52 protein-coding genes, 1 tRNA gene and 2 pseudogenes (1 of these 55 only partly in view) are annotated in these 50,147 nt (G+C 37.9%); 49 read left to right on the top strand and 6 right to left on the bottom strand.

From position 1 onward, the window contains the following. Positions 1 to 512 precede the first annotated feature (512 nt). From LDX58_RS18890 to LDX58_RS26120, 4 genes are all read left to right on the top strand, one after another. Positions 513 to 728 (top strand): hypothetical protein, encoded by a 216-nt coding sequence (locus tag LDX58_RS18890; RefSeq protein WP_227938369.1) that lies wholly within the window; start codon positions 513 to 515, stop codon positions 726 to 728. A gap of 146 nt (positions 729 to 874) precedes the next feature. Then, complete coding sequence (locus tag LDX58_RS18885; protein WP_227938367.1) at positions 875 to 1,324, top strand: hypothetical protein; 450 nt, start codon at positions 875 to 877, stop codon at positions 1,322 to 1,324. Next, the gene (locus LDX58_RS26125) at positions 1,287 to 1,652 is read left to right on the top strand and encodes a TRAP transporter large permease subunit (protein ID WP_265416759.1); all 366 of its coding nucleotides are present in this window, start codon (positions 1,287 to 1,289) and stop codon (positions 1,650 to 1,652) included. The genes LDX58_RS18885 and LDX58_RS26125 overlap by 38 nt, the downstream gene beginning before the upstream one ends. 7 nt (positions 1,653 to 1,659) lie before the next feature. Next, positions 1,660 to 1,926 (top strand): TRAP transporter large permease subunit, encoded by a 267-nt coding sequence (locus LDX58_RS26120; RefSeq protein ID WP_308017575.1) that lies wholly within the window; start codon positions 1,660 to 1,662, stop codon positions 1,924 to 1,926. 430 nt (positions 1,927 to 2,356) lie between these two features. Here the strand turns inward: LDX58_RS26120 and LDX58_RS18875 are convergent, their stop codons facing one another. Next, positions 2,357 to 3,019, bottom strand: coding sequence for a LytTR family DNA-binding domain-containing protein (locus LDX58_RS18875; protein WP_227938365.1), 663 nt, complete (start codon positions 3,017 to 3,019; stop codon positions 2,357 to 2,359). A gap of 320 nt (positions 3,020 to 3,339) precedes the next feature. Between LDX58_RS18875 and acsA the strand changes: the two genes are divergently transcribed. The 5 genes from acsA to LDX58_RS18850 all read left to right on the top strand — a co-directional run bounded on the left by acsA (position 3,340) and on the right by LDX58_RS18850 (position 8,179). Continuing rightward, a complete protein-coding gene (acsA, locus tag LDX58_RS18870; protein WP_227938363.1) occupies positions 3,340 to 5,055 on the top strand; it encodes an acetate--CoA ligase in 1,716 nt (571 codons plus the stop codon). A gap of 170 nt (positions 5,056 to 5,225) precedes the next feature. Next, entirely contained in the window at positions 5,226 to 6,491 is a 1,266-nt protein-coding gene (locus tag LDX58_RS18865; RefSeq protein ID WP_227938361.1) for an L-lactate MFS transporter, read from the top strand. Between the two features lie 320 nt (positions 6,492 to 6,811). Then, the gene (locus LDX58_RS18860) at positions 6,812 to 7,324 is read left to right on the top strand and encodes a DUF421 domain-containing protein (protein WP_227938358.1); all 513 of its coding nucleotides are present in this window, start codon (positions 6,812 to 6,814) and stop codon (positions 7,322 to 7,324) included. Between the two features lie 151 nt (positions 7,325 to 7,475). Beyond that, the gene (locus tag LDX58_RS18855) at positions 7,476 to 7,763 is read left to right on the top strand and encodes a YrhK family protein (RefSeq protein ID WP_227938356.1); all 288 of its coding nucleotides are present in this window, start codon (positions 7,476 to 7,478) and stop codon (positions 7,761 to 7,763) included. Between the two features lie 143 nt (positions 7,764 to 7,906). Then, positions 7,907 to 8,179, top strand: coding sequence for an IS3 family transposase (locus LDX58_RS18850; protein ID WP_372459248.1), 273 nt, complete (start codon positions 7,907 to 7,909; stop codon positions 8,177 to 8,179). Positions 8,180 to 8,717: 538 nt separating this feature from the next. On the opposite strand, the gene LDX58_RS18845 is transcribed toward LDX58_RS18850, so the two are convergent. Next, complete coding sequence (locus LDX58_RS18845) at positions 8,718 to 9,779, bottom strand: helix-turn-helix transcriptional regulator (RefSeq protein ID WP_227938355.1); 1,062 nt, start codon at positions 9,777 to 9,779, stop codon at positions 8,718 to 8,720. Between the two features lie 151 nt (positions 9,780 to 9,930). Between LDX58_RS18845 and LDX58_RS18840 the strand changes: the two genes are divergently transcribed. The 11 genes and pseudogenes from LDX58_RS18840 to LDX58_RS18790 form a co-directional block, all read left to right on the top strand. After that, a complete protein-coding gene (locus LDX58_RS18840) occupies positions 9,931 to 11,352 on the top strand; it encodes an amidase family protein (RefSeq protein WP_227938354.1) in 1,422 nt (473 codons plus the stop codon). A 117-nt stretch (positions 11,353 to 11,469) separates the two neighbouring features. Next, positions 11,470 to 12,981, top strand: coding sequence for a sugar ABC transporter ATP-binding protein (locus LDX58_RS18835; protein ID WP_227938353.1), 1,512 nt, complete (start codon positions 11,470 to 11,472; stop codon positions 12,979 to 12,981). A gap of 20 nt (positions 12,982 to 13,001) precedes the next feature. Further along, a complete protein-coding gene (locus tag LDX58_RS18830) occupies positions 13,002 to 13,994 on the top strand; it encodes an ABC transporter permease (RefSeq protein WP_227938352.1) in 993 nt (330 codons plus the stop codon). Between the two features lie 53 nt (positions 13,995 to 14,047). Further along, complete coding sequence (locus tag LDX58_RS18825) at positions 14,048 to 15,217, top strand: sugar ABC transporter substrate-binding protein (protein WP_227938351.1); 1,170 nt, start codon at positions 14,048 to 14,050, stop codon at positions 15,215 to 15,217. 183 nt (positions 15,218 to 15,400) lie between these two features. Further along, positions 15,401 to 16,342, top strand: a complete 942-nt coding sequence (locus LDX58_RS18820; RefSeq protein WP_227938350.1) for an urea transporter — start codon at positions 15,401 to 15,403, stop codon at positions 16,340 to 16,342. A gap of 451 nt (positions 16,343 to 16,793) precedes the next feature. Next, positions 16,794 to 17,417 carry a DUF4145 domain-containing protein gene (locus tag LDX58_RS18815; RefSeq protein WP_227938349.1) on the top strand — a complete coding sequence of 208 codons (624 nt, stop codon included), beginning with the start codon at positions 16,794 to 16,796 and terminating at the stop codon, positions 17,415 to 17,417. Continuing rightward, the gene (locus LDX58_RS18810) at positions 17,410 to 17,790 is read left to right on the top strand and encodes a hypothetical protein (protein ID WP_227938348.1); all 381 of its coding nucleotides are present in this window, start codon (positions 17,410 to 17,412) and stop codon (positions 17,788 to 17,790) included. Before LDX58_RS18815 ends, LDX58_RS18810 begins: the two co-directional genes overlap by 8 nt. 363 nt (positions 17,791 to 18,153) lie before the next feature. Beyond that, positions 18,154 to 18,813, top strand: a complete 660-nt coding sequence (locus LDX58_RS18805; RefSeq protein WP_227938347.1) for a hypothetical protein — start codon at positions 18,154 to 18,156, stop codon at positions 18,811 to 18,813. After that, on the top strand, positions 18,789 to 19,160 hold the full coding sequence (locus LDX58_RS18800; protein ID WP_227938346.1) for an HNH endonuclease: 372 nt from the start codon (positions 18,789 to 18,791) through the stop codon (positions 19,158 to 19,160). Before LDX58_RS18805 ends, LDX58_RS18800 begins: the two co-directional genes overlap by 25 nt. Before the next feature lie 382 nt (positions 19,161 to 19,542). Further along, complete coding sequence (locus tag LDX58_RS18795) at positions 19,543 to 20,307, top strand: carbon-nitrogen hydrolase family protein (protein ID WP_227938345.1); 765 nt, start codon at positions 19,543 to 19,545, stop codon at positions 20,305 to 20,307. Positions 20,308 to 20,406: 99 nt separating this feature from the next. Continuing rightward, positions 20,407 to 20,520 (top strand): annotated as a pseudogene (locus tag LDX58_RS18790) (DUF6366 family protein); the annotation flags it as partial. Positions 20,521 to 20,829: 309 nt separating this feature from the next. On the opposite strand, the gene LDX58_RS18785 reads toward LDX58_RS18790, so the two are convergent. Then, positions 20,830 to 20,901: transfer RNA gene (locus LDX58_RS18785), tRNA-Gln, on the bottom strand. 1,010 nt (positions 20,902 to 21,911) lie between these two features. Between LDX58_RS18785 and fbp the strand changes: the two genes are divergently transcribed. The 4 genes and pseudogenes from fbp (at position 21,912) to LDX58_RS18770 (ending at position 26,612) form a co-directional block, all read left to right on the top strand. Continuing rightward, on the top strand, positions 21,912 to 23,843 hold the full coding sequence (gene fbp / locus LDX58_RS18780) for a fructose-1,6-bisphosphatase (RefSeq protein WP_227938344.1): 1,932 nt from the start codon (positions 21,912 to 21,914) through the stop codon (positions 23,841 to 23,843). A gap of 131 nt (positions 23,844 to 23,974) precedes the next feature. Further along, positions 23,975 to 25,394, top strand: a pseudogene (locus LDX58_RS18775) (MDR family MFS transporter). Between the two features lie 724 nt (positions 25,395 to 26,118). After that, on the top strand, positions 26,119 to 26,241 hold the full coding sequence (locus LDX58_RS26115; RefSeq protein ID WP_265416757.1) for a hypothetical protein: 123 nt from the start codon (positions 26,119 to 26,121) through the stop codon (positions 26,239 to 26,241). A gap of 143 nt (positions 26,242 to 26,384) precedes the next feature. After that, on the top strand, positions 26,385 to 26,612 hold the full coding sequence (locus LDX58_RS18770) for a hypothetical protein (protein WP_227938343.1): 228 nt from the start codon (positions 26,385 to 26,387) through the stop codon (positions 26,610 to 26,612). Positions 26,613 to 26,647: 35 nt separating this feature from the next. Here LDX58_RS18770 and LDX58_RS18765 read toward each other — a convergent pair whose 3' ends face one another. Next, on the bottom strand, positions 26,648 to 26,935 hold the full coding sequence (locus LDX58_RS18765) for a hypothetical protein (protein WP_227938342.1): 288 nt from the start codon (positions 26,933 to 26,935) through the stop codon (positions 26,648 to 26,650). A 671-nt stretch (positions 26,936 to 27,606) separates the two neighbouring features. Here LDX58_RS18765 and LDX58_RS18760 point away from each other — a divergent pair. The 14 genes from LDX58_RS18760 to LDX58_RS18690 all read left to right on the top strand — a co-directional run bounded on the left by LDX58_RS18760 (position 27,607) and on the right by LDX58_RS18690 (position 39,535). Further along, the gene (locus LDX58_RS18760; protein WP_227938341.1) at positions 27,607 to 29,172 is read left to right on the top strand and encodes a BCCT family transporter; all 1,566 of its coding nucleotides are present in this window, start codon (positions 27,607 to 27,609) and stop codon (positions 29,170 to 29,172) included. Positions 29,173 to 29,335: 163 nt separating this feature from the next. Continuing rightward, on the top strand, positions 29,336 to 30,313 hold the full coding sequence (locus tag LDX58_RS18755; protein WP_227938373.1) for a quinone oxidoreductase family protein: 978 nt from the start codon (positions 29,336 to 29,338) through the stop codon (positions 30,311 to 30,313). 65 nt (positions 30,314 to 30,378) lie between these two features. Further along, positions 30,379 to 31,047, top strand: a complete 669-nt coding sequence (locus LDX58_RS18750; protein WP_227938340.1) for a GntR family transcriptional regulator — start codon at positions 30,379 to 30,381, stop codon at positions 31,045 to 31,047. Between the two features lie 22 nt (positions 31,048 to 31,069). Then, positions 31,070 to 32,218 (top strand): LLM class flavin-dependent oxidoreductase, encoded by a 1,149-nt coding sequence (locus LDX58_RS18745; protein WP_227938339.1) that lies wholly within the window; start codon positions 31,070 to 31,072, stop codon positions 32,216 to 32,218. 1 nt (position 32,219) lies between these two features. Next, the gene (locus LDX58_RS18740) at positions 32,220 to 32,798 is read left to right on the top strand and encodes an amino acid synthesis family protein (protein ID WP_227938338.1); all 579 of its coding nucleotides are present in this window, start codon (positions 32,220 to 32,222) and stop codon (positions 32,796 to 32,798) included. 1 nt (position 32,799) lies between these two features. Beyond that, the gene (locus tag LDX58_RS18735; RefSeq protein ID WP_227938337.1) at positions 32,800 to 33,603 is read left to right on the top strand and encodes an alpha/beta fold hydrolase; all 804 of its coding nucleotides are present in this window, start codon (positions 32,800 to 32,802) and stop codon (positions 33,601 to 33,603) included. A 12-nt stretch (positions 33,604 to 33,615) separates the two neighbouring features. Further along, complete coding sequence (locus tag LDX58_RS18730) at positions 33,616 to 35,100, top strand: aldehyde dehydrogenase (protein WP_227938336.1); 1,485 nt, start codon at positions 33,616 to 33,618, stop codon at positions 35,098 to 35,100. A gap of 22 nt (positions 35,101 to 35,122) precedes the next feature. Further along, on the top strand, positions 35,123 to 35,680 hold the full coding sequence (locus LDX58_RS18725) for an NADPH-dependent FMN reductase (RefSeq protein ID WP_227938335.1): 558 nt from the start codon (positions 35,123 to 35,125) through the stop codon (positions 35,678 to 35,680). A gap of 31 nt (positions 35,681 to 35,711) precedes the next feature. Continuing rightward, the gene (locus LDX58_RS18720) at positions 35,712 to 36,710 is read left to right on the top strand and encodes a 3,4-dihydroxy-2-butanone-4-phosphate synthase (protein WP_227938334.1); all 999 of its coding nucleotides are present in this window, start codon (positions 35,712 to 35,714) and stop codon (positions 36,708 to 36,710) included. Continuing rightward, positions 36,707 to 37,015, top strand: coding sequence for a hypothetical protein (locus LDX58_RS18715; protein WP_227938333.1), 309 nt, complete (start codon positions 36,707 to 36,709; stop codon positions 37,013 to 37,015). Before LDX58_RS18720 ends, LDX58_RS18715 begins: the two co-directional genes overlap by 4 nt. Next, positions 36,993 to 38,420 (top strand): NAD-dependent succinate-semialdehyde dehydrogenase, encoded by a 1,428-nt coding sequence (locus tag LDX58_RS18710; protein ID WP_227938332.1) that lies wholly within the window; start codon positions 36,993 to 36,995, stop codon positions 38,418 to 38,420. Before LDX58_RS18715 ends, LDX58_RS18710 begins: the two co-directional genes overlap by 23 nt. A 205-nt stretch (positions 38,421 to 38,625) precedes the next feature. Next, positions 38,626 to 38,820, top strand: a complete 195-nt coding sequence (locus LDX58_RS18705; RefSeq protein ID WP_227938331.1) for a hypothetical protein — start codon at positions 38,626 to 38,628, stop codon at positions 38,818 to 38,820. Positions 38,821 to 38,855: 35 nt separating this feature from the next. Further along, positions 38,856 to 39,044 carry an aspartyl-phosphate phosphatase Spo0E family protein gene (locus LDX58_RS18700; protein WP_227938330.1) on the top strand — a complete coding sequence of 63 codons (189 nt, stop codon included), beginning with the start codon at positions 38,856 to 38,858 and terminating at the stop codon, positions 39,042 to 39,044. 227 nt (positions 39,045 to 39,271) lie between these two features. After that, the gene (locus tag LDX58_RS18690) at positions 39,272 to 39,535 is read left to right on the top strand and encodes a hypothetical protein (protein ID WP_227938329.1); all 264 of its coding nucleotides are present in this window, start codon (positions 39,272 to 39,274) and stop codon (positions 39,533 to 39,535) included. A 572-nt stretch (positions 39,536 to 40,107) separates the two neighbouring features. On the opposite strand, the gene madM is transcribed toward LDX58_RS18690, so the two are convergent. Further along, positions 40,108 to 40,872 (bottom strand): malonate transporter subunit MadM, encoded by a 765-nt coding sequence (madM, locus tag LDX58_RS18685; RefSeq protein ID WP_227938328.1) that lies wholly within the window; start codon positions 40,870 to 40,872, stop codon positions 40,108 to 40,110. A 13-nt stretch (positions 40,873 to 40,885) separates the two neighbouring features. Beyond that, positions 40,886 to 41,287 (bottom strand): malonate transporter subunit MadL, encoded by a 402-nt coding sequence (madL, locus tag LDX58_RS18680; protein WP_227938327.1) that lies wholly within the window; start codon positions 41,285 to 41,287, stop codon positions 40,886 to 40,888. Between the two features lie 336 nt (positions 41,288 to 41,623). Between madL and LDX58_RS18675 the strand changes: the two genes are divergently transcribed. The 11 genes from LDX58_RS18675 to rmuC form a co-directional block, all read left to right on the top strand. Next, entirely contained in the window at positions 41,624 to 42,295 is a 672-nt protein-coding gene (locus tag LDX58_RS18675; RefSeq protein ID WP_227938326.1) for a GntR family transcriptional regulator, read from the top strand. Between the two features lie 73 nt (positions 42,296 to 42,368). Then, a complete protein-coding gene (locus LDX58_RS18670) occupies positions 42,369 to 43,304 on the top strand; it encodes an ACP S-malonyltransferase (protein ID WP_227938325.1) in 936 nt (311 codons plus the stop codon). A gap of 45 nt (positions 43,305 to 43,349) precedes the next feature. Beyond that, positions 43,350 to 45,014 carry a malonate decarboxylase subunit alpha gene (gene mdcA, locus LDX58_RS18665; RefSeq protein ID WP_227938324.1) on the top strand — a complete coding sequence of 555 codons (1,665 nt, stop codon included), beginning with the start codon at positions 43,350 to 43,352 and terminating at the stop codon, positions 45,012 to 45,014. A 13-nt stretch (positions 45,015 to 45,027) separates the two neighbouring features. Further along, a complete protein-coding gene (locus LDX58_RS18660) occupies positions 45,028 to 45,900 on the top strand; it encodes a triphosphoribosyl-dephospho-CoA synthase (protein ID WP_227938323.1) in 873 nt (290 codons plus the stop codon). Between the two features lie 19 nt (positions 45,901 to 45,919). Continuing rightward, positions 45,920 to 46,225 carry a malonate decarboxylase subunit delta gene (locus tag LDX58_RS18655; RefSeq protein WP_227938322.1) on the top strand — a complete coding sequence of 102 codons (306 nt, stop codon included), beginning with the start codon at positions 45,920 to 45,922 and terminating at the stop codon, positions 46,223 to 46,225. After that, a complete protein-coding gene (gene mdcD / locus LDX58_RS18650) occupies positions 46,212 to 47,903 on the top strand; it encodes a biotin-independent malonate decarboxylase subunit beta (protein WP_227938321.1) in 1,692 nt (563 codons plus the stop codon). The genes LDX58_RS18655 and mdcD overlap by 14 nt, the downstream gene beginning before the upstream one ends. Then, positions 47,894 to 48,535: a malonate decarboxylase holo-ACP synthase gene (locus LDX58_RS18645; RefSeq protein ID WP_227938320.1), complete on the top strand. Its 642-nt coding sequence runs from the start codon at positions 47,894 to 47,896 to the stop codon at positions 48,533 to 48,535. Before mdcD ends, LDX58_RS18645 begins: the two co-directional genes overlap by 10 nt. Before the next feature lie 502 nt (positions 48,536 to 49,037). Beyond that, entirely contained in the window at positions 49,038 to 49,160 is a 123-nt protein-coding gene (locus tag LDX58_RS26110) for a hypothetical protein (RefSeq protein ID WP_265416756.1), read from the top strand. A 29-nt stretch (positions 49,161 to 49,189) separates the two neighbouring features. After that, the gene (locus tag LDX58_RS18640) at positions 49,190 to 49,387 is read left to right on the top strand and encodes a hypothetical protein (protein WP_227938319.1); all 198 of its coding nucleotides are present in this window, start codon (positions 49,190 to 49,192) and stop codon (positions 49,385 to 49,387) included. Positions 49,388 to 49,471: 84 nt separating this feature from the next. Further along, entirely contained in the window at positions 49,472 to 49,825 is a 354-nt protein-coding gene (locus tag LDX58_RS18635; protein WP_227938318.1) for a GAF domain-containing protein, read from the top strand. A 245-nt stretch (positions 49,826 to 50,070) separates the two neighbouring features. Then, positions 50,071 to 50,147: the start of a DNA recombination protein RmuC gene (rmuC, locus tag LDX58_RS18630; RefSeq protein WP_227938317.1), read on the top strand. It continues 160 nt past the right edge of the window; only the first 77 of its 237 coding nucleotides appear in the window; it begins with the start codon at positions 50,071 to 50,073; its stop codon lies off the right edge, out of view.

Raw genomic sequence — 50,147 nt, 5'->3', positions numbered from 1 at the left:
GAAGAAACAATAAGAAATTATATTGCGAACCAATTCAATGAAGAAAAGAACGACATATTCACGATTGAAGAGTGAGTTTAGTCAAAATTTAGTTTGCTTAAAGCATTTGGACTTGGAGAGGACTTCAGTCTTAAGAAACGACTTTAGTCGTAGACATTTTATGTCCAAATCCACCTGCTTTAGCAGGTGGTCGTTTAAGGTTTTATTTAACTCAAATGTGGCCCGTACATAAAAGAAGAGGAGCTCTTTGTGACACCGAAGCTCACGGAAAAGAAAGATGGAAGCTTGTTTTTTGAGGTTACATTGAACCATGACTGAGAATTTCTGCAATGGATCATGCAATAAGGAATGGATGCAGAGATCATTGAACCAATTGAATACCAAGAAAAAATGAAACAGATGCTCGCCACTGGTTAAAAATTTATCAATAAAACGTTTTTTCGCTTACAATAGGTTGTCATTTCACTTTGTTATCCTATGAATGTAAATCACATTCAATAGGGGGAAACGAAATGAAGAAAACAGGGAAATTATTCATGTCAGTTGTAGCAGCAGCTATGATTGCAACTGGTTGTGGCGAGGAAGCAACGATTGAGAAGGTTGATGGAGAAACGGAAGTAAGTGCAGAAGCAAAGAAAGAAGAGAATTGGTTAGAAGAAAAGAACAATCTAACAGAAGAAGAGCAGATGATTAAAAGCTTCGTACAACATTTCTTATACGACCGATGAGGAAGCACGTGAAAAAGCGATTGATGATTTCATTCACCCTGATGTTCAACCGTTGTTTCATCTGATGAACGGTTTTACTGAAGAATCTGAGTTCACAACGATTGACTTAAATCAGTTTGCAATTATTGAATCAATGGAGCATGAAGATGATGGAGAAACAGGAATTCTTTTGCCAGATTACAAGGTCAAGATGGAAGTTTGAAGAAATGTTGTTCTTTATTTACGAATACAAACTAGGCTGGATCTTTAGCCCTACTATTGAAGATGATGAGATGCGTGATACTTATTATGAGTTGCGGACACTTCTATCAGCAGATACACCACGAGAAGATCTGTTAGTCAAATATGAAGCGGAAGAAAGTCAAGAAGCTGAGGTCGATTCATCAGAAGGCAATGAAAATGAAGTTGGTACACGAAACAATCCGCTGACAATTGGAGAACGGGTAACTCTTTCATATAACGACCTTTTTCAAGGTGCTGTCAAATTAGAAATTGAAATGCTAGAACTCATTAGTGGCGATGAAGCTTGGGATATGGTCCGTAAAGGAAACCAATTCAATGAAGAAAAGAACGACATATTTACTAGCTGCTATTAACCTTTTGGTAGGGAAGATAAGAGGTGCAATAGGGGTGCTGGTTGTCCTAGCATGCGGGCTATTAGGCGCCATATTCGGCAGTGCTTTTACTGGTATTGCTGCAGTAGGGCCAATTATGACCCCGCAGATGATTGCGCAAGGATTCAGTAGGGGTTACGCAACTTCGTTAGTCAGTGTGTCTTCGATATTAGGCGTTCTCATACCGCCAATTGTTCCCTTAATTATTTATGGGTGGGTGACAGGTACTTCCGTGTTAGGTGCTTTTCTAGCAACAGTTGGACCTGCTGTTTTGCTAATCATCATCTTTTCAACGATCAATATCCTATAGCCGGAAGATGGTAAATCATGAACTGGCCAGCGCACTAAAAGAGAAAGTGGAATTAGATCCACAGAAGAAAAACAACAGCATAAAAATTATTATATCTGCTATTCCAGGAATCCTGATGCCAGTTATTATCCTAGGCGGAATCTATGGCGGAGTATTTACTCCTACAGAAGCTGGGACTGTGGCTGGAGTAGTCGCTATTTTTATAGGAATCGCCATCTATCGTGAATTAGGCCGTTTGCGGTCTACAGCAGGAAGCCTGTCATCAAGCCTATAGGGGTTATTTTTTTGCTTCAATGTTTAGAAAATATGAAATTCGTCCGGTAGTCTGAGACACTCGGTCAAGCTAAGAAAAGGTAAGGAACACAAACCTACTTGCCCCTAGTTCCTTTGGGTAAATTCAAATTTATAGTGTCTACTTTTGGGATCGCAACGCACAGGTATGGAATCTATTCTAAATAATTAGCATATGCAACTTCAGGTCAATTATTTTTATGGAACCGATCTCCCGCTACGTCGACCAAAAAGACGTCCTTTTCCTTTTCTAGAGTGTTGAGGGACATTATATCCATCAAGCTCAGGACAGGCAAGGACGTCAACAATGTGACATTATAATACAACAAAATTAACAACAACCAACTATCGTCAGTTGCACCTTTATCATATTCTCATACTCTATCATCGGGTGGTGACCAGGCACCTGAATATCAAAAACCCAAAACCTTCCTCACCCTCTGAACATACGTCTGGCTAATCAAAAGAGTTGCACCGTCTGGCCCTTTTAACGTAACCTCTAAATTTGATGACAGATCACGAGAGATGTGTTTAACAGAAGAAATATTCACGATATAGGAGCGATGAATCCGAATAAACGAGTCTGGTAATCGTTGTTCCAGTGTTTTAAGAGGGAATTTTGAAGTAAAGCAGCCATCCTCTGTATAAATAAGCGTTTTCTTTTGATGACTTTCAATATAAATCACCTGTTCAATAGAAATCGGAATCCAAACATCCGCCCTTCTACCAACAATAAAAGAAAGAGATGTGTTTTTTTTAAACGAATAGTCTGGTGGTAGAATGACGGTTAAAGCACCTCTGAAACCTGACTCTGCATCCTCAAGCGGGTAACCAACCCCATAATAAGGAGTACCAAACACTGATTTATCAACCAAAGATTCAACCCGACTCTTCTGCAAATACACACGCTCTGTAATACTCCCCGAAGGAATCGGTTGCCCTTGATTAATTCGAATGTCATGACTCCCAGGAATGTACGTGACATAATTATCTCCACCTGCAATTGCGATAGAAGCCTCTGCCGGAACCCAATCCTCAATGAATTTGGAAAATTGACGAATATCACCGTTTTTCAAAATTTCCCTCCTCCTTTTCGATTTAGTAATGTGAAATGATTGGTTAATACCATCTATTTGTATTCTATCTAGAAATATAACGATTTGTCACTTTTTTGACACAAAATCATTCTTCTCTTATACAATTAAAACAGATAAATTGTTATCGTTTGGATAGGAGTAATTGTATAAATATAGTATTTGCAGGATCCGAACCAATTTATTCTGCCATTAGTTAACTTTAGTATACAACATAATGAAAGCGCTTCAAAATAATGAAAGTCCTATTAACGACTAAAATCGTTTACTCATCGCAAATAACCAAAGGGGGATACTAGAAAATGATATCACAAACACTTTCTACAAAAAAGGGAAATCACAACTTGAAACATTACGATGACTTATACAATTCCTTTCAATGGTCACAAGTAGAACAAGATTTCACTTGGCATAAAACGGGTCTTGTTAACATGGGGCATGAAGCCATCGATCGTCATGCTGATTCAGAAAAAGGCGATAACGTTGCTCTCTATTATTCAGATCAAAACGGAAAAGAAGAATATACGTTTAAAGAAATGAGAGATTTCTCCAATAAAGCAGGAAATGTCTTAAAAAATATTGGCGTGACAAAAGGCGATCGGGTCTTCATTTTCATGCCTCGTTCTCCTGAACTGTATTTCGTCTTACTAGGGACGATTAAACTTGGTGCAATTGTTGGGCCATTATTTGAAGCGTTTATGGAAGGAGCAGTACGGGATCGTCTTGAAGACAGTGGCGCAAAAGTGCTTGTCACAACCCCTGAATTAGTTGGGCGTGTTCCCGTTGACGAACTACCTGATCTTGAGAAGATTGTGATTGTCGGAAACGATGTCAAAGAAGACGGGAAGTATATTGATTTTCATCCCCAGTTTGAACAAGCGAGCAACAAATTAGAGATTGAATGGGTCGATCGTGAAGACGGGATGATCCTCCATTACACGTCCGGTTCAACAGGAAAGCCCAAAGGCGTGTTACATGTACACAACGCGATGGTCCAACATTACCAAACCGCTAAATGGGTCCTCGATTTAAAAGAGGATGATGTTTACTGGTGTACCGCAGACCCAGGTTGGGTAACAGGAACATCGTATGGCATTTTTGCGCCATGGCTTGCCGGTGCCACAACCGTTGTCCGAGGAGGGCGATTTAGTACTGATGACTGGTATCAGACCCTCGAACAGTATAACGTTTCCGTCTGGTATAGTGCACCGACTGCTTTCCGGATGTTAATGGGCGCTGGCAATCAATTAATTGAAAAATACAATCTTTCCTCCTTACGACATGTATTAAGTGTAGGAGAGCCGCTAAACCCGGAAGTAATACGGTGGGGAATGCAGGTGATGAACTTAAGAATCCATGATACGTGGTGGATGACGGAAACGGGAGCTCAACTCATCTGTAACTATCCTTCAATGGAAATCAAACCGGGCTCAATGGGAAAACCGATACCTGGGGTGGAAGCGGCGATTGTCGATGACCATGGGAACGAGCTTCCTCCAAATCGAATGGGCAATCTCGCCATCAAAAAAGGCTGGCCCTCAATGATGAGAGCAATCTGGAATCGTTCAGAAAAATATGAATCTTATTTCCTTGCCGGTGATTGGTATGTTTCAGGAGACTCGGCTTACATGGACGAAGACGGCTATTTTTGGTTCCAAGGCCGGGTGGACGACGTTATTATGACAGCTGGTGAACGGGTCGGCCCTTTTGAGATAGAAAGCAAACTACTTGAACACCCCGCTGTTGCAGAGGCCGGAGTGATTGGTAAACCAGATCCGATTCGCGGAGAAATCATCAAAGCCTTTATTTCACTTCGAGACGGCTATGAACAAAGCGCAGAACTGCAAGAAGACATCCGTACCTTTGTCAAAAAGGGACTCGCTGCACATGCGGCACCAAGAGAAATTGAATTTAAAGATAAATTACCGAAAACAAGAAGCGGAAAGATTATGAGAAGAGTGTTAAAGGCATGGGAGCTTAACCTTCCAACAGGTGATTTATCGACCATGGAAGAATAAATAGCCAACAGTTCATTAATGTATGCCTTTTTACAAACCTCAGACCGCTCATTAAGAAGGTTCTTCCCTTCTATTAATAAGTAGTTAGTAGGGGCTCGCATAATACTTACACGACCTGTGCTTTGGATCCTTGATTTCAAAGCTATTAAATGAACGAGGGAGGAAATAAAATGAAAACAACGAAAAACAGGTGGTTCATCGCTTTATCTGCGATTGCCATCCACCTTTCCATTGGTGCCGCATACGCATATAGCGTCTATACGAACCCAATTCGTGATACGATGGGCTGGTCAACGACAGAAATTACGATAGCGTTTACGATTATGATGGCGCTTGCTGGGATCGCAGCTGCATTTTTTGGAACATTTGTTGAACGTAATGGCCCAAGGAAGTCAGCAATGCTCGCAGCCCTACTGTTTGGTTTAGGGCAAGCAGGTTCTGGAGTTGCGATTGCCATTGACTCTCAACTGTTATTTCTTCTTACTTACGGGGTTGCAAGTGGGCTTGGAATGGGAATTGGTTACATCTCACCCGTTTCAACTTTGGTGAAATGGTTCCCTGATCGTAGAGGGTTAGCTACAGGGATGGCGGTCATGGGATTTGGTGCAGGTGCTTTGATTACGGCTCCGATTGCAGCTAGCCTGATGGCATCGATTGGAATTACAACAACGTTCTATATTTTAGGTGGTAGTTATTTTGTCGTTATGATGTTGGGTGCTTCTTATATTGCCCCACCTCCTGATGGGTGGATGCCAAATGAGATGAAAAAGGACATCGCCTCTGGAAAAAAGGTAGTTAAGAAAGATTTGTCCCAATTAACCGCTAAAGAAGCTGTTCGTACAAGACGTTTTTGGATGTTATGGACGATGATGCTTATCAATACAACGGCAGGGATTATGATGATTTCTGTTGCGTCTCCGATGGCGCAAGAAGTCGTTGGTTTAACAGCCGTAGCCGCAGCAACCATGGTCGGAGTGATGGGAATTTTTAATGGCGGTGGTAGACTTGGTTGGGCTGCCCTTTCTGACTATATCGGTCGCCCTACTGTATTCTTACTATTCTTTGTTCTGCAAATCATCGCTTTCTTGTTACTTCCTGCGATAACGAATGTCTTGTTGTTTCAAGCACTAATTTTAGTTGTTGTTAGCTGTTACGGTGGCGGTTTCTCAAATCTACCCGCGTTTATTGGTGATTTATTTGGAACGAAACAACTTGGTGCCATTCATGGTCTTTTGTTAACGACTTGGTCATTAGGCGGGATTTTAGGTCCTCTCTTAGTATCACAAATTAGAGAACGAACGGAAAGTTACATTCCTGTGTTCTACGTTTTTACAGCATTAATTATGGTCGCGTTCTTTGTCTCTATCTTCCTTCGATTAGACATCCAAAAAAGCGAAAAAGAAAAACTTCGAAATCAAACAGAGGGAATCGCTTAAAGTATCTGTTCAAAAGGAGTGTTTTTGAGGCTACTTAAAAAGGAACGCTTATTGAAAATAATGAAGAATTTCATCGACATACAGAGAACAAAAGAAGCTAATCATCTACATATAGTAGATGGATAGCTTCTTTTTCTCTTTAAACAGACTTTTTCTAGCGGCCTCGTAACTACCCACTCTTTGGTCCGAGGACGGTGGTGACACTCACCATAAGGTCATTTTATGACCTTATGGGCAGCCCCTTTTTACGTTTTAACTCGTTTTGTAAAAATAGTAAGCGGGAATAAGGAAGTAAAAGGTCAAAAAGAATAGGGGGTACTATGTTTTTCAATGACTGGGAAACAATTAGCAGAACAATAATTGTAGGGGTTTTGGCCTACATAGGATTAATTTTAATTTTAAGAGTCTCAGGAAAACGTACGCTTTCAAAAATGAATGCGTTTGATTTAATTGTGACGGTAGCACTTGGTTCCACTCTAGCAACGATTCTATTAAACCAAAATATAGCGCTGGCAGAAGGATTAACTGCTTTTACAGTGTTAGTTGGCATGCAGTATATATTAGCTTGGCTGTCAGTCAGGTCAAGTAAGTTTAGTCAGATAATAAAGTCAAATCCCGAGCTTCTCTATTATAATGGACAATTTTTGAGCGCAGCTATGAAAGAAAAACGAGTTCTAGAAATTGAAATTCTCCAAGCGGCCCGATCGAATAATATCAGATCAATGGAAAATGTTGAAGCTGTTATTTTAGAGACAGATGGTAACATATCTGTAATTAAAAAGTCTAATACCGTTAATCAATCCACTTTGGTAAATGTGAGTAATACTGAATGAGGGAAATTAAATAGAGTACTGCGTATGGAAAATAAAGCAGATTCAAAAATAAGAAAATCTGTTATTTATGAGTTTAATTTCTCTATATGTGATAGTGGTAGTTCTATAAGGGGAAAAATCACTCAGACAATGAGGAAAAAGAGGAGGAGTTATGCCTGACATTTGGGATTCGAAAGATCAATTAGAGGTAAAAGTAGGACGGTTCCGATTATACTTCAAAAAAAGATATAAACTCATTACAACAGTAAATGATTTATTAATAGGTATGCTATTTGTAGCTGGAAGTTGTCTTAACTTCTATTCAGCGACAGAGACTTTTGGCAACGTGTTATACCTTTGCGGCAGTTTATTTCTAGTGGGTCGACCAGGTTTAAGGATTATGCACGATGCCTCGCTTCGTAAGGAGATGAAGGATTCCGATAACTATACTCCAAATTAAGCATAAAATAAGAACATGCGTCTATTTTGTTTCTACCTTCTATCTTACACATGTACCCTCTTTTGCAATTTTCCTAGATAGATTTTCGGTAGTGTCAATAAGTTTGTGTAAATCATTAAATAGGGTACTTCAGTGACCAAGGTATGCAGTACCGTTCCAATAGATACTATGAATTAATTAAGGAATATAATCTTACACCAAGTATGTCAAGAAAGGGTACATGCCTAGATAACGCATGTATAGAAGGTTTCTTTTCCCACTCCAAGGAAGAGGCTTTTCTCCTCTATCCTTGCGACTCAGTTAAGGGAGCTTATGAGTCTGTGTCTAAGTACATTAAGTATTTTAATACGCAAAGGTATCAAAAGAGATTTAATAATATGACTCCAGCTCAGTATTTTAATGTGATGTTAGCATAGATAAAGGCAAGACCAGGCACTGGTCCAAGAGCCTGGATCAAAGCATTAACACCGCTTTACATGGAGAGGCGGGCAGTGATAACCTGATTCGGTATGCCAATCTATTTTTACTAAAGTTGGGCCTTGGCAAGAAAATCATGCTCGCAGAGGCTCCTTGTCAAGCTCACGGATATGTGATCCACACAAAAAGTCAACTATCTTTTTAGGTGCCGTTAAAGGTGGATCTGTCGAAATTATAAGTGTCCAAATAATTGGGTATTGACCACAGGCACAGATTGCAATCAAGATTTCCATATGCAATTTTAGTAATGGTAAACGGGGATCAGGAAAGTCTACAATGCTTAACTTTGTTGAAGGTTATTTAGATAGAGATAAAATGTGAACTGATTCCTTTGTGTATGTTAGCGTTTGTTGTACATATAACTTTCCTTTTTCTAAATCAAATCAACCAGAAGCCTATGTCCCCCAATTTGTTTCTGTAAATAAATATCAAATAGACAAAAAAACGCCGGATAAATTTCCGGCGTTATATTAAATCCTACTCGGTTCCTTCATAAAGTAGCTTGGCTTGTAATGAAGATCGACTGTTGACCCCTAACTTTTTATAAATATTTTTAGCGTGCTTATTTACTGTGTGGACACTAATGAATAATGATTTTGAAATTTCCTTATAGGTGCAACCCTTTTTCAAATAAAAACAAACCTCTTTTTCTCGCATTGTCAATTCATTAAATAGATCATTTTCTTGTAAGGTTACTACTTTATCTCTTTCTATGATAATAGCATAACGGCTTTCCTTTGATAAAAATAGCTCTTGATGGCCTATGATTTTAATTTTATATCCTAGAAGCCTCAGCACGGGTGAACTCAAAAAATGATTTGAGAGGTTTGAAACTATTTTTTCCACAAAGTCCTCCATACTTTTATATACATTTGTTTCTCTATAAATATCCCATACAGCCTGGTTCATATAGTTAATCTCATAGTATTGGTCGAGCAATATTAAGCCCGTATCACTTTTAGAAGCAAATGACTCCAATAATTCTTTCTCTTGGCGCAGTTCTTCATATTCTCTTTCTAAGTATAATAAATTTGATACGATTGGGGACAGGGTCCGTGCCCTTTGAAAATCAACCTCAGTAAACCCTTTTTCCGATAGGGGTCTGCACATACCAAGAACACCGACAAACTTATTATGTGAATAAAATGTCATCGTCATTTTGTGATATTGGCCGTGTTTTTTCATAAATTCCCTGTAATAGTTTGAGGATTTGTATTCTTCCAAAGAAACTACATCTTCCATTCGTAAAGCTGTGTTCTCACGGTATAAATCTAAGTGTTTTTGGGGGTGCAAATAATCATGATCATGGAAATAATTAACATAATCTTCTACTAAATAATCACTAATTCTGTGGTTGATCGGATTGGATAAGTTGCCTTTTTGGTCAATTTTCCAAAAAATTGACGAATGATAACCGAAATATTGAGATAGCAAATGCTGGAGTTCATCTGTTCCTTTTTTAAAATTGACGGATAAAGCGGAAATTAGTTGCATCATGCGCTCACACTCTGATTTGGACAAGTTGATTTGAGAAAGCATACGACAGTCCCCCTTTCATCTAGATACTAATTTAAGTACCTTTTCTATCTATAAAGTATTTATTATAGCCATATTCGTAAGCGCTTTCTAGATTTATAATATCATTAAGTTTAAATATTATAAATAGTCAAATAATAGAGGGGGTTAAAAAATGATCAAAGATGAATTATGGCAATTGACTGCAACGGAATTGGCTTTTGGAATCCGAACCAAACAAATTTCATCGCGTGAGGCAGTTATCAGTTGCTTAAATCGCATTGAGGAAGTGAATCCCTTAGTTAATGCCCTTGTGGAGGTTTCCAGAGAAGAGGCGTTAGCTGCGGCTGATGCAGCCGACAAGGCTGTCTCAAATGGAGAACAATTAGGCCCAATCCATGGGGTGCCTGTTTCCATAAAGATAAACAGTGACCAGGCAAATCATACAACCACAAACGGTGTTGTTGCCTTTAAAGACAACATGGCTGTTACAGACAGTCCTCAAGTTGCCAATTTAAGAAAATCGGGAGCAGTTTTAGTAGGACGAAGCAATTCTCCAGCATTCAATTTTAGATGGTTTACAAATAATGATTTGCATGGACGAACGCTCAATCCATGGAATGTTTCACGAACCCCAGGTGGTTCAACTGGTGGTGGTGCTGCAGCTGTTGCGACAGGAATGGTACCGATTGCCCACGGTAATGACAGTGGTGGATCGATTAGATATCCTGCTTATGCATGTGGAATAACTGGATTACGCCCTACAGTTGGGAGAGTCCCTCAGTGGAGTGGGCCGGTGGATGTTGATCAAGTTTTATCAAATCAATCCATGTTAGTTCAGGGGCCTTTGGCACGTACGGTGGCTGACCTTCGATTGGCACTTTCAGGTATGTGTAACTTTGATCCACGTGACCCGTTGTATATGCCGGTTCCATTAGTTGGTGAGCCTCTCCAAAAGCCAATTCGTGTCGGATTATTGCGGGATGTTGGTGTAGCTAAACCTACCCCTGCGGTTAATCAGGCCTTAGATACAGCAGCAATGAATTTAAGGAATGCTGGTTATGTTGTAGAAGAGGTGGAGATACCATTATTCGCTGAAGCATACAGACTTTGGTTTTTACTATGTATGGAAGAGTTCCGTCAGATTATGCCTCTTGTTGAACAGGTTGGAGATGAAGGTATGAAACTGGCGGCCAAACACTACTATGCAGTTCAGCAGGATTGGTGGGGACCGAGTCCTAGTCTTAAAGATTATATGGACGGCTATGCACGTCGTGGTACTCTAATAGCAAATTTACAGCAGTTTTTACAGGATTATCCCATATTATTGCTACCGGTATCAGCTGAACAAGCGTTTGAGCAGGATGCCGATATAGTTAGCGAAGAGAGTATGCGTCGGATTACGGCAGCACAGTGGTCAATGGTGTCAATACCATTACTAGGATTTCCAGCTCTTGCTGTACCTACATCCATTGCAGAAGGGTTGCCCGTTGGAGTTCAGCTTCTAGGAAGAAGGTTTCGTGAGGATATTTTGCTTGAAGCCGCTGAGATTATTGAGGCTCATTCAGATGTTATTACTCCAATTGATCCTTGCTAAGAGTTAAGTAGAAGCAACACATATATTTTGTAGAGATAAGTATTGATCGATAAGTGGATATCCGTAGATTGGTAATAAGGAAAAGTATAACAAATTGAAAAAATGGGAGGGTGGATAGTGTCATCTAAACAAGATTATTTGTTTGAGGTAAGGTCAGTATCGAAAAGCTACGGTTCCAGCCAAGCTCTTTCAGATGTTACATTCACGTTAACGCCAGGAGAAACAGTTGCAGTAATTGGACAAAACGGGGCTGGTAAATCAACTTTCGCTAAGATTATAGCAGGTTCAATCCAACCTGATGAAGGTGAAATTTATGTAAAAAGCCGCAGAGTGACATTATTCCCTCCTAAGAATGCTTTAAGGAACGGTATTGCCTTTATTCCACAAGAACTCGCTTATGTACCGGAACTCACCGTTGCTGAAAATGTTATGCTAGGCCGGCTCCCGAATCGAAAAGGATTCATATCTTATAAAGAGATGGTAAAACGAACAAAACATGAGGCGGAACGTTTTGGATTAAATATTGATCCTTTGCGTAAGATGTCCTCATTGAAATTAGCAGACAAACAAATTGTAGAAATCCTTAAGGCTTTATCAAGAAGAGCGAGTGTAATTTTACTTGATGAGCCTACAGCTTCATTATCTGATAATGAGAGCAAAAAGTTGTTTAGTATTATCGGTAAGCTTGCGAAAGAAGAAAAGGTTGGAATCGTTTATATATCCCACCGAATGGATGAGGTATTTAATTTTAGTGATCGAATCGATGTCTTCAGAAATGGAAGACTTGTTGCTTCTGAACAGACAGCAGATAGTGATCATGAAAAATTAATTGCTCATATGCTTGGGAAAAAGAGAGAACAGATTACCCTCGAGAAGTTCGAGTATCCTAGTGCTAATCCAACTCTTTCAGTTCTAAATTGGTCTAGCCGAGGGCTACCAAGTTTATCAAATGTGACTTTTAATGTGAAAGAAAAAGAAGTAGTTAGTATCTTTGGGGTACGCGGATGTGGTGCGGAAATAGTAGCTGAAGGACTTGTTGGGCTCCAAAAAGGGATTGAAGGAGAGATAATATTAGAAGGTGAAAAGCACAGAATTTTTCGTAACCCTTTAGAGGCTAAAAAAGCCAATATTGCATATGTACCAGCTGACCGAAAGAAACAAGGATTGGTATTGAATTTGTCGATAGGAAAAAATGCAACGCTTCCAATCTTAAGATTATTATCAAACTTAGGATTAATGAACTCTTTGGAAGAGCGTAAAACTGCAGAAAAGTACACCTCACGTTTTAACACAAAATGTCAGAATATTGAACAAAAAGTATCAGAGTTGAGTGGGGGAAATCAACAGAAAATTCTTTTGGCCGGCAGGTTTGCGATGAACCCGAAAGTAATGGTTCTCCAAGAACCATCACGTGGTGTAGATATCGGGGCACGATTGGAAATTCATAAACAACTTAGGGAATTTGCTTCTGAAGGTACCGCAATTCTTGTTGTAACCTCTGATGTGGAAGAAGCAGTTAATATTAGTGATCGATTACTTGTTATGCGAGACGGTGCATTGGTTGGTGAATTAAAAGGAGAAAAAATCTCACAAGATGAAGTTCTTCGGTTAGCCTCAGGAACTTCTTAGATAAATGGAGGAGTACTTAAATGAAATTAAATGCTGATTCTGAATCTACTTTACCATCGGCACTTCCGATTAAAAGAAAAAGAAAGCAGTTAAACGATGTCGCATTGCTGTTTCTATTTTATGTGATGATTCTCATTTTCTTTACATCCTTTACTGATTCTTTTTTTAGTTTTTCCAATACATTAAATATTCTTGATAGTATAGCGGTGCTTGGAATAGTAGCCATTGGTCAAGCATTTACCATCATTTCAGGTGGATTCGATTTTTCAGTTGGTGGAGTAGTTCCTCTAGGAGCAGTCATTTATGTAACCATTATAAATGCAGGAGTTAACGTGCCCTTAGCGATAATAATCGTCCTCGCTATAGGGGCGATGGTAGGTTTGATTAATGGTTTTTTGATAGGTAAGTTGAGGATTACTCCATTAATTGCGACACTTGGTACTTTTTCGGTTACGGCCGGTCTGGCGAGCGTCATTACCGGTGGATTGACAACCGCCTTAGACAATCCTGATGCAGCTTTTCTTGCTGGCAGTTCAGTAGGTGGCATTTCTTATTATGTATGGTTGCTAATATTACTAAGTGTATTGGGATTTATTACACTGCATTATACTTTATTCGGCCGCACTCTTTATGCATTAGGAGGAAATAAAGAAGCTACCAGACTTGCCGGAATTTCAACGGATTTCATCACGTTTTTAGTTTACGTTATTAGTGGCATCTTGGCTGCGTTAGCAGGTATTGTTGTGGCGAGTCAATTGATGGCTGGGTCAGGGACGATGGGACTTGACACTAATTTATTATCCATTACTGCTGTTATTTTGGGGGGGGGGTCTTTAGCAGGAGGAACTGGTGGAATTATTGGAACTCTCGTTGGCGTTCTCATTCTCGGTACACTTTCAAATGGTATGGCGTTAATCCAGGTTCAATCCTTCTACCAACAAATTGCAACTGGAGTCGTGCTATTAATTGCCGTCATTTCAAGTCGCCTTCGCAATGACAACTCGGAGGAATAACCACTAATTGAAGGGGAAATACCCAATTACTTATATGAAAAGGGGAGAACTAGATGAAATTTTACAGTAAAAAGTTATTTGTCCTCACTCTCATTGTATTGATGTCATTACTTGCAGCATGTGGTGAAAACAGTAATCCGGCAAGCTCAGACAAAAATTCTGAAAATCCTGAATCTGAAAACAACGATGCAGAAAAACAAACTGAACAAGAAGAATATTTTTTTACCTTTGCTAACGTCACGGAGTCAGGTCCATTATTCGTTGAGCTAGGTGAAGGGGTAAAAGAGGCTGCAGAAGTAGCCGGTATTAAATTGAAAACATACGATAACAAATTTGATGGCCCTACAGCTCTACAAAACTCTAAATTAATGGTTCAAGATAAACCAGACCTAATCATCGAATATAATGGTGTGGAAGGAGTAGGTAAATCACTTGAAGCCGTGTTTAAAAAAGCAGGCATACCTACAATTGCGGTTAACATTCCTGTTCCTGGAAGTCCATTGTTTAATCTAAGCAATGAGGAAATTGGAATCGATACTGGAAAGGTAGTTGCAGAGGTCGCCAAGGAAAAAGGTTGGACAGCAGATAATACAACAGTACTCTTGGTACAAAGTTCAAAAGGTGGATGGGAAATAAACAACAGTGTCCGCTATTTCTATGTTACTGTTGCGGAGGAAACGGGGATGCAAGAAGTTAAACCTGAAGACATCACTCCGATGACCACAAAAATTGGGGAACACTTTATACAAGTTGATTCAGAGGCTACATTAGAATCAAGCTATCAAGCAGTGAAGAACGTGATTCAAACGATTCCAAAAGACCGTAATATTCTTCTGTATTCCATAAATGATGATTCTTCTTTAGGAGCATGGCGTGCTATTGAAGATGCCAACCGTACTGAGAAAACGTTGGTAGCGGGATTGGGTGGAAGCAAGCAAGGGTTAGATGAATTACGAAATAATGAGAATTGGGTTGCTGAAGGAAGTTTCTTTATGGGTAGCTGGGGACAGTATATCATGGCGATGGGCGTAGCTATACTGAACGGTGCCGAACCACCTGAAGTAACTTTTTCCCCTCAGGTAGTGCTCACGAAAAAAAACGTAGAAGAATATTATAATGGTGGATATGAACCAGTTGTGCTCCCAGAATTGCCAGAACAGAACCAATATCTGATTGAAACAGGCGTTCTTCAAAAATTCAATAATATAGAAGGGTTGGAGTAATATTTAGTACTTCAAGAGTACTCATTCCATAGGTAGGGTGAGCTTTTTCACAGAATCTAAAATAAAAGATTAATTTAAACACCTTCACGAGTGGAGCGAATGTCATGAAGATATTCGTGATTCTCTGAAGGTGTTTTTTGAAATAAGACTCAAACTTCTACTTAGTATCCAAAGGGGATTACTATGCAAACAAAACCCAATATATTAAATAAAGGAGTGTTTTTCCCTTTCGTATCGGCATCCCTCAAAGGAATTTCTCAAGTATTTTTGATTGAAAATGTCATTACCGGTTTACTAATTCTTATTGCAATAACAATTACTTCTTTTTATTTAGGTATCATTGCTCTACTATCATCATTTATTGGCACTTTAGTTGCAAAACTTGGGGGGGCAGATGAAAAGAGTATAAATCAAGGCTTATTAGGATTTAATTCCGTGGTGACAGGAATAGCATTAGCAATATTCTTAACTGGACCGTATGTGTGGTTTGTTGCTTTAGTTGGATCAGCCGTAGCTACGATTTTTACAGCAGCCATGAATCACTTTATGAAGAAAACAGAAGTACCGATTCTTACTACCCCCTTTATTATCCTGACATGGTTTATACTGCTTTCTACTTACAATTTTAAAAATATTAACATAAGTTCTAAATTGATGCCTCAAGATTTAACAACCTGGGAAATAAATATAGTAGGAGAAATCAAGTTAATAGAAGCAATCATTCATGGGTTTGGACAAATAGTTTTTCTAGATGACACAATATCTGGGATTTTATTATTTATTGCTGTATTTTTAGCGGGAAGAAAACTAGGATTTTATGCAGTCATTGGAAGTGTATCTGCTGTCATTATTGCATATGTTTTAGGAGCAGAGCACACTTTAATTACAGCAGGACTTTACGGGTATAATGCGATATTAACCATTATAGCCGTATCTGCTGTTTTTAATAGTGAAAATAACCGTTTTGCACTATTTTCTGGTATAATCGCCGCTTGTTTAACAATACCTATAACAGCAAGCATTAGCATATTTCTTTTACCATATGGTCTACCTACTTTAACAATGCCTTTTGTTCTTTGTACATGGTTTTTCTTAGCGGCGAGAAGGTTTTTACCAAATCTATGAATTGGGGAAGTACTGCAAGCCCGAATTATAATAAGTATATTTTTCTGGTACACATGACATGTAAGGAAACAAACAGGAAAGAATAGCAAATTAAGAGCGAATTTTTAAAAACGATTGTTAATTATGCTTCTTCTTTAAGAGGTCTGGATGGGTGCCTGAAGAATATTACACTATTGGATTTTTAAAAAAAGTTTATTCTGAAGTGAATTGGTAGGGTATATAAGCAGGTGAGAGAATGAACGAACAAGACATGATTAAATTTTCTGTTGAATTAATAAATAGGAATATTAAATAATAGTAAATTCTGCATAAAAAATCGTTTTTAAATTAACTGTTAACCGGAGGACCAAATGATAAAACCATCTTACTTCTATTAATTTCTAGAGCCTATTTCAAAAGAATTAGCACATGTTGCGCGGGAACTAGAAAGTAGTATTTTAAAAGCCCGCGCATGATGCTTACACATTCAAGAATTTTTGTCGAAAATATGCTGCATCAGATCATAAAAGTCGAGAAGCTACCTGATGAGCCAAGAGCGAGTTTAAAAGAAAGACTTGATTTACTTAACGAAAAAGGTTACTTAACCCCACAAATACGAGATGCGCTTCACCATGTTCGTCAAATAGGAAACCAAGCTACACACGACTCTCGTCCATTTCGATACTCTGAAGCGCTATTGTCATGGGAAGCAATCTATCGAATTGTCAAATGGTATGTCGAAGTATATGGCCCTGTCAATTTTATTGTTCCGAGTTATCAAGATCCTTCACCAATTATGGAGCAGTCGCTAGATGTTACAGAACTTGAGTTACGCCTTAAATCATTGGAAGAATTACTTAAAGCTTCCATTCAAGTTCAAGGTGAGGAACCAGGAAAAACGGAAGCAGCTGCTACAACCGAGGAACTTGTAGATACAAAACTTCCAGGTTTCACGCCAATTCGTACTCTCGTATATAAAGGTCAGGAACTCGATGTCCCTTATTTTCTACGTGATGCATTCTTATTGCCACAAAGATTTGATAAATCGGAAACATTTCTAATCAGACTTGGAGGAGAACAACAGGCACGTGAGTGAATTACCGAACAACCTTGAAGGTTTGCATAAACACGTAAAACGATACAATGAAAAAAATGATGAAATTCTTTACGATGAATTAAAGACTTTTATTCAAGAAGAGGAGGTTCGTAGAAAGCTTACACTCGAACGTGCAGGTGAACTATTCTTCTTCTACAAAGCCGACCACATTGTCGTGACAGAGAAGTTATCCAATATCCCTCTTACGACATCAGAATTTACGGGGATTCCAAGTCTTCTCAGACAGTTAAATGAAGATAAAATCGAGACAGTCGGTCAATTGCCAAAAGAACTTGTCATTCTTGCGAAATATGAAAATGTTGGTGTTGGAACGGTTGAGAAGTTGTTTGATCAGTTGAGGAGTAAGCAGTAGCTAGAGGCTATTAGACCATTATAAATGAACTGTTAGCCTATTATTATAGCAAGGTTTCTGACCTCTAACGCTTTAAAGCCTGGGGTCAGGAACCTTTTTTATTTATAAATATCCGAAAAAAACTAACATTTTTCGAGTGGTGACACAGGCACGACTTGCCACTTTTGTATGGGCTTTTTACAATTTTAGTGATATTACTTAATGTAAAAAATTGTTGAATTGTAATATATAATAGTCTTAAGTGAGAGACCTATATATCACTTATAAAGTGAAGGTTTTATATGTTGCTAAATATGTAGTTAATAGTTTTATTGATACTAGTTCTGAGAGTAAGTTGGTTTACATATTAAGGAGGTAATTTATATGATTAGCCCAATTTCTATTTTTGAAAATGACGACCTTTTATTTGAAGCAACAACTATCCAAGAAGCTGCAAGATTCCTAGCAGAGCACTTGAATACAACTAAATATAAATGCTATGACACAATTGAACGTGGCTACGTTTATAACATTCCTTACTATGTTAAAGAGGACGAATATCGTTTTGTCGCTCCAGAAGAAATTTCAACGAAGCGTCGTAAAGAACTTGAAGAAAGAGGGCATAAAAATTCTCGTCGTGTTTGGTTAGTTCCAGCGAATCCCAAAGAATATGACTTAGCTAGTGCATTTAGCCGTTATGATGCATTAGGCTGGAAGCGTTCTTATAACTATGAAAATGGCGATATTTTATTTATGTATGTTTCAGGGAACGTTCAAAAAGTCCGTTATAAAGTGGAAGTGATAGAAGGATTAGTACGAACTGATGATGTTAGTTACGATAGAATGTTTTGGATGGATGATCAGAAATTTGAGCAATCAAAAGAATGGAATCGTACACGTTTTCGTTTAGTAGATGAGGTTGATACTTCTGATTTAGCTCTTGCTCAATTACGTGACCATGGTTTAAAAGGGAATATTCAAGGTTCAATGAAACTAAATGGAGAACTTCGGGATTACATATGTCGTTCTTTGAACATGATTTGACAGAAGGTTTTTATCCGGATGAAGTCTCTGAAACTTTAGAAGAAGGAAAGTGTAAAACGGTTAGCGTCAATGTCTATGAACGGAACCCTATTGCTCGTAAGCGATGTATAAATCACTTTGGAGTTCAATGTCAAGTTTGTGATTTGAATTTTGAACATACATACGGAGAAGTAGGAAAAGATTTTATTCATGTCCATCATATTGTACCACTTCGCGAAATAAAACAGGGCTATATTGTAGATCCAATACAAGATTTAATCCCTGTTTGTCCGAACTGTCATGCGATGCTTCATAGGAAGGAGAATGGAGTGTGTTTAACGGTGGAACATTTAAGGCACCGTTTTTAAATAGGTAATAACGAACCATCTTGATAAAGAATATTTTAATAGCTGGATGTCATGTTTACAAAGGAAAAACTCGCTTGATCTCAATATTTGATAGTATAGAGGTCAGAAGATTGTTGAACGGTCAAGAAGTGAGCCCGTTAGCAGCAATTCCGTGTTGTTAGAAAAGCAATAGATTGTAATTGGTTCTCACAGACATATACAGACACAGGTACTGTTTATTTCGTTTGGGCAAACAAAGGAAGCGTGAGAACGGCCTCTTTGCTTCAAGAGTATAATTCATTGTGTTCGTTAAGAATGGGAAGAGGGACCTGTCCCCTGTCCTTCAAAACATAGTAATATTATCTTAATGGCAGGCATTATAGATGCTTATAGGAGGAGTTTAGTGAAGAAAATAAGAATTGCTTTATTGCACTTATTACCTATTGCTGGTGATATTACATATAATCAAAATCTTATAGAAAAAGCAATTAAAAGGGCAGCAGAAAAAAATGTCGATTGGCTAGTAACTCCAGAATTAGCTACTAGTGGATTACAGTTTACTCATCTCATCGGAACTGATTGGATAAAACAACAACCCGATAAATGGATGAGTCATTTACATAACATGGTTGATTTGTCTAAAACAACTGTATTTATTGGTTGTGCTGAAAAATTAAAACAGGATAATAAACTATACAATTCAGTTTTCGTGATTAATCAAAAAGGTGAATTAATAGGAAAACAAAAAAAGATTGCTAGGGTAGATAATTGGTCTGAATCAGGTAGGTTTATTGAACCAATAGATTTGGGGTATGTAAAAGTTGGTGTATTGATCTGCGCAGATTCCTATACAAAAAATATTGCGGACACCCTGTTGACCAAAGGTGCAGAAATCTTAATTGCTCCTTCATCTTGGGGACCAGGTTTGCACGGGCCGAATGGTGAATGGGAGCAAAGGTCCATTGATACTGGCTTACCTATATTTGTATGTAATCGTACTGGGGAAGATAAAACCGTCTCCTTTTGGGAAGCAGAAAGTTTGGTTATTAAGAATGGTAAACGACTTCTTTCACATAAATCTACACAATCCGCGATTTTAATTTTTGATTGGAATTTGGATAATATGGATTTAATATCTTCTAATTTTGTAATTGATTATATTGATTGAATTTATTTTAATTAAAATTTTTTACCAGAAGAACTTTACATTTATTAATATTTTAATAGGGAGTGAATGTATGAAGGGAAATGAAAAAGTCCTGAAAGACAAAGAGAGAGAATACGACAAGAAGAGTTAAAGCGAAATCCTGGAAGAAATATGAGAGATGCTTCCAATAGAGCACAGTATGGTAGTCTATTGGACTTAGTGAATAGCCTATAGAAAATAATAAGAAGAGGGATACGAGGTATGAACCTTTTAAACTATTTCTGTATACAGTTCATTCTTTTTGGAGTGTTGATCTTTACTAGTTATTACTCGGATGATTATATAAGCAAGCCATTCACTTTCAATGACTTAATAGCATCAATCACGGATGCAAGGGGACGGTTCTCGTGCTTCTTTAAAAAGCTGTTTTGATAGGTTATTCATTAACATGTAGAGAATGTAGCTGGTGAATTGATCAAAATAGCTCTAATAAAAAGGCCCCCCCAGTTGATTAAGAACGTAGGGAGGAGCCTTTTGTATGAACTGGGCTAGCAGGATTCGAACCTACGCATGACGGAGTCAAAGTCCATTGCCTTACCGCTTGGCTATAGCTCAACAATATTTTTATTATGGATTGGATTAAGATTAATTCAAACGATCAATTTTTTTAATTTAATAAAACAAAAAGAAAAACGAACTTACTCATTTAGTTAGAGGTGAAATGATTACAGAGATTGCACCGATAGAAGAGTATCTTACAGTTTGAAACAAATAACTTACTGAAACCTTACATCAGAAACACGATGTTAAACTAACCGTATCTGAACCAGGGAAGCAAGAGAAGAACGAAATCGCTATGCGATGGCTAAAGGTCAAAACCCCAATGCGATTTAAAGAAACATAGAGTATAATGTTGTTATAAAATTGGCAATAAATACACCTATGGAAGGAAAAAGATTGAAATTCCATTATTCGATACAGGTAGCGAAATTCCTCCTTCGAATTATGGACATTTCGTGTCAGTTAATAATAATTTGGAGCTATACTGGAGGTCGCGACTTCATTCTTCTGGGGCAATCAAAAATTTTGCGTGTGAGTATAAATATATAGATAGATAAAGGCACAACGAGCAGATAAAAATCCGCTCGTTGTGCCTTCTTTCGCGCAAAACTTCCGATTGTCCCCTTAAAGAACCGTCCCTTTGCTCCCTCTTTGCTCCTGTCCCTTTGCTCCTAAGTGGAGAGAACGATTACTAGTCCATTAGAACATCGTATTTTAGCAATGGAAGATGTGAAGAGTATTGACTCATCATTTAATATCGGATCAAGCAGCATTAATGTCTGAAGAGTTATAGGGGATCATCCAAAGCCTGAGGTTAAACTTAGGATTTTTTTGAATATTCTTTAATGGGAGAGGGGGTTTCGGGATCACCCCTAAGGCGGGCCTGTCCCCTTGTCCCGTTGTGATATAATAGTAGCAACTAATCGATTTGGTATATTTAAAGTTAACATAGACAATGAAAATATAAATCTAATTTCGATTTGAGTTTCTCTTGAGATGTAAGTATTTAATTGCAATCTTTTCGATATTAAACAATAGTTAATTTTGGAAGGGGATACATAATTGTGAACTCGAAATATTTAGATTTGTTGGCCCAAAAATATGATTGTGAAGAAAAAGTGGTCACTGAAATTATCAATCTAGAAGCCATCCTTAATCTACCAAAGGGGACAGAACACTTTGTTAGTGATTTACACGGGGAGTATCAAGCTTTTCAACATGTGTTAAGAAATGGTTCGGGGAATGTAAAAGGGAAAATAGAAGACCTTTATAAAAAGTTATTAACTGAAAAAGAGATTAAAGAATTTGCAACATTAGTTTATTATCCTGAAGAAAAAATAAAGTTAATTAAGAATGATTTTGATAATGATAGAGAATTACATCAATGGTACACAGTGATCATTGAGCGTATGATTAATCTCGTTTCTTATGCTTCTTCTAAATATACTCGTTCGAAATTACGGAAAGCATTGCCTGATCAGTTTGTTTATATTATAGAAGAACTCTTATACAAAACGGATGAATTCACAAATAAGGAACCTTATTATACCAAAATTGTCCAGCAAATTATTTCCCTAGGTCAAGCTGATAAGCTCATTATAGGTCTTGCTTATACGACTCAGCAATTGGTTGTTGACCATCTTCATGTAGTGGGCGATATTTATGATCGCGGCCCCGAACCTGACAAAATTATGGATACTCTCATCAATTATCATTCCGTTGATATTCAATGGGGAAATCATGATGTCCTTTGGCTAGGGGCCTTCGCTGGATCCAAGGTTTGTCTCGCTAACATTATTCGTATCTGTGCCAGGTACGACAATTTGGATATTATTGAAGATGTGTATGGAATCAACCTCAGGCCACTTCTTAATCTTGCGGAAAAATATTATAACGACAATTCAGTCTTTAGACCAAAAATACATTCAGATAAAAAAGGATCTGAGGAAGAAGAATTACAAATTACGAAAATTCATCAAGCCATTGCCATGATTCAGTTCAAACTTGAAAGCCCTATTATAAAGAGACGCCCGGACTTTAAGATGTCAGAAAGACTTCTGCTTGAGAAAATTGATTATGACAGAAACGAAATAACGATTCATGGGAAAACATACCCACTAGATAATACTTGCTTTGCGACGTTTAATCCGGAACAACCCGATCAACTGTTAGAGGAAGAAGAGCAAGTAATAGATAAACTGTTATTTTCTGTCCAGCACTCGGAAAAGCTGGCTAGACATATGAATTTTCTTATGAAAAAAGGCAGCCTTTATTTAAGATATAACGGAAACTTATTAATACACGGCTGTATACCTTTAGATGAAGAAGGAAATATGGAAAAAATGGTCATTGAAAATAAAACCTATGCTGGTCGTGAGTTACTTGATACGTTTGAACATTATTTACGACATGCTTTTGCTCATCCTGAAGAGACAGATGATCTTGCGAAAGATATGGTCTGGTATTTATGGACAGGAGAATATTCATCACTATTTGGGAAAAGAGAAATGACGACCTTTGAAAGGTATTTCATAAAGGATAAAAAAACCCATAAAGAGAGAAAGAACCCATACTACCATTTACGTGAAAATGAAGAAATCTGCCGTAAAATCCTAGCAGAATTTGATCTTAATCCTGATCAAGGACATATCATAAATGGCCATACACCAGTTAAAGAAATTGACGGAGAAAATCCAATTAAAGCAAATGGAAAGATGATTGTTATTGATGGAGGCTTTTCCAAGGCTTATCAATCAACAACAGGTATTGCTGGATATACTTTATTATGCAACTCCTTCGGTATGCAACTTGTCGCCCATAAATATTTTAATTCAAAAGAAGATGTCCTTATAAATGGAACGGATGTTTTATCAGTAAAAAGATTGGTGGATAAAGAACTAGAGAGAAAAAAGGTTCTAGAAACGAATGTTGGAGAGGAAATATTACAGGAAGTCTCTATTTTGAATAGTCTGCTGGAGTATCGCTATATGAAATGAAAGGACGAAGGGACAGGAACCACGATCCTGGGATTCAATGAACCTGTCCCTGATGTCCCTTTTAAAAAAGGGAATATATTTCGTTTTGCGAAGTATAATTATTGAAGATATTATTAATTAGGGGTTTTTATATGGAAAATAAGGAGAGTTATAGTAAAGTACTGATTGCTGGATTATTACTCATAGGGTCTTTTATTGCTGTTTTGAACCAAACGCTCATGATTACAGCCATTCCCCCGCTGATGGTAGAAATAAATATCACGGCGAATACGGGGCAATGGTTAACGACCGTGTTTATGCTGGTGATGGGCATCATGGTACACATTTCTGCTTTTTTTATTGAAAAATTACGACGAGACAGCTTTTTCTAACGGCAATGGGAATATTCACGATAGGAACTGTAGTCGCGACAATGGCGACAAATTTTCCTATCTTGCTTACAGGCAGAATTATTCAGTCTATTTGGAGCAGGCGTAATGATTCCATTAATGCAGACGGTGTTTTTACTTATTTTCCCTGTAGAACGACGGGGAGCGGCTATGGGGTATATTGGTCTTGTGATCTCGTTTGTACCAGCAATCGGACCGACGTTGTCTGGGTGGATGATCACGAATTATGACTGGCGCTATATGTTCTATGGAATTATCCCTTTAGCATTGCTGATGTTGGTTTTAGCGTATTTTAGTATGAGGAATGTGACGGAACTAAAAAACCCGAAAGTTGATCCGATATCGATTGTGTTCTCTACATTTGGTTTCGGGGGACTTCTGTACGGGTTCACCAGTGCAGGGAACAATGGTTGGGGGGGTTCATAAACAGTAATCTTCCTTACCCTTGGATTGTTAATGATCTACTTTTTTATTAAGCGCCAGCTTGGATTGTCCCATCCGATGTTGGAATTTCGTGTTTTTAAGGCACGTATGTTTACTCTTTCTACAATCATTTGCAGTATTGGCTTTTTGGGCCTTATCGGGCTTGAGACACTTATTCCATTATATATGCACAACATGCGTGGGTTTACGGCGGTGGAGGGGGGAATGGTCTTGCTCCCTGGAGCACTGATAACAGGTTTAATGGCTCCAATTACAGGAAGAATATTCGGTCGATTTGGAGCACGGGTGTTGGCTATTCCTGGATTAATCATCATGACGATCTCATCCTTTGCATTTCTCTTCATTGATACAACCACATCCATTTTGTATTTAATGGTGATGTATGCGATTCGGATGTTTGGTTTCTCAATGGTATGATGCCAGTCAATACAGCAGGACTGAATCAAATACCGAGAAAATTGATTCCCCATGGGTCAGCGGTAACGAACACGGTGCGTCAGATGTCAGCGTCTATTGGAACCGGATTACTCGTGCAACGATGACAACAGCAGAAAGGGCTGGAGCTAGTCTTCCTCAGATCTCGAATCCCGATATATTTGGAGCCATCATCTCATTTGGGATGATTGGGGTGTTGACGTTTGTGGCGTTGATTCTTTCCTTTAAAGTTCAGAAAACTTCCCCACCGACAGAAGAGGAATGGGAGGTAGAAGCAAGCTAGTTTTTAAAAGGAAAAAGGTTAAACGCTTGATACGGCAAGGGGTTATCAAAAATGCTAAGGTGAGTATGATGACTATGCTACTTCATATTGCTACCAACCTTGTTGAACATTTGCCACGTGAACAGGTGTAATAGAAAAATTGATACTTTGTTTCGTGAATGGGTCCATTATGCACATAGCCATTAAACAAAATCGTCTTCCTTTTATATGTTAGAAACTTTAAAAATTCTAGAAAAAATAAGCTAGATATTGATATTTTACGTTTTCATAAACTTTGTTTCCGTTTCTTGGGTGATATGCATTTTATACAAACAATGGGGAATTTGCATAATAAAGGTACATCAAAAAAGAAGGATTCACAAGAAATTTTTATCTTATCTGTTGCAAGGTCTAATTAAATCCCAAGAAAAAACGGCTAAAAATCCAAAAAACAATTTATATTATTAAAATACGACCTCTTACGAATGAATTTTCGTAAGAGGCTTTTTTAGAGCTCGTGCTTCTTTCTTATACCTAAATAAAAGAAGCATCGGAACCGTCCCAGTATTTTCAGTCAAATATGAAGCGGAAGAAAGTCAGAAGGTAATGAAAATGAAGTTGGTACTCGAAACAATCCACTGACGATTGGTGAACGGGTAACCCTTTTTTACAACGACCTTTTTCAAGGTGATGTCAAATTAGAAATTGAAATGCTAGAACTATTAGTGGCGATAAAGCTTGTGATATGATCCGTAAAGGTAATGAGTTCAATGATGAGCCAGGAGAAAATCAGGAATTTATGTTAGCAAAGTTTTATGTCAAAGCTCATGAAGTGGAAAATGAACCATTTGATTTAAATCATGCTTAATTTTGACGCGGTTAGTTCGGGTGGAAATTCGTACGATGACTTTCTTTTTATCTCAGGACTAGAACCTGACTTTGTGCATACAGTATAAATAATAATTTGTGGAAATGATCGTAATGCTCATCTTTGGGGTAGTCGGGTATTTCATGAGGAAATTAGATATTCCCATCGCTGCCTTTATCCTGAGTTTCATTTTGGCTCCTATGATTGAGAAAACACTGATACAGTCACTCTCTATTTCACAAACTGGAGGATTAATTTTCTTCTCACGTCCGATTTCGGGGACGATAATGGTGATTGCGATTCTCATTTTTATTTTCTCTATTGTTATGAGATTCAAGAAAGCGAAACCAGACAATGGCATTGGAATGTAGAATGAAGACCAAGAGAAGGCTCTTGGTCTTTTAACCTATCGGGCCCAAGGAAGACGTGACTTTCCAACTGTAATCGCGGTGGAGTCTACCAAGAGAAGCTCTTTAGAAATCTTTAATGATCGGCGTGTCACTCGATTGCATTTAGACATGACTAAATGGAATAATTTTTTCATGATGTTGTAGTCTACATGGCCAGCTTTCTTAGAGAGTGTAGGGAGATTGACCTTTGGCAGTCCATATTGATCTCCTAGATCTGCGCAGTCTCGATAACTTTTGAACTCATTCATAGAAGCGCAGATTAGATAGTTAATGATCGTGAGCACAACGGCACCTCCAAAGCAAGGGCAGGGGATAGATTCCGTACTCCTAACAAAAAACGCCAGGTTGCTTCTCAACAAGTCTATAATTTGATATAATAACCATATGTTGTTTATGGAGGACGTCTTCCGTGAAGCTGTTGTCGCAGTTTCACATTTGGGAAGGCGTCTTTTCCTTTCTCCAAAATAAATCTATCTGGTTATTATATCGGTCAGACTAAGGACAGGCATTAGCATCAACTTTCGGAATATTTAGATTAGCTAAAACACCATATGTTAATTGTACAACGTGTTTTGTTCTACATAGATATGTTGATAGATTCGGTTCCATACCAGCAATTGTAGAATTAGATGTGGTAGCTTTTTTAATTATTCTTGTAAATATTTTCACAGTTTGTATGGATGAAAGTATTAAAATACAAGAGCATTAGTGGTTTTTTTTATATTTTTTGAAGTTTAAGAATTTTTGTTGACTTAAATAATCAAGTAATGTAAATTTATCTTAACTTGCATGGTACATGTAACATGTAAGTTAAGATAAATTTTGTTTCTTCAATTTTTTTAGATTTGAAATGGAAGCGGTTTCTTTTAGGGGGGGCAGATCTTTCAGCTGTTGGAAAATGAGTTGAATCTAGCAAGGTTATTTCAATTAAGAGTTTTATTAAGGAGGAATCGAGTTGAAGAGTAAATGGAATTTAATAAAAGGTAGTATTGACTGGCCAGTTTTTATTATTAGTGGTGGGTTATTAGTGATATTCGTTCTAGTATCATTAATAAATTTAGATGCTGTAACCACAATGGTTAATACAGGGTTTGATCTATCCATAAAATACTTTGGTGCTTATTGGCAAATACTTCTGTTCTTTACTTTTGCTGTAGGTTTAGTTCTGTCTGTTTCTAGATATGGTAACGTTAGATTGGGAACATTAACTAAGCCTGAGGGTAGTTTTTTTAAATGGGCTTCAGTTATTGTTGTCTCAGGTTTAGGAGCAGGAGGGGTCTTTTGGGCAGCAGCAGAACCTATCTATTATTTTTTGGAAGTTCCCCCTATGCATTCGAATATCTTACCAGGTACTAATGAAGCAATAGCACCTGCTTTAGCACAGTCCTATATGTCTTGGGGATTTACTGCATGGGCAGTGTACGGTGCAATCAGTGCAATTATCATTATGTACGCACATTACCATAAGGGAATGCCCCTAAAGCCAAGAACGTTGTTATATCCTTTTCTAGGTGAAAAAATATTAACTAGTAAATGGGGCACACTTGCTGACGCAATTTGTATTATTGGGGCAGCGGCTGGAACAGTAGGTACGATTGGCTTTTTTGGGCTACAAGTGAGTTATAGTGCTAATCAAATAATTGGATTACCAGATAATACTTTCGTTCAAGTATCTGTGATTGTAGGTCTGATTGTTGTTGCTGCTATTTCAACAATAACTGGTATTGATAAAGGGATACAGTGGCTTAGTAAAGTAAATGTCATACTTGCGGTGATAATTGGAGTATTTATATTGGTATTTGGCCCAGGGGGCTTTATTATTGATTCATTTATCTCGTCATTTGGGTTTTATGTAAGTGAATTTGTTAATATAAGTAGTTTTCGTCAAGATGAAGCATGGCTTAGTTGGTGGATGCTCTTTTTCTTTGGATGGTTTATCGGTTATGGACCAATGATGGCTATACTAGTAGCTCGAATTTCAGAAGGACGTAGTATAAGAGAGATTTTTATTGTCGTTTCAGTTGTTGCTTCGTTAACGTCCAATTTTTGGTTTACGATTCTAGGAGGATCAGGAATCTTTTATGAAATAAATAATGCCGAATCTGTAAGTGGACCATTATTTGAGAATGGGTTACCAGCTGCAATTATTGCAATTGCACAACAATTACCACTTGGAACAATAATGCCAATGATTTTTCTAGTGTTAACAATCCTATTTGTCATCACAACAGTTGACTCTATGTCATATTCGCTTGCTATGGGTGTAACTGGTGAAGGGAATCCACCTAACTTTGTTAGAGTATTTTGGTCAGTACTTATGGGGGTAATCTCCATTATCTTAATTAATTTAGGCACTGATGGCATTAGTGCACTACAGTCATTTGTAGTAATTGCTGCTGTTCCGGTGTCGATTTTGTTATTACCTTCACTATGGCATGCACCACAAATTGCAAAAATATTAGCAAAAGAACAAGGAATAACTAAGAGTGAGAGTGAAGAGACAGAAAAAAAAATAGTATAAGAAACAAATAAGGGAATAGAAAAAAACTATACTGAAAAAGTTTATTGAAATTTCGGAAAAATCTGTTGACTGACTCATCGGTAGCCGAGTATACTGAAGGTGCATCTTGCATGGTACATGGTAATGATGTAATTTTGGACTTTTATAGAGAGGAGTGTTTCTACTGAATGCAATGGTTGTTACGCAGTTCGGTGGACCTGATTTTTTAGAATACAAAGATGTTGAAACGCCCAAAATTAAAGGAAATCAGGTGTTGATAAAGGTAAAGGCAACAAGTGTTAATTTTGCCGATGTAAAAAAAAGAAATGGTACTTATCCGGGCAAAATTCAACTACCATTTATCCCAGGGCTTGAAGCTAGCGGCATTGTTGTTGCCGTGGGCGACAATGTTAAGAATCTGAATGTAGACCAAAAAGTTATAGCTTTACCTGATGATGGTTCGTATGCAGAATACATTGCAGTTGATGAAAATTTAACTTTTCCAATACCAGAATCTATGTGTCTAGAAAAAGCTGCTGCTTTTCCAATTGTAGCTTTTGCTTCATATAGTTTATTAAATGATATTGCACGAATAAAAAAGGGAGAAAGTGTTTTGATTCATGCTGCTGGTGGAGGTGTTGGTACGACCGCTATACAATTTGCAAAGTTATTTGGTTCTAACAAAATTATTGCATCTGTCGGATCTGATCACAAAACAGACATTGTAAAAGAAGTTGGAGCAGACTATGTGATTAATCATACGGAAGAAAATTTCTCTCAAAAGATTCTAGAAATGACAGAGGGGAAAGGCGTTGATGTAATTTTAGATTCACTAGGTGGAGAAATGTTGAAGGAAAATATGAAGTGTCTTGCACCTTTTGGTCGACTTATTTACTTTGGTAATGCAAATGGACAGAAAGCATCTCTTGATATCGATCAATTATATCCTAGTAATCGGGCAGTTATCGGATTTAGCTTCGGGAAGTATAGAAGTTTGAGACCAGATAAAGTAAGGGAAATAGCAAAACAGGTCATATCATATATGGAAAATGACCTAATAAGTATAGTAGTTACTAAAAAGTTTCCTTTAAAAGAAGCTCCTGCCGCTCATGAGTGGATTGAAAGCCGAAATAGTATTGGAAAAGTTCTATTAATACCTTAATATAAAGGTAAGTACTTTTTTTTATAAAATCTTACCATGGTACATGGCAATCCAGGAGGGGTCCAATGACTGTTATTTCAACTTCAAGTATTACATCACAAGTGACAAATGCAATACGTCAATCTATAGTAACCGGTGAGTATGAACCCGGTAAAAAACTATCTGAAGCAGCACTATCTGAACATTTCGGGGTTAGTAGAACACCCGTTAGAGAAGCATTAAAACAGTTAGAAAGAGAAGGGTTAGTAGAAATTATTCCTAGAGTAGGGACTTGTGTCTTTAAACCAACAGACAAAGAATTAAAAGAGCTGTTTACTGTCAAGGAAGTAATGGAAGGATTGGCAGCAGGTTTACTTGCTGAAAGGGGTAGTTTCAAGGAAATTTTAGACATGGAGCAAGCTGTTGCGAAAATGGAGCAAGCCGTTAAGGTGTCTGACAACTCTCTTTTTGTTGAAGCAAACAGCGAGTTTCACAAAGCTATCCTTGAGGGATCGGACAATTCAAAGTTGAGCTACCTTTTCAATATCCTTTTAAATCAAATTCCTTATAATCGTTACGTCTACTTGAGTATCGAAGTTCCTAATCGTCTTGAGCAATCACTTTTAGAGCATAAGGAGGTACTAGATTTGGTTAAAAAAGGTGACAGTAAAGGAGCTGAGGAAGCTATGCGAAACCATGTTAAAGCAAGTGCATTGCATCTCCAAACAGGTATAATGACTAAACTCTATAAATAATAGAAATAGGGGGAAAAGAAGGATGAAATTTGGAATATTTGCAAACTTAGCTGGAAGAGGAAGATTGGATGAATTTGACAAGTTGCTAGATGAAGCAAGAGAGCAAGCGGTTTATTGTGATGAAACTGGTTATGATTCAATTTGGTACACAGAACATCATTTCGGTCATGAAGGAAATGAGTTAATTGCCAATCCCCTCTTAATTGGAGCAGATATCGCAGCTAGAACCAAAAATATTCGCATAGGGCAAGCGGCAAACGTGATTACGTTTTGGCATCCTCTTCGTTTAGCTGAGGATATCGCCATGCTTGACCAGCTAAGTGGTGGGAGAGTAGAAGTTGGCTTAGCTCGTGGATTGTATGGGCGTGAGGCTGCCAATTTAAATAGTCTTGCTGATCCAAAAAATCAAGAACAAAATCGAGCTTTATTTGAAGAAACTTTTGAAATCTTAAAGAAAGCCCTGACTAAAAAATTCTTTTCCCACAAAGGTAATATATATCAATTTCCACCTGAGGGCTTAAAGTGGAATCATCCAATGAGCCCTGCTTCAGAAGACTTTATGGACCTTGAAAAAGGTGAAATTAATAAAATCTCAATTATTCCAAGTCCTGTACAGTCGCCGCCGCCATTTTGGCAAACGATTGACTCTCCACGCTCAATTGAACTGGCAGCTGCAAACGGTTTAAATGGCATGTTCTGGATGCCTACTGTAAAGGAATTAAAGGGACGATTCGAATTATATAGGGATACAGCATCTAAAGCACAAGGCAGAGACGTTCCTTTAGGAGAAGGGATTGCGTTAGTAAGGGATGTTTATGTTGCTGAGACGATGGAACAAGCACGCGAAGATGCTGCAGAAGCCGTGTTAAACAATTACCGTTGGATTTGTCATTGGAGAGGACTTGGAAATCTAATGGATCCTGGTGAAACGGTGAAACCGGGACAGGAATTAACGTACGATTTCTTACATCCTCGTAATCTATTGTTTGGTACACCTGAGTATGTAACAGAGAAAATTAAAGAGCTACAAGAGGAATTAAATTTACAAAATCTATTGTTATGGGTGAATCATAATGGTCTACCTCATGACAAAATGATGAAAAGTTTAAGGTTGTTCACTGAAAAAGTTATGCCGAATTTTCAAACAAATGAAATCAAGGGGGAAAAGTAAAATGTTAGAAATTAGAAAGATTTTAACAACGATTGAAGAGACACGTATTGATGGTGGGAGAGCGATTGAGAACCCAATAAAGATGGTTGCTGCTGTTGCTGTTATAAAAAATCCATGGGCCAATCAAGGATATGTAGAGGATCTTAAACCAAAAATTGACGAATACGCCCCTCAACTAGGTGAGTTACTTGTAGAAGAATTACTAAAGGCTATTGGATCTCCTGATAATGTTGAAGCTTTTGGTAAAGCTGCTGTAGTGGGGGTAGACGGTGAAATGGAGCACGCCTCTGCGTATATCCATACTTTGAAATTTGGTAATAAATTTAGAAATTCAGTAGAAGGAACGAGCTTTTTAAGTTTTACAAATAAGCGTGGGGGACCTGGAACAAATATTACGATTCCAATGATTGATAAGCATGATGATTCCAAAAGATCACATTACATTACTTTTGAAACTAGTATTGGAGATGCCCCTCGTGCTGATGAAATTGTTGTAGCTATTGGAGCCTCTACTGGTGGGCGCCCACACCCAAGAACAGGAGATAGACATTCTGATATGAAAGAAATGGGATTGGTCTAATATGCCAAAGGTACGTTTTGGCGATCAAACAATCAACTTTGTTGAAAAGGGAATTGGAGAACCAGTTATTTTACTACATGGTGTGGGCTTAGACCACACCATGTGGAAACAACAAATAGACTACTTATCAATGAACCATAGAGTAATAGCATATGACATGCTTTGTCATGGTGAATCTGAAAAAACTAGTGAACATTATGAGCTTATACACTTTGTCGACCAACTTCTAATGCTTTTGGATGGTTTAACTATCACTAAAGCCCATTTAATTGGATTCTCAATGGGTGGTATGGTGGCTCAACTATTTGGAGTGTTACATCCAGATAGAGTCCAGTCTTTGTGTTTTATGAGTGCAGTAGCTAACCGTACCAAAGCCCAACAAGAAGCTGTGCTTAATAGAGTGAAACAAGTAGAACAAGAGGGCCACTTAGTTACAATTGATGAAGCTATTTCACGTTGGTTTAATGAACATTATATGAAAAGTAATCCTGAAATCATTCAGTCAATTAAAAATAAACTTAAGGAAAATGATCCTTTAGCATATTTGAAAGCGTATACGGTATTTGCCAATGCTGACCAAGAGCTATGGGGGAAATTAGAACAAATTAATCAGCCAACATTGATTATGACCGGGGAAGCAGATGTAGGATCATCTCCGGTTATGGCAACACAAATGCATGAAAGAATAAAAGGATCCGAGCTAGTGATTATTCCTTCAATAAGGCACATGCTACCCATTGAAGGAGCAGATATAGTAAATCAAGTTCTTGATTCTTTTATCAAAAAGCATTGCAGTCATTTGTAGGGGGTACTTATATTGGGAAACTTTAAAAAATACAACATGTATATCAATGGTCAATGGGTTGAACCCTCAAGTGGTGAGTATTTTGAAAGTGTCAATCCTGCAACTGGGAAACCATGGTGTTTAATTGCAAGAGGCAACGAGGTAGATGTGGATAGGGCTGTTTTAGCAGCACATCATACCTTTACTAATTCTGATTGGGCTGATATGAGTTATACCGAAAGAGGACACTTGCTCAGAAAACTTGGAGATTTATTAGCAGTTCATGCTGATGAACTTGCACAATATGAGACTCTTGATAATGGGAAATTAATAAGAGAGATGCGTGGACAACTAAACTACTTACCAGAGTTTTTCTATTATTATGCTGGGCTGGCCGATAAAATTCATGGTGAGACTCTGCCAATAGATAAGAAGGATATGTTTGTATTTTCTTCTAGAGAACCTATTGGCGTAGTTGCTGCTATTACTCCTTGGAATTCACCACTATATTTGACGTTTTTGAAACTGGCCCCTGCCTTGGCAGCAGGCAATACAATAGTGATTAAACCATCAGAATATACATCTGCTTCACTTCTAGAATTTGTAAAATTAATCGAGGAAGCTGGTTTTCCTCCAGGTGTTGTAAATATTTTGACAGGATTTGGGGATAGTGTGGGTAGTCCATTAACCTCACATCCATTAGTTAAACGAATAGCTTTTACAGGTGGAAGTGAGTCAGCTAAACACGTAGTTAGAAATTCGGCTAATAATTTCTCGAAAGTCTCTTTAGAACTCGGGGGAAAATCTCCTAATATTGTATTTGAAGATGCTAATCTAGAAAATGCTGCAATGGGTATAATCGCAGGAATTTATGGTGCTTCAGGACAAAGCTGTGTTGCAGGTTCAAGGGCTTTCTTACATGAGTCTATATATGACAAGATAATGAAAATCATCGTAGACCGTGTATCAAGAATTAAAGTAGGCGATCCGATGTCTCAAGATACTGAAATGGGACCTCTGGCTACATTATCACAATTAGAAAATGTCGAGAAATACGTTTCTTTAGGTAAACAAGAGGGTGGAAGACTTATACATGGTGGGAAAAGGCCAGAATATTTAACTGATGGATTTTACTATGAACCTACGATCTTTGAACACCCTGATAATGAATCTCGTATTTCGAGAGAAGAAGTATTTGGTCCGGTTCTTAGTGTCATCCCATTTAAAACAGAAGAAGAAGTTATTAAACTTGCAAATAGTACTGACTACGGACTAGCCGCAGGAATATGGGTATCCGATATAGCTAAGGCGCATAGGGTAGCCAAAAGAGTAAGAGCAGGTATCGTGTGGATTAACACTTATCGAAGTGTCTCGCCAATTGCTCCAATAGGTGGTTCAGGATTAAGCGGGTACGGTAGAGAGGGTGGAATAGAGGCTATTTATGAGTATACACAGACGAAAACAGTATGGGTAAATACCTCTTCGGAAAAAATTCAAGATCCATTTATTATGAGATAAATATATTTAGGGGGAGATCCTAATGAAACTACTTGGTATATCTGGAACAATAACAGGATCGAAAACAGAAATTTTGGTAAAGGAAGTACTAAAAAAGGTTGAAAGTTTAAATGTAGATATTGAAGTGGAGCTCTTGAACTTAAAAGACTATGATGTTCAGTTTTGTGATGGGAGAGATCCTAGTACGTATACTGGAGATACAAAATCATTAATAGACAAAGTAAGTTCAGCTGACTTTTATATTATTGGTACACCAATTTTCCAAGGATCTATTACGGGTGCTTTGAAAAATGTATTTGATTTGGTCCCTATAAGTGCTCTAAGAAGTAAGGTTATGGGATTTGTAGCAACAGGCGGGACATTTCAACATTACTTAGTGATTGAAAATCAATTAAAACCAATTGCTGGTTATTTTAGAGCGTATGTTGCGCCAGGTTATGTATACGCTCATGATTCCCATTTTAACGAAGTAAAAGAAATTACAGATGAAGATGTCTTAACTCGCATTGAAAGCTTGGCGGAAGAAGTGGTTTTTATGCAGAACCAATTAAAAGGTACCACCTCTACAATAAAATCTTAATCAACCAGCGTTTTAAGCTAGGAGGGTATCTATGATTCCATTAGTTCAGAACAATGTCTTAGACTGTGTGAAAAATGGTGAATTGATTATTATCATTGATGATGTAGACACTCAAACAAGTTATTTAATGGGTTTAGCAGAAAAGGTCACGGCCCAAAATGTTAATTTCATGGCCAAGATCGGTAAAGGGTTAGTATACGTCTGTATAGATGGTGAAAGAGCTAGTTATCTCAACCTTCCATTAATGTCTAGTCAAAATAACGGGAAAAAGTTCACTGTATCTATTGATTATAAAACAACTACTACAGGAATATCAGCCTTTGAGAGAGCTGATACCATCAAGGCTATGACTGACCTAAAAACAAAGCCAGATGACTTTAAGAGACCGGGACATGTTTTCCCCTTGATTTTTTTTAAGAATGGAATATTAGACCATATTGGAATTGCTGAAGCAACAGCAGAAATAACAAGAAAGGCTGAATGCTCTTCAGACATTAGTTATCTATGTGAAATTTTAAATAAAGATGGTGAAGTCGCAACACAGTTTGAAACGATGGAAATTTCAGAGGAATATAATATTCCTTGTGTTAGTATTTCTGACTTGTTCAAGGCCAAACGTGCTGATTATATTTGTAGATTTGAAGGATCAATAGCACATGGGCAAGGGCTCGGAAGGAAGTTGGGATATCCTACCGCTAATTTGCAATCCATAACACAAGAGCATAACTTAAAAAATGGTGTGTATGGAGTGAAGGTCATTTATCAAAATGTTGAATATTACGGGGTAATGAATACAGGGGTGAAACCGACTTTTAACAACCCTTGTCAAGAAAAGTCTCACGAAATATTCATCTTTAACTTTAATCAAATGATTTATAGTGAAAACCTTACTGTCGAAGTGAAGTTTTTTATTAGAGAAGAAAAACAATTCACATCAATTTACCACTTAATCTCACAAATGGGAAATGATATAAAAGAAGTTAAGACCAAGTTTGGTTTATTAGAGAGGGTTGAGATTGGGTTGTCATGAGTGAAGTACATGAATTAATTGATATTAATCTCACAGATCTTTCTTTTGCTAACCGATGTCTTGAAGTCTATGGGATTAATAGAGGTATCTATAATACAATAGATTTCTGGTTTTATGAAAATGGGATAAAAGAAATCAAACTAAGGAGAAAAATAATCCTTAATTTTTTGGAATGTGTTTGTATTAAAAATAGTAAAAGAACCAAATTTGGAAATGGTGGACTAACATCTGCATTAACAATTTTTTTAAAAGGGGCTAGTGTTCACAAAAGGAGCGTATCAAATGCTAAACTTAATGTACATTAATGGTGAATGGACGGGAGAAAACCTAGAAAAAATCAATATTTATAATCCCTCTAATAATGAAATTATCGGGACTGTTCCTAAAGGTGGAGAATCAGAAGCCCACCTAGCTATAAATGCCGCACATGAAGCTTTCACAACCTGGTCTAAATTAACTGCAGAAGAAAGAAGTACCCTATTAAGAAAATGGTATGAGATTATCGATATTCATAAGGAAGAACTAGGAGAAATTTTAACAAAAGAGCAAGGGAAACCCTTAACTGAGGCCATCGGAGAGATTAAGTATGCGAACGGTTTTATTTCATGGTATTCAGAAGAGGCAAAGCGAGTTTATGGGGAAACCATTCCTTCATCTCACCAGAATAAAAGGATTTTAGTTCAAAAACAACCGATCGGTGTGGTCGCAGCAATAACACCATGGAATTTTCCAGCGGCTATGATCACACGGAAAGTGGGGCCGGCATTAGCAGCTGGCTGTACAGTTGTTGTTAAACCTGCAGGGCAAACCCCTTTAACAGCATTAAAATTAGCTGAATTATCCGAAAAGGCAGGCATCCCAAAAGGAGTAATAAATGTGGTAACAGGAGATTCTCAAGCAATAGGTAATGTTTGGCTACAAGATGAGAGAGTCCGAAAAATTACGTTTACAGGTTCAACGGAGGTCGGTAAATTTTTAATGCGGGAGAGTGCTAATACAGTTAAAAAGGTCTCGCTAGAATTAGGGGGCCACGCACCTTTTATAGTGATGGACGATGCGAACATAGATAAAGCGGTCTCTGGAGTTATAAATTCGAAATTTAGAAATGCTGGTCAAACTTGTATCTGTACAAACCGTATTTATGTACATGAGTCAATTGAAAAAGAGTTCATTGATCAATTAGTTAGTCAAGTATCGAATCTAAGAGTTGGAGATGGAATGAATGTTGAAACAGATATTGGTCCCCTTATAGACAGGGCTGCAATAGATACAGTCATTCAGCAAATCGAAGACGCAAAGAATAAAGGTGCAAAAATTGAGTTTGGTGGTAAGAAATTAGAAGATGAAAATGGCTCATTTTTTGAACCGACTGTCCTTTCGAATGTTACAGATGAAATGGTTTGTATGTTAGAAGAAACATTTGGACCGTTAGCTCCCATTACTACATTTAAAACAGAAGAGGAAGTAGTAGCAAGGGCGAACAACACTAACTTTGGACTTGCTGCTTATGTCTTCACAGAAAATCTTGGAAGGGCAATAAGAATAAGTGAGAACCTAGAGTATGGAATCATTGGTCTTAATGATGGTCTACCTTCTGTACCACAAGCTCCCTTCGGAGGTTTTAAAGAAAGTGGTCTTGGTAGAGAAGGAGGACATCATGGAATTGAAGAATTCTTAGAAGTTAAATATATCTCGATAGAGTTTAGTTAATTATTAAGCATGAGGCAAGCTAAAATTTGTGCATAATAAATTAGAAAATAAAATCGCCACTCAAATAGGGTGGCGATTTTAGAATGTTATAAATGAAAATGTTGATTTCTATAAATAGAGTTTTAGCGGTTGCCAAAGAGAGTATTGCTGTGGTGAATTTAGATTTATATTTGGTCTAATTTTTACTTTTGGTGGACTATCAGGAATGTCAGAAGGTCCTAGGGCTATCATAATATTTTTAATCGGTATTTTGCCGTTATTAAATTGTTATACTTCGAGGTTGAAAATAACAAATAGTGCAGGTGAATCACCAACTATTGAAATTTCCATTTTGGAAAAAGCGATTGTTCAGTCGTTTGCTAATAAAGTGAACGATGCGATAGTAGAAGAAACAGCCTAATAGATGCAATGATTTAAATAAGGTGGGATCCGAAAATGACTGCTACAGTGATGAAATTGAAGAATAAAATAGAAGAAAAGAAGATGGAAATGATTAATATCGCTAAAAGAAAAGGTATGGCAAGTCCTGAAACTCTCCACTGTAGTCAGGAATTAGACAATCTTATCTATAAGTTTCAGAGTCTTTCTTTTGTAATACATAAACAAGGTAAAACACCAATTTAACTTGGGTTTTACCTTGTTTTTTCATATAAATCACTAGTTATTCCATCTGTAGTAATATGATTTCTGGTAAACTCTCTTGCTACAAGTTAAGTAGGGTATGAAAGAAGAATATGAGGAAGCATTTCGAGAAGCATCAAAAATAATATCATCTATGAGAGGTTACATATCTCACGAATTACAACGATGTATGAAGTTAAGGGGAAATATTTATTGTTGGTGAAGTGGGAATGAAGATTGATCGAGAAGATATAGATCAGATTGAACCTGAAGAATTGTTAATCGCAATTAAAAATGGATTTAAATTAAAGAAACTTCCAAATGAAGTTGAACAATTAAAAGGATTTCCTGAAACTTTGGAATATATTTATTGGAAATTGTTCGATCCAACAAATGAAAACGAGTCACTACTCATGGGGGTAACCCCCTTAGCTACTGCCTTCATCGCGTATTTGGTCTTTCGTGTTCCCCTAGCGGAGTGTTTATTTAGTTAGTGACCTTGAGAAAGCAAAAAAATGGTATAGTCAAATGCTTGGTTTGGAAGGTGGAGAAATATATTTTGGACATATATATATACTGCACCGATGGATGGGTACGGTAGACATTAATAAATGAACGAGTTGGAGTTTTTGGAGAAACAGAAGAAGAGAATTATATGCTAGATAATAATAATGAAATATGATTTTTTATGAAAATAGAAATTAAGATTAAGTTACAGTAACTAAGGATTTAAAGTAATAGAGAACGGCATATAAAATTATTCTATTAAGACATACTATCCCGAGAGAAGTTTGTATTTTCTTTCTTCAACAAACAGGCGCGTTTCTTTAATAAGGGATAAGTCTATTTTCATAGATTTATGGTAAGGTAATAAAAAGAACTTTTGGTGACAATTAGTCTAATTGCATTAAGAGTTATTATATGTTGTTTGGAATAACAAATTCTAAAGCTTTAAGCATTTGAAAAGCTAAAATAAAGTGTGCATTTCTAATGGAAAACTAGAGAAAAAAAGCAAAAATAGGCTAAATTTTAAATTTAGCCTTAATCCTACCTGACCAATATATCTTTATCCAAAAATAGCTTGCATAATTAAAAATAAGATAGATGGAACTAATAAACAACCTAATCCGGTATAGAAAGTAGCCGTCATAGCTCCGTAAGGAACAAGTTTTGGGTCAGTTGCTGCTAATCCGCCTGCTACGCCACTCGTCGAACCCATTAGTCCTCCGTATACTACTGCGGAACGTGGGTTATTTAGGCCTATATACTTTGCAACAAATGGAGTAGCGACCATAATTAAAATCGCTTTTATTAATCCCGCTGCAATGCTAAGCGCCATGACTTCCGAACTTGCACCTATAGCAGCTCCGGTTACAGGACCGACAATATAAGTGGTTGCCCCTGCTCCAATTGTTGTTAAACTGACTGCATCGGTATATCCAAATGATAAGGCAACAATGACACCAACGAGAAAGGAAGAGAAAATACCTACAAATAATGCTAGAATTCCGTTTAATCCAGCTTTTTTCACTTCTTCAAGTCGAACCCCAAAGGCAGTGGCAATAATGGCTAAATCTCTAAGCATTCCGCCACCCATCAATCCAATTCCAGTGAAGATGGAGATATCGGAGAGGCCTTTTTCCCCTCCTGTATGAATACCGCCAAAATAGGCAAGGACCAGACCTAAGATAATAGCAATTGCAGATCCATGGATTCGCCCTTTTGTTAATTTATTTGAAATGATGTAAGAAACATACATGGTAATCCCAACAAGGGCAAAGGCTGTTACAAGTCCATTTTTTTCTAAAACTGTAGTTATCATATCTAGCATTAAAAAATCCCCCCTATTTAGCTTCTTTTAACAGAATTTCTTCTTCTGGTAAGTCGTTATTATCTTTTCCGATTTTAGTTAATAAAGGAACAAGGGCAAAACTGACAAGAGTAGCAAAAAGTCCAACTAATAGGGCAAGAGGCCCGCCGTCAAGTGCGGCTACGACGTTTTGTTGGGCTGCCATCGCTACGACAACAGGAATATAAATGGCACTCCAAAACTGTAATCCTTCTTGAGATTGCTCGTTTAGTCGATTCTTTTTCCGTAATTTATCAACCAATAAAACGAGAAGCAACATTCCAATCCCAACACCACCAACATTAGCGCTAACACCAACAAGTCCTCCCAATAAATCACCCAAAAAGACACCAACCAACATACAAATGGACAATAAAGAAACTCCGTAAATGACCATTCACTCACATCCTTCATATAGTTTTGTGAAACAGGTAATAAGATGTTTAGAAGCTAAAAGGTAAAGGACCAACAAAGAAGTAGTTATACAAAGAGGTGTATAGTGAAGTTGTACAAGTAAGGCATCAATCCTCCTTTTTGTTTGTAAGCGCATTCATCGATAAAGTCAACTGTCGACCGAAAGTTCTAAAACCAATATTAGTAGGGTGAGAAGGAAAATGCAACCATTAATTTAAATTTTCTAAAAATATTGAATAGTGTAAGTGCATGTTGTATAATAAAAATCGACAGTCGACCATGATGATGTAGTCTATTAAGAAGGCAGGTGAGATATTCCATGAGTAGTACTGACCTTAGTAAAAATTCCTTATCAAATAAGATTGCGGAGCGAATTACTCAGCAAATCATCACGGGAGAATTAAAGCCTGGTGAAAAATTGGTTGAATACGCTTATGCAGAAGAGTACGGAACAAGTAGAGCACCTGTAAGAGAGGCTCTTTACCTTTTAACCATTGAAGGTCTAGTAGAACGAATTCCACGGAAAGGTGCCGTTGTAAAAAGTTATACGGAAGCTGAGATTATTGATTTACTTGAAATAAGAATCATGCTGGAATCTCTCGCCATGAAAAGAATTCTAGAAAGAGGAGTAGACTTTTCTATAGTAGAAAAAATGGAAGAGCTACTGAAAGTAATGGAAGCAGAAAAGAATTATGAAAATTATACAAAATTAAATCATGCGTTTCATATGTGCTTAATAGAAATGAGTAAGAGTGAAATTATTAAAAGCATGTATGTCCGCATGGAGTTACCGTTGTTAAGCATTCAAAGTATGTCTTTTGCAAGCGAGGGCAACATTGATAAATCGGTGAGGGAACATGGGGTTATCGTCGATTTATTACGAGATAACAAAATAACAGAGGCCATTAATATATTAAATAAACACAATGAGTACGTTATCATAAGCATGCAGAAGTTATTAAAAACAAATACTAACGAATTAAAAGCCTAGTCATATGACATATAAGGCTTTTAAATAGACTGATTTAGTCGACAATCGACTTAATTACAAGAAAGGAGGAAATATGAAAGTCGCTTTCTTATTTCCGGGTCAAGGATCACAACAACCTAATATGCTCCATGCTTTACCGAGAGACGCAATTGTCAATTTTACATTAGAAGAAGCAAGTGAAGTCTTGCACGAAGACGTTTTGCATCTAGATACAAAAGAGGCACTACGCTCAACCGTTGCGGTTCAAATTTCTTTGCTTGTAGCGAGTGTAGCAATGGCACGGCTTTTAAGAGAGCAAGGGGCACAACCAGATGTTGTAGCGGGCCACTCTGTTGGAGCTTTTGGAGCGGCAGTCGTTGCAAATGTTTTGCCATTCCAAGATGCAGTTGCCTTGGTTAAGTTAAGAGGGGAATTAATGGAAAAGGCATACCCAACAGGCTATGGAATGGGTGTAGTAACAGGAATGATGGCTAATAGATTGCAAAGCATCATAGATCAGGTTGCGAATGTAAACGAGCCTGTATATTTAGCCAATATCAATTCAATTAACCAACTAACGATTTCAGGTTCAATAACTGGAATCGATCAGGTTCTTCTAGCTGCAAAAAAAGAAGGAGCTCGGAAAGCAGAGTTACTACAAGTGAATGTGCCTTCTCATTGCGAGTTAATGAACCCTATTTCTTTGAAACTAGCACAGGCGCTTGGTAAAGTAGCTGTTCGCAAACCAAGTATTCCATTTGCTTCAAATCGTACAGCACGTGTATTTCGAGACGCGCACTCAATAAAAGAAGAATTAGCTTTGAGTGTTTCACAACCTGTCCGCTGGCATGAAGCAACACAATTGTTTTATGAAATGGGTACACGTCTTTTTGTGGAATTACCTCCTAATCATGTATTAACAGACCTTACGATCCAAGCGTTTCCGAATGCTAGATCTATTTCTGTTGCGAGTATGGGAGTTAAGTCTACAAGTATATTGATTAACCGTGAAAGAGCAGTTGAAATCTAAAATGTGAGCGTTTACAAGTTTGTGATTACGAAAGGAGAGAGAAGAATGAGTCAAATTGTTAATAAACAGATACCTAAAAGAAGGTCTTGGAGTACTAGGCGAGATGCAAAAGCAAAGCGTCTTTCAAAGGTTGAAAGAATGACAAGCGGAAAAGTCATAGCAACAGAGAATATTGTTCATGTATTAGAAGAGCTGTTAGTCTCTGGAGACAGAGTAGTACTAGAAGGTAATAATCAAAAACAAGCATCCTTTCTATCTCAATCTTTAAATGGGATCAATCCTCAAAAGGTAAACAATCTGCACATGATTATGTCGAGTATATCAAGGCCTGAACACCTTGATATTTTTGAAAAGGGAATTGCTAATAAAGTAGATTTTTCGTTTGCGGGTCCACAAAGCTTGAGAATGGCCCAAATGCTAGAGGACGGACAGCTCACAATGGGTGAAATTCACACATACGTGGAGCTTTACGGCAGACTATTTATTGATTTAACTCCTTCTGTCGCTTTAGTTGCCGCTGATAAAGCAGATGAGAATGGAAACCTATATACAGGAGCGAATACCGAGGAAACACCAACTCTTGTAGAGGCAGCTGCCTTCCGTGATGGCATTGTTATTGCTCAGGTAAATGAATTGACTGATGATTTACCTAGAGTTGACATACCTGGTTCTTGGATTGACTTTGTTGTTGTCGCTGACAAGCCTTACCAATTAGAGCCTTTATTTACTAGGGATCCAAGACATATTACGGAACTCCAAATTCTGATGGCGATGATGACCATCCGCGGGGTGTATGAACGGCATCAAGTTGAATCGTTGAATCATGGAATTGGTTTTAATACAGCGGCGATTGAATTGTTATTACCAACATATGGAGAATCTCTTGGATTAAGGGGGAAAATTTGCAAGCATTGGGCGTTGAATCCTCATCCAACCTTGATCCCAGCAATTGAGAGTGGGTGGGTTGATAGTGTTCATAGCTTCGGCGGAGAAGTAGGAATGGAAGATTATATAGCTGCTCGTCCAGATGTATTCTTTACTGGGCGAGATGGGAGCATGAGATCTAATCGAACGCTATGTCAATTAGCTGGTCAGTATGCTGTTGATTTGTTTGTCGGTTCGACTTTACAGATGGATAGAGATGGGAACTCATCAACGGTCACATCAGGTAGACTAGCTGGTTTTGGAGGAGCACCTAATATGGGCCATGATCCAGGCGGAAGACGACATTCTTCTCCTGCTTGGCTAAATATGATGACGGCTAATGATCCAATGGCAAGGGGAAAGAAACTTGTTGTTCAAATGGTAGAGACGTTTCAGGCGGGGAACCAACCTGTATTTGTTGATTCGCTTGACGCGATTAAGGTACGTGAAGACGCTAGCTTAGCAACAACGCCAGTGATGATCTATGGAGAGGATGTTACTCATGTCGTCACAGAAGAGGGAATCGCTTACTTGTATAAAACAGATAGCATTGAAGAAAGGCGGGAAGCCATCGCTTCCATTGCAGGTGTTACACCAATTGGTCTAACTAGCAACGCAAAGGCTAAAAACAAATTACGTGAAAAAGGATTACTTGCCTTACCTGAAGACTTGGAAATTAAGAGAACGGATGCGAAACGCTCTATGTTGGCAGCGAAAAGCGTGGAAGAGCTAGTTGATTGGTCAGATAATTTATATCAACCACCAGCTAAATTCCGTAGTTGGTAAAGGGAGGGATTTGGTGAATTGGAATAATGCACTCGAATGTAGTGAAATACTTGGGCAGCAGGCTGTATCTGCCCTAATAGAAGAAGCAGAATTGACGCCAAAACCAGGCCTTGTCGACAAACAAAATAGCGGTTCGCATTCGGATATGTCGTGCCAACTGATGATCAAATCTGCCAAGGCGTTAGAAGAAACGTTTACTCAAATTGCGTTTGTTTCTTACAGGCAAAAACCAAGTCAATTACTCCGAGAAAAGGTTGCTGAGATTGGTCGTAGCGGTGAAAAGACGATGTTAGAAGCGACAAGTGGAATTAACACACACAAAGGAGCTATTTGGGCAATTGGCCTCTTAACCTCTAGTAAGGCGATGCTTCCACCTGAAGCAGGGATAGAAAGAGTCACTCAACTAGCCGGAGAACTTGCTCGTTTTCAAGATCGGTACGTTCCAAATCAAAATTCGAATGGTTCACGAATTCAAAAACGGTACGGTGTACTTGGTGCAAGGGGCGAAGCTGAACAGGGTTTTCCTCATGTACGACTTGTAGCGTTACCTGCTTTATATGCTGCTCGTCAAAAAACAGTTTCAGAATCATTTGCTCGAATTGATACGTTACTTGCTCTCATGGCAAACGTTGATGACACATGTATTTTGCATCGAGGTGGAATAGATACGTTACTTATCATAAAAGAAAAAGCTAAACACGTCCTAGAAAATGGAGGTGTATCTACAGCAGAAGGCTGGAAGGCGTTAGCTGACTTAGATATGGAATGTGGACTACGGCGTGCTTCTCCTGGCGGAAGTGCAGACTTATTAGCGGCCACGATTTTCCTTGATGGTTTATGTACGCAATCAAAACCGTTACGACTAAAATCGAGTATTACAAACTAATTCAATGAGGTGATTTATTTTGGAAACACGATTATTTAAGTATCCTGCATCTAAATTTAATGTGCATCGTGCACATATTGGTGTTGTTGGCTCAGGTGATTTGGAAATTTTATTAGAGCCATCAAATGAACCGTACACATATGTTGAGTTAAGAACGGGCATTAATGGTTTTGAAGAAACGTGGAAAAAAGTATTAGATCGCTTTTTTTCAAATCACGATTTAGCTGCAAACATAAAAATTAATGACTTCGGTGCGACTCCTGGTGTTGTTTCGCTCAGGCTAGAACAAGTATTGGAGGTGAGTAAGAGTTATGAAAATGCTTAGAGATAGCTTTGTTGAAAAAGATGCTAGACAGCGGGCGATCACGATTTTAGATGAAGGAACGTTTAGAGAGCTACTAGGTCCTTTTGATGGATTTGAATCCCCACATCTTACTAATCAGGGGATCGTACCACAAAGTGATGATGGGATTGTTCTTGCTCGAGGTCAAATAGACGGGGAATCAGCTATTGTTATTTCAATAGAAGGAAAATTTCAAGGCGGAGGAATTGGGGAGGTATCCGGGGCAAAAATAGCAGGTGCGTTAGAGTTGGCACTTCGTGATAATGAAATTGGGATAGCGACTCGTCCAGTTTTATTGTTTGATACAGGTGGAGTGCGTCTTCAAGAAGCCAATTACGGCTTATTATCGATTGCTGAGATTGGAGCGGCGATTGTTGCTTTAAGAAACTACATTCCTGTAGTAGGTGTTATTCCAGGGAAAATTGGTTCCTTTGGTGGTATGTCTATAACTGCCGGGTTATTTAGTTCTTTAATTATTACACGTGAAGGAAGAGTAGGGCTTAATGGTCCTGAAGTCATTGAACAAGAAGCAGGAATTGAGGAATTTGATTCGCGTAATCGTCAGCTCATTTGGAACACAATCGGAGGTGTTCAAAGGCTTGCGACAGGTTTAGTTGATCATCTTGTAGAGGATGACAGTCAGGCAATTAGAAATTGTATGATTGAAGTGTATCAAACGGGAGACAATGAAAAACCACGAAGTGCGCAAGTAGGTTTTTTTCAAGAATTATTAAAGTCAGTTGACCCAACTCAACACCTAACACCGCTAGAACTACGAGATTTGTTCGTAAAGGTGAAAGAAGGGAGTTCAAAGACTGTTGAGCCTATAAGACAGGAAAACATAGAAGTACCATCAAGTCGAGGAGTAAAGTGGTTTGAAGCGTTGACGAGTTCAGCAGAGGCGATTAATAAGGGCGTTCCGTCAGTAAAATGTGCGGACGGAATGTTAGGAGAAGAGAGAGTTCGTTTCATATCAGTCGTCCCCAACCCTAATAGTCGGTTTCCTCGAGCTCAAAATGGCGAGGTTGGTTTGGAAGAAGGATGGGCAATTGCAGAATATGTGAGGAACGCAATTGAGGAAGATAAACATGGGAAGAAACGTGCGATTGTAGCGATTGTAGATGTTCCTAGTCAAGCATATGGTTACAACGAGGAGTTAATAGGAATTCATTTAGCTTGTTCGGCAGCCGTTGATGCTTATGCAACAGCTAGATTAGCAGGCCATCCAGTGATCACTCTTATTGTTGGTAATGCGATATCCGGTGCTTTTTTAGCGCATGGTCTTCAAGCGAACCGTATTTTAGCCTTTAATGATTCTGATGTTAATGTTCATGTTATGTCAAAGCAATCAGCCGCTCGGATTACAAGACGAACTGTTGAGGAGCTAGAAGAAGCGACGAAGAAAACTCCCGCTATGGCCTATGATATTGGCTCCTTTAAGAAACTCGGTGCGATACACGAACTTATTGATGGAATTGATGCAGATCACCCAAATGATGAAATTTGCTCTGTTATTAGGGAGAAATTATTTGCTGCCATTCAAGATACGAGAGGATCATCTACTGACTTAGGAAATCGTCTTCTATCAAGAGAAGCAAGAGAAGAGGGGCGAATCGCTTCTATTCGTGTAAGAAAGCAGCTAGCTGAACAATGGATGTAAAAACACACGATTTAATAAAGGTAAAAGGGTTGCCCTCTTTCTTGGACACGGCCACATCTGAAGAATGGGTAAAGGAAGCAATCATATACGCGCCATTTGTTGTTGTACGACGGGCACCAATAGAGAAAGGGAAGATTCCAATTGGAGTCCGAGGAGCAGCACGCAATCAGAGATATGCAGCTTTTCTAGACATCAATGAAGTCGAAGCGGTGTTTTCTCCAGAAATGTTAGCTAACCAGAAAGGTTGGATAAGGAACAAGCGATTTAATGATATTCTAGTACTCCAGGACCTATCTTTGGTTGATGATATTCTCACAAACGATCAGTTAACATGGGGGCCGGTTGGGAGTGCGGGTTTTGAACTTGCAAGTGGCTTACCGACTCTTACGATGAAAAGTGACTTAGATCTAATAATCAGATTACCGTATCCTCTTTTACTAGAAAAGGCTAAACAATTGTACGATGAGCTTTCTGAGGTTAATGTTCGGATAGATGTTCAATTAGAAACACCATCTGGCTCTGTTGCTTTAGCAGAATATTGTAGAGGGCAAACTCAGCTACTTCTTCGTACGAATGATGGCCCAGTACTAACAAGGAACCCTTGGCAGGGGATATCTGAACCTCTTTCTTAAACAAAATATGAGTTTATAGCTTAATATAACGTCATTATATTGATCAGTTTGCACCGGAAAAATAGGTTTGAACTGGTTTGTTTTTTTTAACAATCAGCCTTACTCCATCCATGCTTATTCTACAATAGGACATAAGTTCAGAAACCCGAGATATTATATATTAGTATTTTTCAATCTTCCACAATCAGGCGCTATTGTTGAAAAAACTCCGGAAAGTGATCTCACGAAATTGGGATCACTTTTTTTGAACACATATACGCTTTGGGTGCCGTTCGACAAGGACGCTTTTACCATGTGGGAGGCACTTTGCCAACAGGTGAATTTTTAGCATTTGTCGCATGTACATGATACAACTATTTTTCTGTTAGGAGAGTAGAACTTTCAAACTGGTGAAATTAATTTAAAATTACATAATGAAATTAGTTATTCATCAGGTTAATTGGTAAAATGGTAAAAATAGGTTGTGGTGAAATAATAGAGTAATAGAAAGGACGTCCTCACCATGTCAGATAAACTAATAAGACGAATCCGCATCATAAATCTCATTCAATCAAGCGCTGGGATTAAATCAAAGGAACTAGCAGACAGGTGTGAAACACGGAACGAACCATTAATAGAGATTTAGAGATTTTAAGTGCGGCACGAATACCGATTATGAGTGATGGGTATGGAAAGGGAAATCGTTTTGTCGGTAACTTTTCTCTTTATCCTCTTGATTGGACAGAGGAGGAGGCGGTGGCGTTTGGGATGATGCCGAAGATTTTAGATCCGGTCAACCATCTTGTTCCACCGGACTTCTATACCGCCTATGAAAAGGTGAGCGACTCATCAAAAGGAGAAGAAGGATCTTGAAGATGTGCTTCAGAAAATGGTTTCCATCATTCAAATGGGGACACTTCCTTTTTCATTCGACATCATCAAAATGCAAGCAGAATAATGGGATCCATGTCATTCTTGTTTGATTTTCATGATGACAAGAAAGATTACATTGATGAGATGATAAAGAATGTGCTGTCTGAATGTATTACCATTTTGACGAAAGATCAAAGTGATAAGTCGGTTGTATTGTTTGAAATTAGAGAAGATAGTAAATTACATATTAGAGAGTATATACGTATCGGTGCAAGTTCTTCACGCACAAGACTATTTGAAAAAGGGCAGGGCTTTGCTGGTAGCGTTTGGAATAGTGGTAAATCAGAAATTGTATCAAACGTAGCTGAAGATGATCGTTTTCAAAAAAAACAAAATGGACGATATTCTTTCTTATCAATTATGGGCATGAACGCTTAAGAGGATTAGTTCAAGCTAAGTTAATGAGTACAGTATGAATATTAAGGATGTACACTTTTTTCAAGAAACAATTCAAGAGAAAACATCTGGAAAAGTATGCTACTGGACAAGAAAAACATAGTGCTGCATTAGTCTACTTCAAAAAGTTGAATAGCGGACAGTAAGTCAGTTTTCGAGAGATAACTAGAATTTCAAAGTGCGTAATTCATCGTATTCATTAAGAATGGGACGAGGGACCTGTCCCATTGTCCCATCCACTTGCGATTGAAAAAAGATCAAGTGAGGTTTGGGAAACGCTCGGAAAAGTGAAAACAGAGTTTGG

Source organism: Alkalihalobacillus deserti (assembly GCF_020734105.1).
GTDB classification, from domain to species: Bacteria; Bacillota; Bacilli; order Bacillales; family Bacillaceae_D; genus Halalkalibacter; species Halalkalibacter deserti.
Note: the sequence above shows the minus strand (reverse complement) of the source record. Positions and strands in the feature narration are given on the sequence as shown.

Excerpts from the sequence above, each read along its gene's own strand:
- LDX58_RS18890 (WP_227938369.1), top strand. The coding sequence starts at position 513 with ATGAAGAAAACAGGGAAATTATTCATGTCAGTTGTAGCAGCAGCTATG.
- LDX58_RS18885 (WP_227938367.1), top strand. The coding sequence starts at position 875 with ATGATGGAGAAACAGGAATTCTTTTGCCAGATTACAAGGTCAAGATGG.
- LDX58_RS26125 (WP_265416759.1), top strand. The coding sequence starts at position 1,287 with ATGAAGAAAAGAACGACATATTTACTAGCTGCTATTAACCTTTTGGTA.
- LDX58_RS26120 (WP_308017575.1), top strand. The coding sequence starts at position 1,660 with ATGGTAAATCATGAACTGGCCAGCGCACTAAAAGAGAAAGTGGAATTA.
- acsA (WP_227938363.1), top strand. The coding sequence starts at position 3,340 with ATGATATCACAAACACTTTCTACAAAAAAGGGAAATCACAACTTGAAA.
- LDX58_RS18865 (WP_227938361.1), top strand. The coding sequence starts at position 5,226 with ATGAAAACAACGAAAAACAGGTGGTTCATCGCTTTATCTGCGATTGCC.
- LDX58_RS18860 (WP_227938358.1), top strand. The coding sequence starts at position 6,812 with ATGTTTTTCAATGACTGGGAAACAATTAGCAGAACAATAATTGTAGGG.
- LDX58_RS18855 (WP_227938356.1), top strand. The coding sequence starts at position 7,476 with ATGCCTGACATTTGGGATTCGAAAGATCAATTAGAGGTAAAAGTAGGA.
- LDX58_RS18850 (WP_372459248.1), top strand. The coding sequence starts at position 7,907 with ATGCAGTACCGTTCCAATAGATACTATGAATTAATTAAGGAATATAAT.
- LDX58_RS18845 (WP_227938355.1), bottom strand. The coding sequence starts at position 9,779 with ATGCTTTCTCAAATCAACTTGTCCAAATCAGAGTGTGAGCGCATGATG.
- LDX58_RS18840 (WP_227938354.1), top strand. The coding sequence starts at position 9,931 with ATGATCAAAGATGAATTATGGCAATTGACTGCAACGGAATTGGCTTTT.
- LDX58_RS18830 (WP_227938352.1), top strand. The coding sequence starts at position 13,002 with ATGAAATTAAATGCTGATTCTGAATCTACTTTACCATCGGCACTTCCG.
- LDX58_RS18825 (WP_227938351.1), top strand. The coding sequence starts at position 14,048 with ATGAAATTTTACAGTAAAAAGTTATTTGTCCTCACTCTCATTGTATTG.
- LDX58_RS18820 (WP_227938350.1), top strand. The coding sequence starts at position 15,401 with ATGCAAACAAAACCCAATATATTAAATAAAGGAGTGTTTTTCCCTTTC.
- LDX58_RS18815 (WP_227938349.1), top strand. The coding sequence starts at position 16,794 with ATGATGCTTACACATTCAAGAATTTTTGTCGAAAATATGCTGCATCAG.
- LDX58_RS18805 (WP_227938347.1), top strand. The coding sequence starts at position 18,154 with ATGATTAGCCCAATTTCTATTTTTGAAAATGACGACCTTTTATTTGAA.
- LDX58_RS18800 (WP_227938346.1), top strand. The coding sequence starts at position 18,789 with ATGTCGTTCTTTGAACATGATTTGACAGAAGGTTTTTATCCGGATGAA.
- LDX58_RS26115 (WP_265416757.1), top strand. The coding sequence starts at position 26,119 with ATGATCCGTAAAGGTAATGAGTTCAATGATGAGCCAGGAGAAAATCAG.
- LDX58_RS18770 (WP_227938343.1), top strand. The coding sequence starts at position 26,385 with ATGAGGAAATTAGATATTCCCATCGCTGCCTTTATCCTGAGTTTCATT.
- LDX58_RS18750 (WP_227938340.1), top strand. The coding sequence starts at position 30,379 with ATGACTGTTATTTCAACTTCAAGTATTACATCACAAGTGACAAATGCA.
- LDX58_RS18745 (WP_227938339.1), top strand. The coding sequence starts at position 31,070 with ATGAAATTTGGAATATTTGCAAACTTAGCTGGAAGAGGAAGATTGGAT.
- LDX58_RS18740 (WP_227938338.1), top strand. The coding sequence starts at position 32,220 with ATGTTAGAAATTAGAAAGATTTTAACAACGATTGAAGAGACACGTATT.
- LDX58_RS18735 (WP_227938337.1), top strand. The coding sequence starts at position 32,800 with ATGCCAAAGGTACGTTTTGGCGATCAAACAATCAACTTTGTTGAAAAG.
- LDX58_RS18725 (WP_227938335.1), top strand. The coding sequence starts at position 35,123 with ATGAAACTACTTGGTATATCTGGAACAATAACAGGATCGAAAACAGAA.
- LDX58_RS18720 (WP_227938334.1), top strand. The coding sequence starts at position 35,712 with ATGATTCCATTAGTTCAGAACAATGTCTTAGACTGTGTGAAAAATGGT.
- LDX58_RS18715 (WP_227938333.1), top strand. The coding sequence starts at position 36,707 with ATGAGTGAAGTACATGAATTAATTGATATTAATCTCACAGATCTTTCT.
- LDX58_RS18710 (WP_227938332.1), top strand. The coding sequence starts at position 36,993 with ATGCTAAACTTAATGTACATTAATGGTGAATGGACGGGAGAAAACCTA.
- LDX58_RS18705 (WP_227938331.1), top strand. The coding sequence starts at position 38,626 with ATGTCAGAAGGTCCTAGGGCTATCATAATATTTTTAATCGGTATTTTG.
- LDX58_RS18700 (WP_227938330.1), top strand. The coding sequence starts at position 38,856 with ATGACTGCTACAGTGATGAAATTGAAGAATAAAATAGAAGAAAAGAAG.
- LDX58_RS18690 (WP_227938329.1), top strand. The coding sequence starts at position 39,272 with ATGAAGATTGATCGAGAAGATATAGATCAGATTGAACCTGAAGAATTG.
- madM (WP_227938328.1), bottom strand. The coding sequence starts at position 40,872 with ATGCTAGATATGATAACTACAGTTTTAGAAAAAAATGGACTTGTAACA.
- madL (WP_227938327.1), bottom strand. The coding sequence starts at position 41,287 with ATGGTCATTTACGGAGTTTCTTTATTGTCCATTTGTATGTTGGTTGGT.
- LDX58_RS18675 (WP_227938326.1), top strand. The coding sequence starts at position 41,624 with ATGAGTAGTACTGACCTTAGTAAAAATTCCTTATCAAATAAGATTGCG.
- LDX58_RS18670 (WP_227938325.1), top strand. The coding sequence starts at position 42,369 with ATGAAAGTCGCTTTCTTATTTCCGGGTCAAGGATCACAACAACCTAAT.
- mdcA (WP_227938324.1), top strand. The coding sequence starts at position 43,350 with ATGAGTCAAATTGTTAATAAACAGATACCTAAAAGAAGGTCTTGGAGT.
- mdcD (WP_227938321.1), top strand. The coding sequence starts at position 46,212 with ATGAAAATGCTTAGAGATAGCTTTGTTGAAAAAGATGCTAGACAGCGG.
- LDX58_RS18645 (WP_227938320.1), top strand. The coding sequence starts at position 47,894 with ATGGATGTAAAAACACACGATTTAATAAAGGTAAAAGGGTTGCCCTCT.
- LDX58_RS26110 (WP_265416756.1), top strand. The coding sequence starts at position 49,038 with ATGTCAGATAAACTAATAAGACGAATCCGCATCATAAATCTCATTCAA.
- LDX58_RS18640 (WP_227938319.1), top strand. The coding sequence starts at position 49,190 with ATGAGTGATGGGTATGGAAAGGGAAATCGTTTTGTCGGTAACTTTTCT.
- LDX58_RS18635 (WP_227938318.1), top strand. The coding sequence starts at position 49,472 with ATGGGATCCATGTCATTCTTGTTTGATTTTCATGATGACAAGAAAGAT.